This is a genomic window from Streptomyces sp. NBC_00076 (assembly GCF_045041235.1).
In the GTDB taxonomy this organism is placed as follows: Bacteria; Actinomycetota; Actinomycetes; order Streptomycetales; family Streptomycetaceae; genus Streptomyces.
The window spans coordinates 7,987,861-8,045,531 of record NZ_CP108242.1; the positions used below are offsets into that span (position 1 = coordinate 7,987,861).

40 protein-coding genes and 3 pseudogenes (2 of these 43 only partly in view) are annotated in these 57,671 nt (G+C 68.9%); 23 read left to right on the forward strand and 20 right to left on the reverse strand.

Annotation, left to right across the window (positions count from 1 at the left end; translation table 11 throughout):
* From OHA64_RS36010 to OHA64_RS36045, 8 genes are all read right to left on the reverse strand, one after another.
* Positions 1 to 729, reverse strand: partial view of a DUF1775 domain-containing protein gene (locus tag OHA64_RS36010; protein ID WP_405620406.1) — the 5' portion only. 9 nt of this gene lie to the left of the window's left edge; the window shows 729 of its 738 coding nt (coding positions 1–729); the start codon lies at positions 727 to 729; its stop codon lies off the left edge, out of view.
* Positions 666 to 1,472 carry a hypothetical protein gene (locus OHA64_RS36015; protein ID WP_405620408.1) on the reverse strand — a complete coding sequence of 269 codons (807 nt, stop codon included), beginning with the start codon at positions 1,470 to 1,472 and terminating at the stop codon, positions 666 to 668. The genes OHA64_RS36010 and OHA64_RS36015 overlap by 64 nt, the downstream gene beginning before the upstream one ends.
* A gap of 165 nt (positions 1,473 to 1,637) precedes the next feature.
* Positions 1,638 to 2,297, reverse strand: coding sequence for a DsbA family protein (locus OHA64_RS36020; RefSeq protein ID WP_405624256.1), 660 nt, complete (start codon positions 2,295 to 2,297; stop codon positions 1,638 to 1,640).
* A gap of 68 nt (positions 2,298 to 2,365) precedes the next feature.
* Positions 2,366 to 4,405: a cytochrome c oxidase assembly protein gene (locus tag OHA64_RS36025; protein ID WP_405620410.1), complete on the reverse strand. Its 2,040-nt coding sequence runs from the start codon at positions 4,403 to 4,405 to the stop codon at positions 2,366 to 2,368.
* On the reverse strand, positions 4,395 to 4,988 hold the full coding sequence (locus OHA64_RS36030; protein ID WP_405620412.1) for a copper resistance protein CopC: 594 nt from the start codon (positions 4,986 to 4,988) through the stop codon (positions 4,395 to 4,397). Before OHA64_RS36030 ends, OHA64_RS36025 begins: the two co-directional genes overlap by 11 nt.
* 83 nt (positions 4,989 to 5,071) lie before the next feature.
* Positions 5,072 to 5,743, reverse strand: coding sequence for a hypothetical protein (locus OHA64_RS36035; RefSeq protein WP_405620414.1), 672 nt, complete (start codon positions 5,741 to 5,743; stop codon positions 5,072 to 5,074).
* Positions 5,744 to 6,139: 396 nt separating this feature from the next.
* Positions 6,140 to 6,904, reverse strand: a complete 765-nt coding sequence (locus OHA64_RS36040) for an alpha/beta fold hydrolase (protein WP_405620416.1) — start codon at positions 6,902 to 6,904, stop codon at positions 6,140 to 6,142.
* 100 nt (positions 6,905 to 7,004) lie between these two features.
* The gene (locus OHA64_RS36045; RefSeq protein WP_405620418.1) at positions 7,005 to 7,283 is read right to left on the reverse strand and encodes an ATP-binding protein; all 279 of its coding nucleotides are present in this window, start codon (positions 7,281 to 7,283) and stop codon (positions 7,005 to 7,007) included.
* Positions 7,284 to 7,887: 604 nt separating this feature from the next.
* On the opposite strand from OHA64_RS36045, the gene OHA64_RS36050 reads away from it, so the two are divergent.
* Both OHA64_RS36050 and OHA64_RS36055 read left to right on the forward strand, forming a co-directional pair.
* The gene (locus OHA64_RS36050; RefSeq protein ID WP_405620420.1) at positions 7,888 to 8,196 is read left to right on the forward strand and encodes a transposase; all 309 of its coding nucleotides are present in this window, start codon (positions 7,888 to 7,890) and stop codon (positions 8,194 to 8,196) included.
* The gene (locus OHA64_RS36055; RefSeq protein ID WP_405620422.1) at positions 8,193 to 9,065 is read left to right on the forward strand and encodes an IS3 family transposase; all 873 of its coding nucleotides are present in this window, start codon (positions 8,193 to 8,195) and stop codon (positions 9,063 to 9,065) included. The genes OHA64_RS36050 and OHA64_RS36055 overlap by 4 nt, the downstream gene beginning before the upstream one ends.
* A 115-nt stretch (positions 9,066 to 9,180) precedes the next feature.
* Here the strand turns inward: OHA64_RS36055 and OHA64_RS36060 are convergent, their stop codons facing one another.
* On the reverse strand, positions 9,181 to 11,370 hold the full coding sequence (locus OHA64_RS36060; RefSeq protein WP_405620424.1) for a trypsin-like peptidase domain-containing protein: 2,190 nt from the start codon (positions 11,368 to 11,370) through the stop codon (positions 9,181 to 9,183).
* Positions 11,291 to 11,632, reverse strand: coding sequence for a trypco2 family protein (locus OHA64_RS36065; RefSeq protein ID WP_405620426.1), 342 nt, complete (start codon positions 11,630 to 11,632; stop codon positions 11,291 to 11,293). Before OHA64_RS36065 ends, OHA64_RS36060 begins: the two co-directional genes overlap by 80 nt.
* A gap of 326 nt (positions 11,633 to 11,958) precedes the next feature.
* Here OHA64_RS36065 and OHA64_RS36070 point away from each other — a divergent pair, with 326 nt between their 5' ends.
* The 4 genes and pseudogenes from OHA64_RS36070 to OHA64_RS36085 all read left to right on the forward strand — a co-directional run.
* Positions 11,959 to 12,162: a hypothetical protein gene (locus OHA64_RS36070; protein WP_200698015.1), complete on the forward strand. Its 204-nt coding sequence runs from the start codon at positions 11,959 to 11,961 to the stop codon at positions 12,160 to 12,162.
* 174 nt (positions 12,163 to 12,336) lie between these two features.
* Positions 12,337 to 12,456: pseudogene (locus tag OHA64_RS36075) on the forward strand (IS5/IS1182 family transposase); the annotation flags it as partial.
* 564 nt (positions 12,457 to 13,020) lie between these two features.
* Entirely contained in the window at positions 13,021 to 13,839 is an 819-nt protein-coding gene (locus tag OHA64_RS36080) for an IS5 family transposase (RefSeq protein WP_405620429.1), read from the forward strand.
* Positions 13,840 to 14,011: 172 nt separating this feature from the next.
* Positions 14,012 to 14,161: pseudogene (locus OHA64_RS36085) on the forward strand (IS630 family transposase); the annotation flags it as partial.
* 272 nt (positions 14,162 to 14,433) lie between these two features.
* On the opposite strand, the gene OHA64_RS36090 reads toward OHA64_RS36085, so the two are convergent.
* The 3 genes from OHA64_RS36090 to OHA64_RS36100 form a co-directional block, all read right to left on the reverse strand.
* Positions 14,434 to 15,963 carry a helix-turn-helix domain-containing protein gene (locus OHA64_RS36090; RefSeq protein WP_405620431.1) on the reverse strand — a complete coding sequence of 510 codons (1,530 nt, stop codon included), beginning with the start codon at positions 15,961 to 15,963 and terminating at the stop codon, positions 14,434 to 14,436.
* Positions 15,964 to 16,028: 65 nt separating this feature from the next.
* Complete coding sequence (locus OHA64_RS36095) at positions 16,029 to 16,226, reverse strand: DUF4236 domain-containing protein (protein ID WP_405620432.1); 198 nt, start codon at positions 16,224 to 16,226, stop codon at positions 16,029 to 16,031.
* A 61-nt stretch (positions 16,227 to 16,287) separates the two neighbouring features.
* Positions 16,288 to 17,130, reverse strand: coding sequence for a class I SAM-dependent methyltransferase (locus tag OHA64_RS36100; RefSeq protein ID WP_405620434.1), 843 nt, complete (start codon positions 17,128 to 17,130; stop codon positions 16,288 to 16,290).
* Between the two features lie 443 nt (positions 17,131 to 17,573).
* Between OHA64_RS36100 and acnA the strand changes: the two genes are divergently transcribed.
* Positions 17,574 to 20,291 (forward strand): aconitate hydratase AcnA, encoded by a 2,718-nt coding sequence (gene acnA, locus OHA64_RS36105; RefSeq protein ID WP_405620436.1) that lies wholly within the window; start codon positions 17,574 to 17,576, stop codon positions 20,289 to 20,291.
* 95 nt (positions 20,292 to 20,386) lie between these two features.
* On the opposite strand, the gene OHA64_RS36110 is transcribed toward acnA, so the two are convergent.
* The 4 genes from OHA64_RS36110 to OHA64_RS36125 form a co-directional block, all read right to left on the reverse strand.
* On the reverse strand, positions 20,387 to 24,091 hold the full coding sequence (locus tag OHA64_RS36110) for a S8 family serine peptidase (RefSeq protein ID WP_405620438.1): 3,705 nt from the start codon (positions 24,089 to 24,091) through the stop codon (positions 20,387 to 20,389).
* A 299-nt stretch (positions 24,092 to 24,390) separates the two neighbouring features.
* The gene (locus OHA64_RS36115) at positions 24,391 to 25,392 is read right to left on the reverse strand and encodes a helix-turn-helix transcriptional regulator (protein WP_405620440.1); all 1,002 of its coding nucleotides are present in this window, start codon (positions 25,390 to 25,392) and stop codon (positions 24,391 to 24,393) included.
* A 98-nt stretch (positions 25,393 to 25,490) separates the two neighbouring features.
* Positions 25,491 to 29,165, reverse strand: coding sequence for a S8 family serine peptidase (locus tag OHA64_RS36120; RefSeq protein ID WP_405620442.1), 3,675 nt, complete (start codon positions 29,163 to 29,165; stop codon positions 25,491 to 25,493).
* Positions 29,166 to 29,411: 246 nt separating this feature from the next.
* On the reverse strand, positions 29,412 to 29,624 hold the full coding sequence (locus tag OHA64_RS36125; RefSeq protein ID WP_405620444.1) for a hypothetical protein: 213 nt from the start codon (positions 29,622 to 29,624) through the stop codon (positions 29,412 to 29,414).
* Between the two features lie 220 nt (positions 29,625 to 29,844).
* Between OHA64_RS36125 and OHA64_RS36130 the strand changes: the two are divergent.
* Both OHA64_RS36130 and OHA64_RS36135 read left to right on the forward strand, forming a co-directional pair.
* Positions 29,845 to 31,065, forward strand: a pseudogene (locus OHA64_RS36130) (RNA-guided endonuclease InsQ/TnpB family protein).
* A 344-nt stretch (positions 31,066 to 31,409) separates the two neighbouring features.
* Positions 31,410 to 32,519 (forward strand): lytic polysaccharide monooxygenase, encoded by a 1,110-nt coding sequence (locus OHA64_RS36135; protein ID WP_405624257.1) that lies wholly within the window; start codon positions 31,410 to 31,412, stop codon positions 32,517 to 32,519.
* Between the two features lie 230 nt (positions 32,520 to 32,749).
* On the opposite strand, the gene OHA64_RS36140 is transcribed toward OHA64_RS36135, so the two are convergent.
* Positions 32,750 to 33,793 (reverse strand): acetylxylan esterase, encoded by a 1,044-nt coding sequence (locus OHA64_RS36140; RefSeq protein WP_405620446.1) that lies wholly within the window; start codon positions 33,791 to 33,793, stop codon positions 32,750 to 32,752.
* A 267-nt stretch (positions 33,794 to 34,060) separates the two neighbouring features.
* On the opposite strand from OHA64_RS36140, the gene OHA64_RS36145 reads away from it, so the two are divergent.
* The 5 genes from OHA64_RS36145 (at position 34,061) to OHA64_RS36165 (ending at position 40,440) form a co-directional block, all read left to right on the forward strand.
* Positions 34,061 to 35,056, forward strand: a complete 996-nt coding sequence (locus OHA64_RS36145) for an ABC transporter permease (RefSeq protein WP_405620448.1) — start codon at positions 34,061 to 34,063, stop codon at positions 35,054 to 35,056.
* Positions 35,053 to 35,967 carry a carbohydrate ABC transporter permease gene (locus OHA64_RS36150; RefSeq protein WP_405620450.1) on the forward strand — a complete coding sequence of 305 codons (915 nt, stop codon included), beginning with the start codon at positions 35,053 to 35,055 and terminating at the stop codon, positions 35,965 to 35,967. Before OHA64_RS36145 ends, OHA64_RS36150 begins: the two co-directional genes overlap by 4 nt.
* Before the next feature lie 57 nt (positions 35,968 to 36,024).
* Complete coding sequence (locus OHA64_RS36155) at positions 36,025 to 37,680, forward strand: extracellular solute-binding protein (protein WP_405620452.1); 1,656 nt, start codon at positions 36,025 to 36,027, stop codon at positions 37,678 to 37,680.
* A 61-nt stretch (positions 37,681 to 37,741) separates the two neighbouring features.
* A complete protein-coding gene (locus OHA64_RS36160) occupies positions 37,742 to 38,425 on the forward strand; it encodes a hypothetical protein (RefSeq protein ID WP_405620454.1) in 684 nt (227 codons plus the stop codon).
* Positions 38,422 to 40,440 carry a beta-galactosidase gene (locus tag OHA64_RS36165; RefSeq protein ID WP_405620456.1) on the forward strand — a complete coding sequence of 673 codons (2,019 nt, stop codon included), beginning with the start codon at positions 38,422 to 38,424 and terminating at the stop codon, positions 40,438 to 40,440. The genes OHA64_RS36160 and OHA64_RS36165 overlap by 4 nt, the downstream gene beginning before the upstream one ends.
* Here OHA64_RS36165 and OHA64_RS36170 read toward each other — a convergent pair.
* Together OHA64_RS36170 and OHA64_RS36175 are read right to left on the reverse strand one after the other, a co-directional pair.
* The gene (locus tag OHA64_RS36170; RefSeq protein WP_405620458.1) at positions 40,434 to 42,452 is read right to left on the reverse strand and encodes an alpha-glucuronidase; all 2,019 of its coding nucleotides are present in this window, start codon (positions 42,450 to 42,452) and stop codon (positions 40,434 to 40,436) included. The genes OHA64_RS36165 and OHA64_RS36170 overlap by 7 nt on opposite strands.
* 20 nt (positions 42,453 to 42,472) lie before the next feature.
* Positions 42,473 to 46,306: a GH92 family glycosyl hydrolase gene (locus OHA64_RS36175; RefSeq protein ID WP_405620460.1), complete on the reverse strand. Its 3,834-nt coding sequence runs from the start codon at positions 46,304 to 46,306 to the stop codon at positions 42,473 to 42,475.
* A 379-nt stretch (positions 46,307 to 46,685) separates the two neighbouring features.
* Here OHA64_RS36175 and ngcE point away from each other — a divergent pair, with 379 nt between their 5' ends.
* From ngcE to OHA64_RS36220, 9 genes are all read left to right on the forward strand, one after another.
* Positions 46,686 to 48,140: an N-acetylglucosamine/diacetylchitobiose ABC transporter substrate-binding protein gene (ngcE, locus tag OHA64_RS36180; protein ID WP_405620462.1), complete on the forward strand. Its 1,455-nt coding sequence runs from the start codon at positions 46,686 to 46,688 to the stop codon at positions 48,138 to 48,140.
* Between the two features lie 16 nt (positions 48,141 to 48,156).
* Positions 48,157 to 49,083: a carbohydrate ABC transporter permease gene (locus OHA64_RS36185; protein ID WP_405620464.1), complete on the forward strand. Its 927-nt coding sequence runs from the start codon at positions 48,157 to 48,159 to the stop codon at positions 49,081 to 49,083.
* Between the two features lie 3 nt (positions 49,084 to 49,086).
* Positions 49,087 to 50,010, forward strand: a complete 924-nt coding sequence (locus OHA64_RS36190) for a carbohydrate ABC transporter permease (RefSeq protein ID WP_405620466.1) — start codon at positions 49,087 to 49,089, stop codon at positions 50,008 to 50,010.
* A 183-nt stretch (positions 50,011 to 50,193) separates the two neighbouring features.
* Positions 50,194 to 51,393 (forward strand): ROK family protein, encoded by a 1,200-nt coding sequence (locus OHA64_RS36195; RefSeq protein WP_405624258.1) that lies wholly within the window; start codon positions 50,194 to 50,196, stop codon positions 51,391 to 51,393.
* A 133-nt stretch (positions 51,394 to 51,526) separates the two neighbouring features.
* Positions 51,527 to 52,627, forward strand: a complete 1,101-nt coding sequence (locus OHA64_RS36200; RefSeq protein ID WP_405624260.1) for a substrate-binding domain-containing protein — start codon at positions 51,527 to 51,529, stop codon at positions 52,625 to 52,627.
* Positions 52,628 to 52,834: 207 nt separating this feature from the next.
* Positions 52,835 to 53,635, forward strand: a complete 801-nt coding sequence (locus tag OHA64_RS36205; protein ID WP_405620468.1) for an ATP-binding cassette domain-containing protein — start codon at positions 52,835 to 52,837, stop codon at positions 53,633 to 53,635.
* The gene (locus OHA64_RS36210) at positions 53,632 to 54,927 is read left to right on the forward strand and encodes a sugar ABC transporter permease (protein WP_405620470.1); all 1,296 of its coding nucleotides are present in this window, start codon (positions 53,632 to 53,634) and stop codon (positions 54,925 to 54,927) included. Before OHA64_RS36205 ends, OHA64_RS36210 begins: the two co-directional genes overlap by 4 nt.
* 223 nt (positions 54,928 to 55,150) lie before the next feature.
* The gene (dxs, locus tag OHA64_RS36215) at positions 55,151 to 57,112 is read left to right on the forward strand and encodes a 1-deoxy-D-xylulose-5-phosphate synthase (protein WP_405620472.1); all 1,962 of its coding nucleotides are present in this window, start codon (positions 55,151 to 55,153) and stop codon (positions 57,110 to 57,112) included.
* Between the two features lie 129 nt (positions 57,113 to 57,241).
* Positions 57,242 to 57,671 carry the 5' portion of an amino acid permease gene (locus OHA64_RS36220; RefSeq protein ID WP_405620474.1) on the forward strand. 1,094 nt of this gene lie beyond the right edge of the window, so only the first 430 of its 1,524 coding nucleotides appear in the window; the start codon lies at positions 57,242 to 57,244; the stop codon falls past the right edge of the window.

Here is a 57,671-nt window from a genome sequence, read left to right on the forward strand (position 1 = left end):
TGACGCCGCGCCGCGCCGCCGCACCAGCCACCAGGCACCGCCACCGAGAACGGCCAGCACCACGAGGACCCCGCCGATGATCACGCCGGTCGAGGTGCCGTCGTCCGTGTCCGCGGCGTCGGCGTCGGAGCCCGCGGCCGCGACGTCCGACTCGGTGGCCGACGGGGCCGAGCTGGGAGCCGCGCTCTTTGTCGCGCTGGGGCTGGGGCTGGGGCTCACCGGCTTGGCACCCGGGGCCGCCGCCTTCAACTTGAGTACCGGCGCGGGCTGTTCGGGCTCCGCACCGCCGCTGGGCAGCTCGATCCAGCGGGAGACCTCGCCGTCGCTGTAGGTCTCGACCGTCTTGAAGGCGATCTCCTTCGCGTCCGGCAGCTGCCGGACCTTGATCTTGTGCTCGGCGTCGACGCCGGTTTTCAGAGCCGGCCCGGCGAGGCTGTAGCCGTCGCCGGTGGCCTTCAGCTTCCAGCCCTTGGGGGCCTCGTCGAGGGTCACGTCACCGGGAGCGATGCCTTCGGGCAGTACGACGCGCAACTCGGTGAAGCCCGCCGAGTCGGACTCGGCCTCGGACACGAAGCTGAGGGTGACGTTCTCGGCCAGGGCCTGCGAGGTGTCGGCCTCGACCTCCGCGTGCGCGGCGGCCGGTGCGGCCAGGGCGAGGGTGGCCGTCAGCGCGGCGGCACCGACGAGAGCTGTGCGACGGGCGACGCGGGCCGCCGGGCGGATGGACATGGACACAGGGGAACTCCTTGCTGGTACGGGAAGAACCGGTCCCGTAGCCGCCGGGACCGGGTGACGGACTGGAGGTGCGCCCGTCGCGGTGGGCCCCTGCGCACCACCGAGTGCTCCAGTACGTCGTCCCATGCTGGTGCCGCTGTCTCGAACGAGGAGTCCGGCCCTCTGTCGGGCAGCGCGGACACCGGCCTGCCCGGGGCGCGGATCGGCCGCCGCAGCGTCTGGGCCAGGGCCTCCACGGCCGCCCTGGCCAGGGTGCCGAGCACGCCGAGCGCGGCCGTCATCCGGGCGTCCGCCCGCTGCAGCAGCCAGGCCACGACCAGCGCGGCCACCACATGGACGAGCGTCATCGCCGCCCCGGCGTGATGCCAGGCGTGGCCGTCGCCCGCCCCCTTGGTGCCGTGCCCGGCGTGCGGCGCGTGCCCCAGCCCGCCCGCCCCCATGTCGCCGTCCGTGAACGACAGCACGACATGCAGCAGGCCCTGCGTCGCCAGCGTGCAGGCGACGGTGGCGGCCGGCGTGTAGCGACGGCGCGCCAGCGGCCAGACGGCCGCGAACTGGGCGACGACCATCACACCCGCCAGTCGCCAGGGCACCGTGCCCTCGGCGATCGCGTGATGACCGAAGGTCGCGAGCACGGTGCCGAGCACGGCGAACAGGCCGGCCCGCGCGCACGTTCCCGCGCGGCTGGCCCGGCCTGTTGCCGGCATCTGGTGTCCGGTCACGTGGTCACGCGGCACGGTCGTCCATCATTCCCTACCGAGTGCCTTGGCCAGCCCCTCCGACGTCCGGTTGGCGAGGTCGTATACGTCAGGTCGGGCGGGGCTGTTCAAAGGGGCTGTTCAAAGAGGCAGGACTGGTCGTTCAGATACTGCAGCCCCGCTGCCCCGCTGCCTTCCACTTCGTCAGTCGGACAGCCGGTCCTCGATGAGCGCCTTGAACGCCCCGTAGGAGCCGGGGGTTTGGATCCTGGTGCCGTCGACGACGAACGTCGGTGTGCCCCGCACGTCCAGGGCGAGGCCGTCGCGCTGGTCGTCCTGGACGCGTCCGGCCACCTCCGGGTCGGCGAGGTCGGCGTCGAACTTAGCTATGTCCAGGCCGAGTTGCCTGGCGTATCCCCGGAATACGGACTGCTTCCACTCCTGCGACTCGCCCCACTCCTTCTGGGTGCTGAAGAGCTTGGTGTACATCTCCTCGAACCTGCCCTGGCGGGCGGCGGCTTCGGCGGTGCGGGCGGCGAGTTCGCCGTTGCGGTGGCCGGGCATGGGGAAGTAGGGGGCGACGAAGGTGACCCGGTCGCCGTACTCCTCGCGCAGCTTCTCCACGACCGGGTACATCGCCCCGCACGCCTCGCACTCGAAGTCCAGGAACTCGACGACGGTGAGCTCGCTCTTCCTCGGCTCCGTCAGGCGGTGGCTGGACGCCCGCACCGGCAGTGCCTCGGCGGCCGGCCGCACGTCCAGGCCGCCGCTGCCCCGGTCGTCCGGGGCGAGCAGCAGGTAGGAGCCGATGGCGGCGGCGAAACCGGCCACGAGGACGGCAGCGACGATCAGGTGCTTCTTCACCCTGTTCAACTCGCCCAGCTTGTTCGAGTTATTCGAATTATTCAGCTTGTTCCGCTTGTTCGGATTGTTCATGATTCCTCGGTGGTACGGGAGTCGGCGGGGCGCCGGTCGCGGGCGTGCAGGCTCGCCAGGTAGGCGTTGTAGGCGGCGAGCGGGTCTTTGCCATCGGCGCGGTCGATCTGCCGGTCGACGCGGCGGGCCTCGCGCTGGTCCGAGCGGACCCACTGGACGGCCAGGATGATAGTGGTGATCAGGACGGGGATGTCGCCGGTGGCCCAGGCGATGGCCCCGGCGTCGTACTGGTCGTCCATCGCGAACTCGACCCCCGGCCGCTCCAGCAGCGACCACCAGCCCTCGCCGATCAGCGCGGTCGAGCTCATCAGCGAGATGCTGAACCAGGAGTGGAACGGCATCGTCAGGATCAGCACGAACAGCCGGCCCAGGTGCGGCGGGCGGCGCGGGCCGGGATCGATGCCGATGACGACCCAGAAGAACAGCAGTCCGACGGCCAGGAAGTGCACCAGCATGACCATGTGGCCGAGGTGGCTGCGCATCAGCGTCTCGAACAGTGAGGTGTAGTAGACGACGAAGGCGCTGCCGATGAACAGCAGCCCCGCGACCACCGGATGCGAGACGACCTTCACGTACCGGCTGTGCAGCAGCTTCATCAGCATCTCGCGCGGCCCGTCCGGTTCCCCCTTCGGAGCGGCGGGCAGGGCGCGCAGGGCGAGCGTGGCCGGGCCGCCCAGGACGAGCAGGATCGGCACCGTCATGGCGAGGATCATGTGCTGGCCCATGTGCACGCTGAACAGCACCTTGCCGTACACGGCCAGCCCGCTCATCGTCGCGAGCACGGTCACCGCAAGGCCCAGCAGCCAGGAAACCGTCCGCCCGACAGGCCATTTGTCGCCCCGCGCGCGCAACTTCCGTACCCCGGCCAGGTACAGGAGCGCGGCGGCCGCCGTGCCGAACGCGAACAGCGGGTCGAAGTGCCACCGCGTGAACAGCGGCGTCCACGGGAAGTCGCCGAGCGGCGGCGGCATGGCGAAGCCCAGCAGCTCCTCGGTGGGCGAGAGCGGAGCGCCATCGGCGTCCGGGGCGGGGGTCCGAGACAGGCCGACCGCGAGGCCGACAGCCGTGGCCATGAGGAGGAGTTCACCCGCGGCGAGCCGTACGAATCCCCGCCACCGGCCATCCTTCAGGAGGGGCAGGGTCCGGCGCCGATGCCACCAGCCGATGCCGCCCAGAACGGCGAGTGCCACCGCCTTGGCGAGCACCAGCAGCCCGTACCGGCTGTCGAACACGTCACCCGGGGACGGGAACCGGACCGCGGCGTTGACGATGCCGCCGGCCGCGACCGCGAGCAGTGCCCACGCGGCGAGCGGGCTGAAGCGCCGTACGGCGTCCGCCGCCCGCTCCTCTCGCCGCGCGGCCACGATCAGGACGAAGACCAGCCCACCGACCCACACCGCCACTCCGACCAGGTGCAGCGCGAGGCCGGTGACGGCGGCGTCGTGGTTGCCCGCCGCCGAGGAGTGCCCGGTGAAGGCGGGCGGCAGTAGCCCGGCGACCGCGAGGACGAGCGCCGAACGGGCCCAGCGTGCAGTCCCGATGCCCACGCACACAGTGGCGATCACGCCCGCGGCGGCCGCCATCAGCGCGTACGAGCGTCCCTGGGCGTCCGTGGCGACGAAGTCCGCCACTACGGCGGGTGACGCCACCTCTCCGACCGGCTGGGCGAACAGGTCCGACAGCGTGAACACCAGCGCGGCGGCCGACGCCACGGCCCACAACGCGGCAGCCGCGGCAGCCCAGTTGAGATAGCGCAGCTGGGTCCGGCCGAGCTTCTTGCCGCCCGGCAGCAGCACCACGACCAGCAGCAGCGCGCCGACGGTGGCCACAGCGGCCGCGTCCACGACGGTACGGGTCACCGGCAGGCCCCATGCGGTCAACGCACCGGCGTCCGGGATCCCGGGGATCTCGACCGCGGTGCCGCCCCCGGCCCACACCGCGAGGGCCGTGACGACGACGGCGAGGCCGACCGCCCCGGCCAGCAGGAACGGCAGCCGCGGCAGGCGCCCGGCCCCGGAGGTGGTCTCAGTGGCCATGGCCGGCTCGCCTCCGCCGGGCGGCGTACGCGCCCACGGCTGCCACGGCCAGCACCCCGGCACCGACGAGGACGGGGGCGCTGGCACCGGACGATCCCGCATCACCCGTGTCCGGTTCGGACGTCTGGCCGGCGCGGGGAGTCACGGCAGCGGCCGACTCGGAATCACGCGGCGACGGACCGGGACGGCCGGGGTCGGCGAGAGTGAAGGTGTACGAGCCCGAGACGGGATGGCCGTCCGCGGAGACGACCCGATACCCCACCGTGTACCGCCCGGGACGCGAGGTGGCGTCGAGCGCGAGCCCGACCTCCTTGCCGGAGGCCTGCGGCTCGCCCGTGGCGGCCGACTTCCCGTCCGGGCCGGTGACGGCGACCTTGGCGTACTTCTGGGCCATCGCGTCGCTGAAGGTCAGCGTGACGCTTGGGGGCAGCCCGGCGAGCGTGGAGTTCGCGCCCGGGCTGCGGGTGTCGAGCTCGGTGTGGGCCGCGGCCTGCGGGGCGGCGACGGCCAGGGCCGCCAGGGCGGCTGGCAGAACGAGGGTGCGTGCCGTCGTGCGGACGGCACGCCGTTCGGTGACGTGCATGAGGCGGAGCTCTCTGTGACGTCCGGCAGTCGCGCCGCCGGGACGGGAGGGCCGGCCCGCCGCTCGGCCCTCGCACCACCCCGTCAGGGCAGGCGGAGAGCGCCGATCGGCATGGGCCGGAGAAGGGCGAACAGATCGCGCCGAGCGCGCGGTGGTGCCCTGCCCTCGTGGAACCGCACCAACAGCGCCGACCTCAGCGGCACGGCGCTCTTCGGAACCGCGGTCCGCGGTCCGGTACCGGGAATGCCACCCAGCAGCGGCCACAGGAACAGCAGCAGCCGCCGTACGACCACCAGGAGCGAGGTGCTCTGCCACAACAGCCGCTCGGTGACACCCAGCAGACGGGCGGCGAGCAGCAGGGTGACCAGGTGCCCGCCGAGCAGCACCGACGGCGGCGGCCCGGGGACCGCGCCGTGTTCGACCAGCCGGGCGAGCCCGCCCGACGAGCTGCCCTGCCCGGTTACCGCGGCGCAGGCCCCGGGCAGCGAGTAGGCGGCGTGGTAAGCGAGTTGCGCGAAGGCGAGCACGCCCAGCAGTTGAGTGTCCGTCATCCGACGCCGCGTGAGTACGGCCGCGCCAGGCAGCGCGATGGCCGCCATCGCGGCCAGACTGACCCACCGGGGCGCGTGACCCTGCGACAGCATGTGTCCGGCCAGCGGCAGCAGCACGCACAGCGCCGCGAGCACCCCGGCCCGAAGCCCGCGCAGCCCACCGGACGCCGGCGAGCCGGGTCCTCGCAACCAGTGCGTACGCATCAGATCGGGGCCTTCAGACGGACGGTCCATGGCGGAGTGGGCGGGGCAGGCGGAGCGGATGACGGAGGGCGCGACCGCAGCCCCCGCACCCTGGCAGCGTACCGACCGACCCGCTCACGGCTGCACGACAGGGTGGGTTTCGCGGCACAGCCGATCGCTCCCGGCCCGAGGCCCCGGAGAAGTCGAAGGGGTGCCGCCGCACCCTGAAGACCCGGTTTCACGCAGGCTGAACGGAGCGCGGCGGCATCTGCCGATCAGTCGTCCCGGAAGAGACCAGGCGACCCTGTGAACTGCCACGATGGGCGGCCGAGGGGCGTGTAGAGGGCACGGGCCTCGAGGAGGTGGGCGGACGCCCCCTCGCCCAGGAGGCCTGACCGGGACACCCGGCAATCACCCTCAGCCGGCGGGGACCGTCTCGCGCAGGAAGCCGGTCAGCAGGTCCGTCACTGCGGCAGGCCGCTCCAAACTGGGGAGATGGCCGGCCCAGGGCAGTTCGAGGTGCCGGGTGTCGGCGAGCAGACCCGGCAGCTGGGCCGCGATCTGCCGAAAATCCGCCAGATCCTGGCCGCCCGAGATAGCGAGACAGGGCGCCTTGATCGCTGACAGGTCGATCTCCACCTTGATCCGCCCGGCCCCCTCGGGGGCGGCCAGTTGCACCTCGAAGGCATGCCGCTGCATCCCGCGCACCTCCTCCCGGACCGCCTCCTGGGCGTCCGGCCCCAGCCAGGTGTCCACGTTCAGTTCCACGGCCCCCTCGATATCGCCCGCCTCGAGAAGCGCGTCCTCCCGCTCACCGAACGCGCGCAGCACATCGGTGGGTTCATGCCCTGGCAGCCCGGCGCACAACAACGCCATGGCGGATACCCGGTCCGGACGGCGTGCGGCGATCTCCACAGCGACCTGTCCGCCGTACGAGGAGGCGATCAGCGCCGCTTGCTCGATGCCGAGGGCGTCCAGCAGGTCCAGTACATCCTCTGCATCGTTGTGGCGCCGGTCCGGCAAGGGAGTCCGGCCGAAGCCCCGGAAGTCACAACGCACCACCCGGTATCCGGCATCGACCAGGGCCGGCCACTGCGGATCCCACATCCTTCGGTCGCATACCGCGGAGTGCAGCAGTACCAGCGCGGGACCGTCGCCGGCTGCATCGTAGTCGAGAGTCATGCGGCAGACCCTAGGCGGTGAGTGATCGAACCACCCATGAATTTCACCGCCGCCCGCCTCGCTCACAGGGCGGGCCCCTCAACCCGGCGAACCTTCGCGGTCAGAGCACTAGCACCGCCCACACGGTCTTCCCGGGTGCGTTCACGCGCGGCATGGTGCCCCACTCCACGCGCAGTACCCGCCCGGTGCCGGTGAGTCGAACCTCGAAGTCCCGTCCGGGCACATGGCCGTGGCGTACGGCGTTGGCGGTCAGTTCTGCCGTGATGAGGGTCAGCGTCTCGTTGGCGGTGGAGGTGTGGGGATGGCCCCAGGCGTCGAGCCGCTCCACGACCAGGCGGCGGGCGAGGCGGGCGCCACGCGGTGTCGGCCTGAAGCGCATGGTGAACTCGTCCTGAGCAGTGCCCACTTCTGCCGCGCCGCGCATTGAGACCGCTGCCGTGGAGGCGGATGAAAGTTCCGTGCCGCGGCCTTGATGATCTCCTTGTTCGCCGCGATCCAGTCGGCTCGCTCCTGTGCGTTGGACGGTTGGCTCCAGTAACTGTCCGTCGCACCAGGAAGGTTGGCGACCTGGAGGCGGATGTCCCGCAGGGGCGGGGAGACGATGTCGTCGCCGGCGATGGGGAGTAGTCCTGCTTGGGGCCGCTGCCGGGCAGCCGCGTCAGCGGGTTCGTGCTCGCCTCGGCTGCCTCTCGCCGCAACTCCGAGATCGCCGAGACGACGTCGACACGTCGGATGAAACCCATTCCGAAGTCCGGCAGCAGGTCATAGGCCTGCTTGAGTTGGTGCACACAGATCTCCCGCGCCTCGTGCTCCGTGATCTTCGCCAGGTGGAAGTCCCCACCGGCGGCGTCGTGCAGCCGGTTCGCGTCGTCGCGGATGTCGTCGACATCCATCGTCACCTCGGCGAAGAAGTCCATGACTGGGCTTGATCCGCTTTGACGGACATTCGAGATCAGGGGTTCTGCCCCGGGAGGATGTCCATCATGGAGAGCATGGGGAAGAAGGAGCCTCGGCCTCGCCGTTCGTTTACGCCGGAGTTCAAGGGCGAGATCGTCGAGCTGTGCCGTCGTGGTGACCGTTCGGTCGGTCAGGTCGCCAAGGACTTCGACCTGACCGAGACCGCGGTGAGGCTGTGGATCAGCCAGGCCGAGGTCGATGCGGGCGAGCGTGACGGGCTGAGCAGCAGCGAACGCGAGGAATTGGCCGCGCTGCGGCGGGAGAACCGCCGTCTGCGCGAGGACGTGGACATCCTCAAGCGGGCCACGGCTTTCTTCGCGAAGGAGACCCGGTGACGGTGCACCCGTTCATCGAGGCGGAGAAGCGACACGGTCACAACGTCAAGCGCGTGTGTGAACTGCTGAAGGTCTCCCGAGCTGCCTTCTACGCCCGCCGCACTGACACACCCGGTCCGCGGGCGGTCCGCGATGCCGAGCTGACTGAGAAGATCACCGAGGTTCATCAGCGGTCCCGCGGGACCTACGGCGTCCCACGAGTCCACGCCGTCCTGCAACGACAGGGCGAGGAGTGCGGACGGCGCCGCATCGCGCGGCTGATGCGCAAGGCCGGGTTGCAGGGCCGGCACCGCAGACGACGGCAACTGACGACGATCCCCGACCCGCGGGCCGCGTCCCGGCCCGACCTTCTCGTCCGCGACTTCGCTCCCGCACCGGACGCCCTCGACACCCGCTGGTGCGGCGACATCACCTACATCCCGACCGAGGAGGGCTGGCTCTATCTGGCCACCGTCATCGACATCGCCTCCCGCCGTGTGGTCGGCTGGTCCACCGCCGACCACCTGCGGACCGAACTGGTCGCCGACGCTCTCAGGTCCCATTGCCGCGAGCGTCGGCCCGCCCGGCCGGTGATCTTTCACTCGGATCGCGGCTGTCAGTACACCAGTCAGCAATTCGCCTCTCTGGCAATGGAGTTGGACGTCCGCCTGTCCGTCGGTCGCACCGGGCAGTGCTGGGACAACGCGCTCGCCGAGTCGTTCTTCGCCACGATCAAACGGGAGTTGCTCGGCACGAGCTCCTGGCCCAGCCGGGCCGCCGCCCACACCGCGATCTTCGAATTTATCGAGGGCTGGTACAACATGCACCGGCTGCACAGCAGCCTCGGCTACCGCAGTCCCGCCGAATACGAGACCGCACTCGCAGCCTGACCACCACACCGATGGTGTCCGTCAAAGCGGAACAAGCTCATCCGGATCGTGATGCAGATCCCGAGGCACGCCGAGATCGCCGCCACCCGCTTTAAGGCTGACATCACCAGCCGAACTATCGGTAGAACCCAGGGGGTCGTGGCTCACCACGATCACCGGTGGAGCGGGGCTTCGGCGGCGGTGCGTCGCGGTCGCCCCGGACGTGGGGGAGGGAGATGGTACCGGGGGAGTCGGGTGGAGAGGGCTGCCGACCGTCCGACCTTCTCCGCCACCTGTCGCGGGCACCAGAGGCGGGCGAGGCCCGATCCGCTCGGGGCGTGGTACCGGCGCGGGATTCGGGTGGAGAGGGCTGGGGGTCGTCCGGTCCTCCCCGCAGCCTGGCCCGGGCACCATAGGCGGGCGGGACCCGATCCGCGCTTGATCGCAGGGCCTCGTACTGGGGCCTTCTGTGCGCCGGTGCCGCACGCAGGAGTAGGGGTCCGAGGTTCGGCCGGTAGGCGCTGGCATGGTCGTCCTGTGCCTGCCGTACTGCTTCTGGCATACGGCTGCGGTGCGCTCCGTCGGTCGGTGGATACAGCTCCGCCAAGGCTTCGGCGATCGAGTGGAGGAACATCGCGTCGAGGAAGGTGGGGTTCGACAGGTCGAACCCCCGGACGGCGGCCAAGTGGTGTTCCAGCGTGATGCGGACGTCGTCGACTGTCTCGGCCGGCGCGGATGCATCGAAGTAGGCACACGCGGTCAGCAGGGCTTGGCACAAGTCATCGTCGAGCCAGGGCAGGCCAGCGCGCAGCGCTTGCGCGGCGTAGCGGTGCTCGTGTGCCAGGAGCACGCGGTAGGGCTCGCCAGGGTCGGACCAAGCGCTGCTCCGCCGGAGCAGCGCGGACAACGCCCAAGCTTGAGCGATGGCGATCTTCTGCGGTCGGTTCCCTTGGCCGGAGACGGTGGCATCAATGTCCTCCGTGTCGGCGAACCGCACCCCTGCCGGGCCTTCGGTGATCTGGCGGAGCGGCTCCTTGAGAAGGTGCGTCAGCTGGGAGGGGGTCGCCGTCGCGTCGGATGTCTGTACCTGCGTTGTGGTGGTCCCGTCCTCCTGGCGGGGACTGCGTGCGATGCCCAGGAGGCTCACGTGCCCCGACCGGTCGTCGGTGACCCACTTGCGCAGGGCCTTCCATTGCGCTGGCCGCGTTTCCAGTTCGTCGACCACCAGGAGGGTGGACCTGTCCAGACGCGGCAGTACATCGTGCCAGTCGTGGTCCGGGCGGGGAGTGCGTGCCAGAAATCCCGCGTTCCAGCCCTTGCTCCGCATCATGGCGATGAGTTCGTGAGCCATGCGTGTCTTGCCGGAATGGGCGGCGCCGTGCAACAGCGCGACGCGGCCCTCCTGTAGCAGCAGGTGGTCAGCGAGGTCTTTCACCCCGCCCACGGCCGACTCCGACAGCGGGAGGAGCCGACGTGCGGGATCAAGGAGGGCGGCCGGGGTACGGGCCGGAGCCGGGGGTTGGACCAGGAGACCATCGAGCTTGACAGGGGCCACGTGTGGGTCGCCGGCGTCACTGGCAATCCACGCGCTCAGCTTACGATTCTCCAGCAGACGCGGGGCAGGCATGACAGCTAGTCGGCTGTCCTGACGGTCGTGCTGGAAGACCACCCCGATCACCAGGGAGCGGTCCTCGCTGTGCAGAACGGTGCCCGACAGGCCGTCCGCTCGCCAGAGGCCAGTGGTCAGGCGCGCGTCTCCGTCGTCTCGCTCTAGCATGAAGACGCGCTGCCACGGCTCCCGGACGACGTCGATCACGCCCGTGACGGTCCGTGGCGCGGTGGTACGACGGCGCACCTCGAAGCCAGGAAAGCCCACGCCGGTCACCCGGTGACGCCCGGGCAGGGTGTACTCGCCCCAACGCACAGGAGGCAGCGAGGAGAGACCCTCGGCATCAGGTTTCACCAGACGGAGCACCGCGGCGTCGAGACCTCGGTCCTGGCCTGCATCCGCAGGCCGGCGTGAGTTCCAGACGACCTCCGCCTCATAGTCCTGCCCCGGTTGGTCTGCGAGGAAGATCCGAGCCCGACGAGCCGTTTGCCGCCCCACGGTCAGTACATGAGCCACCGTCAGAATCAGGGTGCTGCTGATGCGGAGCCCCGAGGCATGAATTCCCGCCCCCTCTGGCAGGCACGGGCTCACCGCAACCACACGGTGCAGGTGTCCCTCCCTCCGTCCCCCCGGCACGTCAAATCCCCCGGTGGTGGTCCCCTGCCGAGGGATCGGGGCCAAAGGCTCCTGCCGTTCCGCGCGACGAGATCGGGACATCGTTCGCCCTGAGGCACACCGTGATCCGCTGACTGCTGGTTGCCCCCCGTTCACTTCGCCCGTCCGCCGACACGACCCAGGCCTTCACCCCGCCGCCCGCAGAGCCGCTCCGGCGCAGCTCCAGTGCGAACTCGAGCTGCACACTCTCCGCGGTGAAACGGAGCACGTGACCGTCCCCCTGCGCAGCGGCCCACTCGAGACCCCGCCGCACCGCCTCGATGGCCTCACCCAATTCCAATGCGTCCTGACCGTCATCAGTCAACAGAACCCCCGTCAGTTGTCACCCCGGTCACCATCGAGATGCAGGTGTGGTCTGCACACCACCCGTCTGCAGCACCTCCGTGACGACAAGGTGACAGGAAGTCACCAAGACCACAAGTGGGCATGGATTATGGGACTTTAGGGTCTTGCGCCTTCCGAAGAGATCGATGAGATCGGTTGCCTGGTCGTTAAGAGCTCGTTACAGAATGAGCCGTTCGTGGCCGGCCGGGTTTCCGGCTCCGTCCCTCCTTCCCGGGTGCGGCAACCTACCCATCGTCGGCCGTTAGCCGCTTGGATAGGCTCCGCGGGAACCCTTCAGGAGGTGTCATGGCGAAGGTCACCATCAGCCTGGACAGCGATTTGGCCATCGAGGTCATGCTGCTGGCCGGCACCAGGAGCCCGCAGGACGCTGTCGAGTTGATCGTCCGGGACTACCTGGCACGGGGTCACCGCACCGAGGCTCGTGCCGGTAACGCCGCCGACCAGGAGCGCCTCACCGACCGGCGGTCAGCGCCGGAAGAGGGCCGATGAGCAGTTCAGGTGAGATCGGCGTGTCGGCTGGTGGGTGAAGGTCCTTCTGGGCAGGGTCCGGCTGGTGTCTATCGGTCTTGTCTCCGACGACCTGTGGGAGCGAATAGCTCCACTGCGGCCAGAGCGGCCGCCCCGGCGTCACCGTCATCCCGGACGGCTGCCGGTGCCGGACCCTGGCTCCATCAGTTCAAACGATTCCGTGTCCGCTATGAGCAACGAGCCGACCTCCACCAGGGACTACTCGAACTCGCCTGCAGCATCATCTGCCTTCGACGGCTCCGCACGTCATTCTGAAATGATCAGTTAGCACCAGTAGCTCGTTAAATCCAGCGGTGGCGTGGGTTGACGGCAGGGCGGGTTGGTCGTAGGCCGGTGGTAGGAGTCAACCGACGTGGTGCGGGCCGGAGATGACCCTTACCGTCCGTGTCCGCCCGCGCCGGGACCGCTGGAGAACTACGCGGCCCGGCTCGACGACCTTTTCTTCAGCCTGGCCCAGCGGCGGGAGTTTCGCTAGTACCTGACCGGGCTGCTGGCGCCGCGGGCGCGGTACAAGACGATCACCTACCTGGCCGGGGCGGAGCCAGTGGCCGGTGCGGGGATGCCGAGGGTGCAGCGGCCACCTGCTGGCGCGCCCAGGCCGGGAGCGGCCCGGTCGTGAAAGGGACTGTTTGATCGGTGTCAGCATCACCAGGCTGACCGTGAGCTGGACGGCGACCAGGTCGTGTTGCCCGTCAGCCGTTTCGGCGGCCAGGCGAGCAGCTCCCCCTCCGTAAGCGCTTCCCCTTAGGACTCCTTGCAGAATGATCTTCTTGTGGCACGGTGGAGGTGGAAGTGATCTCGTCCTTGTGGGGGTGACCCATGGCACGGCGGAAGCCGTGGGAGATCAGTGATGAGCTGTGGGCGGTGATCGAGCCGCTGTTGCCGAAGCATGAGCGGCGGTTCCGGCACCCGGGGCGCAAGCGGATCGATGACCGCAAGACGCTGCAGGGGGTGCTGTTCGTCCTCTACACCGGCATCCAGTGGGAGTACCTGCCGCAGGAGTTGGGGTTCGGTTCCGGGCTTACATGCTGGCGTCGGCTGGCCGAGTGGCAGGAGGCGGGGGTGTGGGGCGAACTCCAGCGGGTGCTGCTGGACCGGTTGCGGGCAGCCGACCGCCTCGACTTCTCCCGCGCCACCATCGATGCGTCCCACGTGCAGGCCAAGCGGGGGCGAAGCAGCCCAAAAGTCGGTCCGAGCCCGGTTGACCGCGCACGGCCGGGCTCGAAGCACCACGTGCTGACCGACGCGCACGGCACCCCGCTGCGGGTGTCGTTGACGGGCGGTCACCGCAACGACGTCACGCAGCTCCTGCCGCTGGTCGACGGCCTGCCGCCGGCGCGGGGCAAGCGGGGCCGGCCCCGGCGCAAGCCCCGCACCTTGTACGCCGACCGTGGCTACGACCACGACATCTACCGCCGCCGTCTGCGTGAGCGTGCCATCGTCCCGAAGATCGCCCGGCGCGGTCAGCCGCATGGATCGGGCCTGGGCCGTGTGCGATGGGTTGCCGAGTCCGCCATCGCCTGGCTCCACGGCCCTCGCCGCTTACGCACTCGCTGGGAAGCCCGAGACGACATGCACGACGCATTCCTCCAGCTCGCTCACTGCATGACCCTCGCCCGCAAGCACCCCGCATTCTGAAAGGACCCCTTATGGATGGGCGGCGGGTGCTCCGGCGCCCCCGCAGGGTGCAGCGCTGGGCTGGTGCCCCCAGTCATGACGTCATCGAGGCAGCGGGAGAACCAGAAACCGGAATCTTTTTTGTCGTAGATGGGCCATCGGAAGCCCACGCCGAAGGCCGCCACCGCAATCGCCCGAGCGTGCGGTGGTGCTCTGTGTCGACGAGAAGTCCCAGGTGCAGGCCCTGGACCGGTCGCAGCCCGTGCTGCCGGGGATGCCCGAGCGCCGCACCCACGACTACCTGCCGCACGGCGTTTCCAGCCTGTTCGCCGCATTCGACGTGGGTGCCGATGGTCGACCAGACGCGGTCGGCGTGACACGACCGACATCGGACATTGCGAGGCCACTTCGGCGACAACCCTCCGTGAAGGCTGACGGATACTCAGGAAGCTCTGACGTATCGTCAACCCTTCAAGATCATCTTGCATGTGCGCTGCACAAGGTGCTGAAAAACAACGGTGATCAGTGGAGGGCTGTGAAGGTGGATATCCGCAGGTCAGCTGACATATTGACGTGTCGTGCCCCTTGCTTCCAAGGGGCACGACACCGCGCCGATCAGATGTCCCGGAAGATCTCGATCTGCGCCCCGATCGAGTTCAGCCGCTCCGCCAGATCCTCGTACCCCCGGTTGATGACGTACACGTTCCGCAGCACGGACGTGCCCTCCGCCGCCATCATCGCGAGCAGCACGACCACGGCGGGTCGCAGGGCCGGCGGGCACATCATCTCGGCGGCCCGCCAGCGGGTCGGTCCCTCCACCAACACCCGGTGCGGGTCGAGGAGTTGGAGGCGTCCGCCGAGGCGGTTGAGGTCGGTGAGATAGATGGCGCGGTTGTCGTAGACCCAGTCGTGGATCAGCGTCTTGCCCGAGGCCATGGCCGCGATCGCGGCGAAGAAAGGCACGTTGTCGATGTTCAGGCCGGGGAACGGCATCGGGTGGATCTTGTCGATCGGCGCCTCCAGCTTGGAGGGCCGGACGGTGAGGTCCACCAGCCGGGTGCGGCCGTTGTCGGCGGGGTACTCCGGTGTGCGGTCGTGGTCGAGGCCCATCTCCTCCAGGACCGCGAGCTCGATCTCCAGGAACTCGATCGGTACCCGGCGGACCGTCAGCTCCGACGCCGTGACGACGGCGGCGGCCAGCAGGCTCATCGCCTCGACCGGGTCCTCGGAGGGGCAGTAGTCGACGTCCACGTCGATGGTGGGAACGCCGTGCACGGTGAGCGTGGTGGTGCCGATGCCCTCGACCTTGACGCCGAGCGCCTCCAGGAAGAAGCACAGGTCCTGGACCATGTAGTTGGAGGACGCGTTGCGGATGACGGTGACGCCGTCGTGCCGCGCGGCGGCCAGCAGTGCGTTCTCGGTGACCGTGTCCCCGCGCTCGGTCAGCACGATCGGCCGGTCCGGACGCACGGTACGGTCCACGACCGCGTGGTACTGCCCTTCCGTCGCCGCGATGTCCAGCCCGAACCGCCTCAGCGCGATCATGTGCGGCTCGATGGTCCGCGTACCGAGGTCGCAGCCGCCGGCGTACGGCAGCTTGAAGCGGTCCATGCGGTGCAGCAGCGGACCGAGGAACATGATGATGGACCGCGTCCGTACGGCGGCCTCCGCGTCGATCGCCGCGACGTCCAGCTCGGCCGGCGGCACCAGCTCCAGGTCGACGCCGTCGTTGATCCAGCGGGTGCGTACGCCGATGGAGTTGAGCACCTCCAGCAGGCGGTACACCTCCTCGATGCGGGCCACGCGGCGCAGCACCGTGCGCCCCCGGTTGAGCAGGGAGGCGCACAGCAGTGCCACACACGCGTTCTTGCTCGTCTTCACGTCGATGGCGCCGGACAGCCGACGACCGCCGACCACACGCAGATGCATCGGGCCCGCGTAGCCCAGAGAGACGATTTCGCTGTCCAGTGCTTCACCGATTCGAGCGATCATCTCAAGGCTGATGTTTTGATTGCCGCGCTCGATGCGATTGACGGCGCTCTGACTGGTGCCGAGCGCCTCGGCAAGCTGTGCCTGCGTCCAGCCTCTGTGCTGCCGGGCGTCACGGATGAGCTTGCCGATACGTACGAGGTAGTCGTCTGCCATGAGGTTGAGGTTATCTCAGATATGAGATGGCGCCTCTTGGGGTGGTCCGTTCGGGTGATGCGGCATCAACGCCGTTTGGCGTTATGGGTGCGACGCCACCCGAAAGGTCCGGGCAAATCCATTGATGTCGTACGACGTCCGGTGCTGCTGTGTGTGTGCCGCGGACCGTTGCGGCCGCCGGTCGTGATGGACCAGGAGCGCTTGTTGATGTTCAGGCGCACTCCGGGAAGGATCCGGAAACTCTTGCGGAACGTAAGCGGCATTCCCGCCCCCTTTCGTTCCGTACCGGATACCCGGAAGGCGCCGGGACATGACGCCCACCGCTCACGTCGCGTGCGGCTTGCGCCAGGTCATGATCTCGGTCGACAGAGGATGCTCGGCGAAGAGGTCGTCGGGTGACGCCTGCCGAAGTGCCTCCCGCAGGTCCCGCTCGAAGTCCGGGAGCCCGGCGCCGAACAGGTGAGGGGCGGAGTCGGATCGGGAGAACGCCCACGCCACGATGTCGTCGGCGGTGCGCTCCGCCACCTCCCCGGCCGGTACGACATGTCGCTCGAAGTGCACGAACCCGGCCCGTGCCGGCACGAGGTCCTCCCTGTTGGGCGTGCCGTTGACGAGCGTGCCCTGCCCCGCGCGGCGTACCGGGCCGAGGTATCGACGCACCAGGTCACTGATCCGCGCGTACGGGGGAGCGGGCCGCGGCAGCGGCGTCGGTTCGGCGGGTGGGTCCGTCAGGTCGCTCACGTGGACGAACGCGCCGTCAGGCTCCAGCATCTCCAGCGCGGTGGCGGCGACCCGGTCGCGATCCGTCCAGTGGAAGGACTGGGCGAACGCCACCACCCGGAACTCGCCCAGGCCGGCCGGCAGGTCTTCGGCGCGGCCGGCCACCCAACGCGCGTTGGTCACCTGGCGACGGGCGGCCTGTCGTTCGGCCTCGGCCAGCATGTCCTCGTCAGGGTCGAGTCCGATCACCTCGGCGAAGAAGCGCGCCAGCGGCAGCGTCACGATCCCCGGCCCGCAGCCGACATCGAGGAGCCGGCCGCGACCGTCCAGGCCGAGGGCCGTGGCCAGCGTCTCGGCGAAGCCCGGAGCGTACGGCAGCCGGCCGCGCTCGTAGTGGGCCGCACTTCCCTGGAACAGGGTGCTGTCCCACTCCCATCCATCGGGCATGTCGATTCCATCCGTGAGTCGGTGAAGTCGCGGCCGGTCGAGCCCGTCGGCTGTGCCGTGGTCGGCGGTATCGGCAGCCCTTGCCCGTCAGGTCGGCTCGCGTGCGCGGGAGCTGTGTCGCCTCAAGGTGGTGCTCTTCGGCGGCGCGCCGGAGCTCCCGGTGGGCGGGGTCGGGCCGAGGGCTTCGGCGAGCGTGGTCTTCCCGACTCTGTCGATCTCCCCCCCCGGACTGTCGATCGCGATCAGAGACAGAAGCCGGGGCCCGGGCATGACCATTCCGCGCCCATGTACTAGAGTTATCTCGACATCGAGATATCTGCCGAGGCGTACCGCAGTCGCCAGTCCAGTAAGGCATACCTAACTTAGCCTTACCTCAGCGGATGAGCCAAGAGGGCGTGGCGGCAGGATGCGGTGGTAAGCGCACAGAAATGAAGGAGACTGTCGTGTCGGCGAACAGCTTCGACTCCCGCAGCACGCTGCAGGTGGGCGACGAGTCGTACGAGATCTTCCGGCTGGACAAGGTGGAGGGCTCGGCCCGCCTCCCCTACAGCCTCAAGGTCCTGCTCGAGAACCTGCTCCGCACGGAGGACGGCGCGAACATCACCGCCGACCACATCCGCGCCCTCGGCGGCTGGGACTCGCAGGCCCAGCCCTCTCAGGAGATCCAGTTCACGCCGGCCCGCGTGATCATGCAGGATTTCACGGGTGTGCCCTGTGTCGTGGACCTCGCCACCATGCGTGAGGCCGTCAAGGAGCTCGGCGGCGACCCGGCGAAGGTCAACCCGCTCTCCCCGGCCGAGCTGGTCATCGACCACTCCGTCATCGCCGACAAGTTCGGCACCAACGAGGCCTTCGCGCAGAACGTCGAGCTGGAGTACGGCCGCAACCGCGAGCGCTACCAGTTCCTGCGCTGGGGCCAGACCGCGTTCGACGACTTCAAGGTCGTCCCGCCGGGCACCGGCATCGTCCACCAGGTGAACATCGAGCACCTCGCGCGCACGGTCATGGTCCGTAACGGCCAGGCCTACCCCGACACCCTGGTCGGCACCGACTCGCACACCACCATGGTCAACGGCCTCGGCGTCCTCGGCTGGGGCGTCGGCGGCATCGAGGCCGAGGCCGCGATGCTCGGCCAGCCGGTCTCCATGCTCATCCCGCGCGTCGTCGGCTTCAAGCTGACCGGTGAGCTCAAGCCCGGCACCACCGCCACCGACCTCGTGCTGACCATCACCGAGATGCTCCGCAAGCACGGCGTGGTCGGCAAGTTCGTCGAGTTCTACGGTGAGGGCGTCGCCGCCACCTCCCTCGCGAACCGCGCCACCATCGGCAACATGTCGCCGGAGTTCGGTTCCACCGCCGCGATCTTCCCCATCGACGGCGAGACCCTGAAGTACCTCAAGCTCACCGGCCGCTCCGAGCAGCAGGTCGCGCTCGTCGAGGCGTACGCCAAGGAGCAGGGCCTCTGGCTGGACCCGAAGGCCGAGCCGGACTTCTCCGAGAAGCTGGAGCTCGACCTGTCGACGGTCGTCCCGTCGATCGCCGGCCCGAAGCGCCCGCAGGACCGCATCGTCCTCGCGAACGCCGCCGAGCAGTTCAAGGTCGACGTCCGCAACTACGTCGACTCCGTGGACGAGGCCGGCCAGGAGTCCTTCCCGGCCTCCGACGCCCCGGCCGTCGCCCCGAACGGCGCCCCGTCCAACCCGGTCACCGTGACCGCCCCCGACGGCTCGACGTACGAGGTCGACCACGGTGCGGTGACGGTCGCGGCCATCACCTCCTGCACCAACACCTCCAACCCGTACGTCATGGTCGCCGCCGCGCTGGTCGCGAAGAAGGCCGTGGAGAAGGGCCTGACCCGCAAGCCGTGGGTCAAGACCACCCTCGCCCCGGGTTCGAAGGTCGTCACCGACTACTTCGACAAGGCGGGCCTGACGCCGTACCTGGACAAGGTCGGCTTCAACCTCGTCGGCTACGGCTGCACCACCTGCATCGGCAACTCCGGCCCGCTGCCGGAGGAGGTCTCCAAGGCCGTCAACGACCACGACCTCGCGGTCACCTCGGTTCTCTCCGGCAACCGGAACTTCGAGGGCCGGATCAACCCCGACGTCAAGATGAACTACCTGGCGTCCCCGCCGCTGGTCGTCGCGTACGCCCTCGCCGGCTCCATGAAGGTGGACATCACCAAGGACGCCCTCGGCATCGACCAGGACGGCAACCCGGTCTACCTCAAGGACATCTGGCCCTCCGAGGCCGAGGTCAACGACGTCGTGGCGAACGCCATCGGCGAGGACATGTTCAACAAGTCCTACCAGGACGTCTTCGCGGGCGACGCCCAGTGGCAGGCGCTGCCGATCCCGACCGGCAACACCTTCGAGTGGGACGCCGAGTCGACCTACGTCCGCAAGCCCCCGTACTTCGAGGGCATGACGATGGAGACCACCCCGGTCTCCGACATCGCCGGCGCGCGCGTGCTGGCCAAGCTGGGCGACTCGGTCACCACCGACCACATCTCCCCGGCCGGCGCGATCAAGGCCGACACCCCGGCCGGCAAGTACCTCACCGAGCACGGTGTGGAACGTCGTGACTTCAACAGCTACGGCTCGCGCCGCGGCAACCACGAGGTCATGATCCGCGGCACGTTCGCCAACATCCGCCTGCGCAACCAGATCGCGCCGGGGACGGAAGGCGGCTACACCCGCGACTTCACCCAGCCCGACGCGCCCGTGTCGTTCATCTACGACGCCTCGCGCAACTACATCGAGCAGGGCATCCCGCTGGCCATCCTGGCCGGCAAGGAGTACGGCTCCGGCTCGTCCCGCGACTGGGCCGCCAAGGGCACCGCCCTCCTGGGCGTCAAGGCCGTCATCGCCGAGTCCTACGAGCGCATCCACCGCTCGAACCTCATCGGCATGGGCGTCCTGCCGCTCCAGTTCCCGGAGGGCGCCTCGGCCGCCTCCCTCGGCCTGACCGGCGAGGAGACCTTCTCCTTCACCGGCGTCGAGGAGCTCAACAACGGCACCACCCCGCGCACGGTCAAGGTCACCACCGACACCGGCGTCGAGTTCGACGCGGTCGTCCGCATCGACACCCCCGGCGAGGCGGACTACTACCGCAACGGCGGCATCATGCAGTACGTGCTGCGCAGCCTGATCCGCAAGTAAGCGGTACGGCACGGCAGTTGAGGGCCGCATCCCCGGAGACCGGGGGTGCGGCCCTTTCACGTCATCCCGTCAGGGTGTTCACCATGGCGGCGCTCCTACTTCAGGCCATACGCCCGCAGTACGGTCTGATCGATCTGGTTTCCGGCATTGTCGGAGGCCTGGACGCGCAGCGACACGAACGTCGCGCCCTTCGGGTGCTTGATCTCGGCCTTGCCGTGCCGGACCTTCGCCTCCTTCCAGGACGTACCGTCGTCGTACGAGACCCATGCCCTCAGGCTCCTGGCCTTGACGCTTCCCTCCTGATCCCGGACGGAGAGTCCGAGCTCCACCTTCCCCCTGGAATCGGCGCGGTTCAGGAGGTCGAGCCCGTCGACGTCATAGCCGACGGAGAGCACGGGCAGCGCCGTCTGCTGGTCGGTGTGCGCCGAGGCGAAGGACCATTCGGTGTGGGTGCTCGTGGAGTACGGCGCCCAGTCGGCCTTGCGCTGCGCGTCGAGCACGAAGCGGTACGAGGCCTTCGCCGCCGGGACGTCGAAGACGCCGTACCCGCCGACCGTCGAGTCCCCGACCAACTGCCCGTCCGCGTAGAGCCTGCCCTGCGCGGTGTCGTCGGCGTCTCTGACGTACCCGTAGTGACCGGGCGTCGAGTCGCTCAACTCCGGTATGACGAGGGTGAGTTTGTCGCCAGTGCGTTCCGAGAGGCCGTACTCGGTGCTCGTCGCCGGGCGTACCACCTGGCGCAGCCAGTCCTCGCTGGGCTGGTTGCCCGCCTTGCCGTAGGTCCGCAGGGTGTTCCACTGGCCCCCGGATGCCTCCCAGGACGGGTAGACGGTGTGCCAGACGCGGGTGTCGGGGCTCACGTTGAAGTACTCCGTGCGCTTTTGACCGACGCGCATGTAGTCACTGGACTCGATCGCGTACAGCTGCCAGGGGCGGAACGTGTAGACGGAGTCGGCCCCCATCTCGCCCGCCCTGGATGCGTGGTAACGGCTCTTCACCTTCGCCGTGGTGGAGCGGTCCAGGGTGTACGTCTGGTCCGGCGAGATCGCTCCGGACTGCGGGAGGGTCACGTTGTAGACGTACGGGCTGACCGCTGTGCCGCCCAGCTTGAGCGTGACCTTCTTGCCGCGCTTCAGCAGGGTGGTGAGCTTCTCGCCGTCCTCGCCGGTGGCAATCATCACCGGCATCGTCGCCCTGTCCACGGCCGGGAGCCAGTGGCCGGCCTTCTTGCGGTACGCGATCAGATAACTCGCGCCCGCCTCGGCCGCGTTGGCCATCGCCTCGTCCGGCCCCCACGTCTCGGCGTCGACCCCGACGACCGCCGCCTTGCCCTTGACGTCGAGCCCCTCGAAGTCGGCCGCCGTGCCGGCGCCCGCGTACACCGCCTGTACCTTCCGGTCACCGGTGATCTTCACCGGGAAGTCGTTGTACGTGTTCGCGTAGTCGAGGGGCAGCGCGTACTTCTCGGGGCTGGTGACGCTCGCCGTCAACTCCTTCGCGTACAAACGGAACTTGGCGTAGAACTCAAGAGATCCCTCGGTGACCTGCTCGGTCGGCGCCACATAGACGTGGTCGGTCCAGGGGCCCTGGCTGTACGTCAACCCCCAGGAGCTGCCCGGCCCCTCGCGGTGCCAGGAGGTGGTGAAGCCCTGGAACTCGGAGTCCTCCTTGGTCTTCGGCTCGATCTCGACCGCCTTGCGGGCGTCGAGCGTGACCTCGGTGTCCCCGTCGACCTTGATCTCGGGGTTGCCGACGACCGACGTGCCGACGGCCACGCCGCCCGCGTCCTCGTCGTAGATCCAGGTGGCGATGGAGTACGTACCGGCCGGGACCTCCCAGGTCTCGGTGGCTTTCATGGAGCCGTACTCGTTGGCGTAGGCGCCGTTCAGCTCCTGCAATGTGTAGAGCGACCCTTCGGTGGTCGGCTTGCCGTCGCGGCCCACGAGGGAGACCTTCAGGTCATGCGTCTTCGGCGCCTTCTCGAAGCCGATGCCCGTCGTGACCAGGATGCCGTCGGCCGTGGCGGTGATGTGGCCCGCGTACCGGCCCTGGGTCGCCTTGGCCGGGTCGACGCTGACGGGGACCGTGGCGGTGCCCTTCGCGGGCACGGTCACGGTGCCGGCCCCCAGTGTGATGTCGGCGAGCGTCGACGAGAGCTTCAACTCCACTGGCAACTCGGTGGTGTTGGTGTAGGTGATGTTCTTGCCGGCGACCTCCGTGTCGCCGTCCTCGAATTTGCCGAAGCTCAGCGTCGAGGTTGCGAAGAGCTTCTGCGTGACCGCCCGCACGGCGTCGACGCGGCCGTCTCCCTGTGCGAACACGGAGTCGTCGGCGTTCGTCTTCGCGGTACTGGCCAGGGCCTGCTTGATCTGCTCGCCCGTCCAGTCCGGATGGGCCTGCGCGACCAGCGCCGCGGCGCCCGCCACGTGCGGGGTGGCCATCGACGTGCCGTTCGCGGTCGTGTAGTTGTCGTCGAGCGGCGTGCCCATGGTGGTGCCGGCCGCGCGGGCCGCCGTGATGCTCACGCCGGGCGCGGTGATCTCCGGTTTGACCGCGTAGTCGCCGCGGCGCGGGCCACGGCTGGAGAACGAGGCCAGCTTGTCGGACTTGTCGACCGCGCCGACCGTGAGCGCCGAGTCGGCGATGCCCGGCGTGCCGACGGTCTGCTCCCGCGGGCCCGTGTTGCCCGAGGCGATCACGAAGAGGGTGCCCGTCGACGCGGACAGCTCGTCCACCGTCTCGCTGAGCGGGTCCGAGGGGCCGGTGGCCGTACCGCCGAGGGACATGGAGACGATGTCCGCGCCGGAGTCCGCCGCCCACTGCATGCCGGCGATGATCCACGACGACTGGCCGGAGCCCGCGTTGTTCAACACCTTGCCGACCAGCAGCTCCGCGCCCGGCGCCACGCCCTTGCGCTTGCCCTCGGAGGCCGCGCCCGAGCCGACGATCGTGGACGCGACATGGGTGCCATGGCCGTGGCCGTCCCGCACCTCCTGATCCGGCACGAAGCTCTGCGATTGCGTGATCTTGCCCGCGAGGTCAGGGTGTCCGGCGTCCACGCCCGTGTCCAGGACAGCGACCTTGACGCCCTTGCCGTCGTAGCCCGCCCGCCACACCTCGGGTGCGCCGATCTGCGGGACGCTGACGTCGAGGGACGCCTTGACCTTGGCGTCCAACCAGAGCTTGTCGAGGCCGCCGGCGAGTTGCCCGGCCGCCTTGCCCGTGGGCCCGGCGGCCGTGTTCTCGGCGGCCGTGTTCTCGGTGTCGGGGGCGATGGCCGCCCAGAACTTCTCGGCGGTGGACTTCTTCGCGGTGAGCGCGGCACCGTCGATGCCGGGCAGGGACAGGGTCCTGCGGGCGCCCTCGGGGGTCGCGTTCCCCTGGCGATAGGTGGCGATCAGCGGGATGGCGCCGGTCCTCGTGTCCGCGTACCCCTGCTTGACGAGCTGCGTGATGTTGAACAGGGCCGGGTCGAGACGGCCCGCCTGAAGCAGCGGGATCGCGTCGTCCGGTACGACGCTGACCTCGCCGTTCTGCTCGCTCGACAGGAAGGTGGCGGACTCGCGGCCCTTGCCGCGTCGCACGTCGACGGCGGACCTGCCGTCGGCGCCGGTGGTGAGGGTGACCGTGTCGCCGGTGATGAGGGTGACGGTCTGCGTGCTCGTGGTGCCGGGCTTGGTGCCGGGCTTGGTGAGTGGCTTGGTGACCGGGGACGCGGGATCGGCCATGGAGGGCGTGATCGCCCCCGTGAGCAGACCGGCCGCGGCTGCCACGGCCCAGAGGGCGTGGAGTCTTCGCATGTGTGGACTTCCTCCCCTGAACGCTGAACGCTGAACGCTGAACGCTGAACGGTCCCGCCCATGTGAGCGGGAGCCAGTGATCAGAGTGAGCGCCGCGGGGAATGCGACTCAAGGAATTCCTGTGGCCGGGGGGTGCCAATGCCCCCTTCGGTCACGGCAGTTGACGCTCTACGCATGGGCGCCGAGCACGAGCGAGAGCCCGCTCCGGGGAGGAGGCGATCAGGTACCGCCTCCGGTACGGCGGTCGGGTCGCGCTCCTCACCAGGGCCGCGACCCTTCGCCGTCCGAGTCCGGCGCGGCTACACCCAGCCTCGCTGAGCAGCCCGTACCCCCAGCTGGAAGCGGCTCGCCGCCCCCAGCCGCTCCTGCAGCTCACTCACCCGCCGCCGCAGGGTCCGCAGGCTCACGCCCAGATGGCGGGCCACCGCCTCGTCCTTCATCCCCGCCGCCAGCAGCCTGATCAACGTCCGTTCGCTCTCAGGGAGTTCACCGTCGCCGGCCAGCTGGCCGAGCGGTGTCGCCTGCTGCCAGGCCATCTCGAAAAGCTTCTGCAGGGCTTCGGTCACCGCCGAGTGCCACACCACGACGGCGCAGTAGCCCCCCGCCGCGGACGAGGTCAGCGGGAGTATCGCGCGACACCCGTCGACCACCAGCAACTTGACCGGCACGGACGGCAACACCCGGGCCTGCTCTCCGAGTTCGACCATTCTCCAGGTGCGGGAGAGGACGTTCGGGTCTTCGAGGGCGGTCACCGAATAGATCCCGCGAGAGACGATCCCCCGGCTGAGCAGATCGGCCTGGAGATCCACCTGCGGTGCCGGCGGTGCGAGATACGGAGGCGTGTCGAACAGGCACACCTCGTGCTCGGCGCGGGCGTACATCTCCTCCAGGCGGGCGGCGATGGCGCCCTCGCCGGAAGCGACCTCGATCAGCCGGGTCGGCTCCTCACGCAACAGCCCGGCCTCGTACGCGGTTGCCATCTCCTCGGCCGTGGCGGCGAGCAGCTCGGACACCGTCTCGCGCCGTCTGATCAGGCCGCGAACCGCCACTCTCGGGTCGATCGCGCGTAATCCCCCCATGGAATCCGGCGGTTGGAGCAACCCGACCGCGAGCAGCACGTTGCAGGATTCGCGCACCCGAGCCGGGGAGGCACCGGTCAGGAGCGCCCAGCCGGCCGCACCGGCATCGGGCTGGTGCAGGATCGCCCGATAGAGCAACTCGTCGAACGAGGAGAGCCCCACCGCGGCCCAGGGGCTCGCGGCAGGGGTCTGGTCTGCCGTGTCGTATGCCGTGTTCACCATGGCTCGGCACGGTAGGCGATCATTGTTAAGGCTGTTTGTACCGGCCCGGGGCGCCGTTGCCTTCAGGCCGGTACAACACGTCACCTGCTTCGCGCCGGCTACTTCAGGCCGAACGCCCGCAGCACGGTCTGGTCGACCGCGTTGCCGTTCCGGTCGGCGGCCCGCACGCGCAGCGACACGAATCCGGCGCCCTTCGGGTGCTTGAGTCGCGCCTCGCCGCGCTTCACCTTCACCTCCTTCCAGGAGGTGCCGTCGTCGTAGGAGACCCACGCCTTCAGGTCGCCGGCCGTGACGCTGCCCGACTGATTCCGTACGGAGAGTCCGAGCTCCGACTTGTGCTTGCGGTCGACACGGCCCAGGAGGTCGAGCCCGTCCACGTCATGGTCGACCGAGAGCAGCGGCAGCGCCGTCCGCTGGTCCGTGTGCGCCGAGGCGAAGGACCATTCGGTGTGGGTGCTGGTGGAGTACGCGGCCCAGTCGGCCGTGCGCCGAGCGTCGAGTACGAGGCGGTACGAGGCCTTCGCCGCCTGGACGTCGAAGGTGCCGAGCCCGCCGAGCGCGGTGTCGCCGACCAACTGTCCGTCCGCGTACAGCGTGCCCTTCGCGGTGTCCTGGGCGTTGTCCACCGACCCGTAGTGACCAGGCGTGGCGTCGCTCAACTCCGGCACGGAGAAGGTGAGTTTGTCGCCGGTGCGCTGAGAGAGGCCGTACTGCTCACTGGTCGCCGGGCGGACGACCGGGCGCAGCCAGTCCTCGGTGGGCAGCTTGCCCGCCTTGTCGAAGGTCTGCAGGGAACCCCACTGAGGCCTGTTCGCCTTCGTGTCGGGATAGACGGCGTGCCAGATCCGGGTGTCGGAGACGTTGTAGTACTCGGTGCGCTCCGTGCCCAGCCGCACATTGTTGGTGGTCGCGATGTCGGTGTTCTGCCTGGGACGGAACCTGTACACGGCGTCCTTGCCGACCTGCCCGGCCTTGGCCCCGTGGTAGCGAACCTTCTGCTTTACCGTGTTGGAGCTGTTCAGGTGGTACGTCTGCTGGTCCGAGACGGCGCCCGTCTGCGGGAACATCACGCTGTACACATACGGGCTGACCGCGGTGCCGTCCAGCTCCAGCCTGACCTTCTTCCCGCTCTTGAGCTGGGCCCCGAGCTGCGCGCCGTCCTCGCCGGTGGCGATCATCAGCGGGATGGTCGCGCTCCTCACGGAGGCGATCCAGTACCCGGGCGTCTCGCGGTAGGCGAGGACGTAACCGGCCCCTGCCGCGGTCGCGTTGGTCAGTGCCTCGTCCGGCGTTCCCCCGGCGGCCACCCGGACGACCGCCACCTTGCCCTTGACGTCCAGCCCCGCGAAGTCGGCTTCGGTGCCGCTGCCCGCGTCCACCGCGCGCACCGTGCGGTCACCGCTGAACTTCACCGGGAACCCGCTGGACGTCTGCGCGTAGTCGAGGGGCAACGCGTACTTCTCGGGGCTGGTGACGCTCGCCGTCAGCTCCTTGGCGTACAGACGGAACTTCGAGGAGAACTCGAACGTGCCCTCGGTGACCTTCTCGGTGGGCGCCACGTAGACGTGGTCGGTCCACCAGCCCTGGCTGTAGGTCAGGCCCCAGCCGCTGCCCGGCCCTTCCCGCTTCCAGGTGGTGGTGAATCCCGGGAACTCGGAGTCCTCCTTGGTCCTCGGCTTGATCTCGACCGCCTTGCGGGCGTCGAGAACGACCTCGGTGTCCTTGTCGACCTTGATCTGCGGATCGCCGACGACCGAGGTGCCGACCTCCAGTCCGGCCGCGTCCCGCTGCGAGATCCAGGACGCCGTGGAGTACGTACCGGCCGGCACCTTGAAGGTGTAGCCGCTGCCGAGGAACCCGTACGAGTCGTACGCGCCGCTCAGTTCCTGCAACATGAAGAGCGACGCCCCGGTGGACGGCTTGCCGTCCCGGCCCACCAGCGACAGCTTCAGGTCGTAGGTCTTCGCCAGCTTCTCGAAGCCGATGGCGGTGGTGACCTGGACGCCGTCGGCGCTCGCGGTGACGTGGCCCGTGTACCGGCCCGTCGCCTCCTGGGCCGGGTCGACGGTGACGCCGACGGTGGCGGTGCCCTTCGCCGGGACGGCCAGGGTGTCCGCGTTCAGGGCGGCGTCGGGGAGCGACGAGGAGATCTTCAACTCCACCGCTTTGTCAGTGGTGTTGGTGTAGGTGATGTCCTTGCTGTCGGTCTGGGTGTCGCTCTCCTCGAACGCGCCGAAACTCAGCGTCGGCGTCGCGAAGACGCCCTGCTGGACAGCCCGTACGGCGTCGACCCGGCCGTCGCCCTGCTCGAACACGGAGTTGACGGTGTTCGTCTTCGCGGTCGTCGCGAGCGCCTGCTTGATCTGCTGTCCCGTCCAGTCCGGATGGGCCTGCGCGACCAGCGCCGCGGCGCCCGCGACATGCGGGGTGGCCATCGACGTACCGCTCGACGTCGTGTAATGGTCGTCGACCGGCGTGCCCATGGTGGTGCCGGCGGCGCGGGCCGCGGTGATGGCCGCGCCCGGCGCGGTGATCTCCGGCTTGACCGCCCAGTCGCCGATGCGCGGGCCCCGGCTCGAGAACGAGGCCAGCTTGTCGGACTTGTCCACGGCGCCCACCGTCAGCGCCGAGTCGGCGATGCCCGGGGTACCGATGGTCTGCTCGGCCGGGCCGGAGTTGCCCGCCGCGATCACGAAGAGGGTGCCGGTGGACGCGGACAGCTCGTCGACCGTCTCACTCAGCACGTCCGAGGGGCCCGACGCGTCACCGCCCAACGACATCGACACGATCTTCGCGCCGGAGCGCGCCGCCCACTCCATGCCCGCGATGATCCAGGAGTCCTGGCCCTTGCCCGCGTTGTTCAGCACCTTGCCGACCAGCAGCTCCGCGCCCGGCGCCACGCCCTTGCGCTTGCCGTCGGAGGCCGCGCCCGAGCCGACGATCGTGGACGCCACATGGGTGCCGTGGCCGTGGCCGTCGCGCACCGGCTCGTCCGGCACGAAGCTCTGCGTCTGCCCGATCCTCCCCGCGAGGTCCGGGTGTCCGGCGTCCACGCCCGTGTCCAGGACGGCGACCTTGACTCCCTTGCCGTCGTAGCCCGACCGCCACACCTCGGGTGCGCCGATCTGCGGCACGCTCACGTCGAGGGAGGCCTCGACCTTGCCGTCGAGCCAGATCTTGTCGATGCCCTCGCCGAGCTGTCGTGCGGCCTTCGTCGTGGGTCCGGTGCCGAGCGCGGGGGCTATGTCCGCCCAGAAGGCGCTCGACTTCCTCGCGCTGAGCGCGGCGCCGTCGATCGTGGGCAGCGCGAGCGTCCGGCGCGCGCCGTCGGGGGTCGCGCTGCCCTTGGTGTACGTCGCGATCACCGGGGTGGCGCCGGTCTTCGCGTCCGTGTACCCCTGCTTCACCAACTGGGTGACGTTGAACAGGGCCGGGTCGAGGCGGCCCGCCTTCAGCAGCGGGATCGCGTCCGCCGGAAGGACGCTGACCTCGCCGTCCTTCTCGCTCGACACGAACGTCGCGGCCTCCCGGCCCTCGCCGCGCTGGACGTCGACGGCGTTCCTGCCGTCCGGTCCGACGCTCAGCGACACGGTGTCGCCGGTAATGAGGGTGACGGTCTGCGTGGTCGTGGCACCGGTCTCGGCGCCGCTCCGCACGACCGTGGAGTCCGGTGCGGTGACCGGCGACCCGGAACCGGCCGCGGCGGGCGTGATCGTGCCCGTGAGCAGTCCTGCCGCTCCGGCTACGGCCCAGAGGGCGTGGTGTCTTCGCATGGGTGGCGTCCTCCCCTGAACGCTGACGACACTTCCGGCCTGGTGAGCGGAAGCCAGTGATCAGAGTGAGCGCTGCGCCGAAAACGGCTCAAGGGAATCCTGTGGCCGAGGAGTGCCAATGCCCCCTTCGGCCACGGGAATTGGCGGTTTCCGTAGGTCTTGTCGTCAAACGCCCGCGGGCCGGCCCACGACCGGCCCGTCACCGACCACGAACTGACCGCGCCGACAGCCGCGTTGCTCCGTGCGTCAGGCTCGCGGTTCGCTGAGCACGGTGGTCACCAGGTCGAGGAAGCGGTCGAAGTCGAGTGCGGACACCGTCCGGATGACGGGCAGGTCCTCCCGTCCGTGGTGTGCGCGCCGTTCGACGACCGTCATGCCACGCGTCAGTTCGCCGCGGCGTTCGACGTCACCTGTTTCTTGCGAGGAGGCCCCGGCGTTCACGCCGGGGAGGAATCGCATCCGGGTGTCGCAACGCGGGGCGTCGCCGCACACGGTTCAGGGCGTGGAGGGCCGGTACCCCTGTCGGCATCGCCGAGGTGATGCGAACACGTGTGCCTGTGATCGCTGGTCGGGGTGGTGGCCATGGGATCGGGGTGCGTGTGTGCGGCGGTCGTACATACGGTCCTTCGGAGGGTTCGGGACGGCACAGTGTCCTGGCCGGGAACCGTGAGGGGGCGAGATGGCGCAGGTGGGGGTGGCTGTGGAGAGCGGGCATGCCCGGTACAACTTCCGGCTGCGCCTGTCGTCTCCCGCCCGCACGGCATTGGCGGCGGAGTGGGACCGGTGCCGCTGGCTGTGGAACGAGTGTGTCGCCAAGTCCAAGGCTGTACACCTGCACAACAAGGCGACCGGTCAGAAGGCCACGTGTGGTCCGGCGCAGCTCGACAGGATGCTGACCGAAGCCCGCGCCCGTATGCCGTGGCTGCGTGAGGGGTCATCAGTTCCCCAGCAGCAGACCATCCGCGACTTCGGACGCTCCCGCGCCAAGGCGCACAAGGACATCGCAGAGCGTCTGCCCATGGCGCGCCGGGCCGGGATGCCGAAGTGGAAATCCAAGCGCGAGGCACTGCCGACCCTCAACTACACCAAGCGCGGATTCAGGTTGAAGGACGGCCGGCTGCACCTGGCGGGCGGCATCGTCGTGATGGTGGTGTGGTCGCGGGAACTTCCGTCCGAGCCGTCCTCGGTGCGTGTGTACCAGGACAGCCTCGGGCACTGGTACGCCTCGTTCGTCGTCCCCGCCCAACTCTAGCCCCTGCCGGAGACCGGTCGCGTGCTCGGTGTCGACTGGGGTGTGAAGGAGACGGCGACCACCACGTCCGACGCGTACGACCTGCCGCACGCCGGGCACGGCAGGAAGGCCCGGGCGAAGCTGACCCGGTATGACCGGATGATGGCCCGCCGCAGGCCGAAGAAGGGACAGCCGGCGTCGAAGGGCTACCGCGAGGCGAAGAGACTGCGGGCGAAGGCGTACAAGAAGGTTGCCAGGCAGCGTGCGGACACAGGCCGTAAGTGGGCCAAGAAGGTGGTCCGCGACCACGACGCCATCGCGGTCGAGGACTTCCGTCCGAAGTTCCTGGCCAAGTCCACCATGGCCCGCAAGGCCGCTGACGCCGCCATCGGCGCCACCAAGGCCGCCCTGCTCGAGATGGGCCGCAAGCATGGGCGGGACATCCGCCTGGTCCACGCCGCGCACACCACGATGGACTGCGGGCACTGCGATGCGAGAGCCAAGCATCGCCTGCCGCTGGGTGAGCGCACCTACACCTGCGCCGCGTGCGGGACTGTGTCCCCACGGGGCAAGAACTCCGCACGCGTCATGCTCGTCCGGGCTGGTCTCAACCCGGCTGGTGCCGATGGCGGAAGACCTCCTGGAGCGCAGCTCCAAGAGGCGGCCTGAGCCAGGAATCCCCTTCCCTTCAGGGAGGGGAGGACTCAAAGCGGACCTCGACGCACTCGATGAGCGTGGGATCGATGAGGGCGGCCACGGCGACGCTGTCGATGAGGGAGCGGCAGGGTCGGCACCACCGGCGAGGCACCATCACCGCGAACCGCCCGTGTGTGCCAGGCGTTTACAAGTCGGCCGGTCGGCGATAACTTCCCAAGGAGGTGGGTGGGAGCGCTCCCACGTGGTGGACCGGAACCCGCCCCGAGGCCGCTCCCGCCCCCGCCATCCGCACACGCTCATTCGCGCACACGCATCCACGGCCCGTACCTCAAGGAACGGACTGATCTGTCATGATCATGACAAGAATAGGAGTGGAGCCCCCGGACTCCCCACGCCGATTACTGTCCGGCCCCCGCTTCCCGCTCCCCACCCGCGCCCGCGCCCTCTTCCTCGTACTGGTCTCCCTGCTCGCCACGATCCCGGCACTCAGCCTGGTCGTCACGGCCGGCGGCAAGGCGGAGGCGCACGGCACCCCCATGAAGCCCGCCAGCCGCACCTTCCTGTGCTGGCAGGACGGGCTGACCGACACCGGTGAGATCAAACCGATCAACCCGGCCTGCAAGAACGCGCAACAGGTCAGCGGCACCACGCCGTTCTACAACTGGTTCTCGGTGCTGCGCTCGGACGGCGCCGGCCGCACCCGCGGCTTCGTGCCGGACGGCGAACTGTGCAGCGGTGGCAACACCAACTTCACGGGCTTCAACGCGGCCCGCGACGACTGGCCGCTCACCCATCTCACCTCGGGCAAGACGGTCGACTTCTCCTACAACGCCTGGGCCGCGCACCCGGGTTGGTTCTACGTCTACGTCACCAAGGACGGCTTCGACCCCAAGAAGACCCTCACCTGGAACGACATGGAGTCCCAGCCCTTCCTGAGTGCCGACCACCCGCCGCTCAACGGCAGTCCGGGCACGGTCGAGGCCAACTACTCCTGGACCGGCCAGCTCCCGGCGAACAAGTCGGGGCGGCACATCATCTACATGGTGTGGCAGCGTTCGGACAGCGCGGAGACCTTCTACTCCTGCTCCGACGTCGTCTTCGACGGCGGCAACGGCGAGGTCACCGGCATCCATGAGCCGGGCAACCCGACCGATCCGGTGCCGGGCACCTGTACGGCCACCCGTAAGACGACGGGCAGTTGGAACGGCGGATACCAGTCCGAGGTGACCGTCACCAACTCCGGCGATGTCCCGATGCTGGGCTGGATGGTCGACTGGACGCTGGCGGGCGGCCAGAAGGTCGAGAGCCTGTGGAGCGGCAACGCCACCTACACCGGACAGAACGTGATGGTGCACAACGCCAACTGGAACGGCTCACTGGATCCGGGGAAGAGTACGACGTTCGGCTACGTCGTCTCCGGGTCCGGCGGTGACGCGACGGCGACGCTTCCCTGCCGGGTCGGCTGAAGCGCCGTCGGCTGATCCGTCGTTCGTAACCGCCGTTCAGGGCGGAACCACCGCTCAGGGCGGACCCGGTGGGTGATGTGTGCCACCGGGTCCGCGCGCCGGCCGGCGAAGCCGACAACCTTGCCGCAGGTCGAGGTCCGCGCCGCCCCATTCCGGTGGCAGGCCCGGGCGACGGCAAGCGGATCGCGAGCGCGAGGCCGGAGTCGGCGTGAACACGGACCCGCCCGCGTTCACGCCGACTCCGGACCGACGCCAGGTTCTCCCAACAAATCAGCCAGCCAGTCGAGTTGGCGGCGGACCTGCACGGCGTCGCCGCCTTCGTGGCCGTTGTACGGATAGGCGTGGATCTCCTTGCGGACGGGCTCCTTGCGGACGGTCTCATCGCCGCGTTCCACGCCGGTCAGTTCGGCGTAGCGGTTGAACGCGGCGTACGCCCCGCTCGGCGGGCACACCGTGTCGCGCAGGCCCACCCCGAAGTGGGCCGGGGCCTGCGCGCGCCGGGCGAAGGAGATGCCCTCCAGGTAGGAGAGCGTGCGGTACGCGGCTCGCTCGGCGCCCCGGTGGACGGACAGATACGCGGTGACTTCGCCGTAGGGGGCCGCGTCGGTGAGGTCCAGTGCCCGCCGGATCCCGCACAGGAAGGGCGCGGTGACCAGGACCGCCGCGAGATCCGGGACCAGTCCGGCGACGGCCAGGGCGAGCCCGCCGCCCTGGCTGTTGCCGACGGCGACGGTCCGGGACGCGTCCACCGCGGGGAGCGCTCGGACCGCGGCCACCGCGCGGACCGCGTCCGTGATCAGACGGCGGTAGTGGCTGTCCTGCGGGGCGAGCAGACCGCGTACCGCCGGACCCGGACCGCCGGGCACGGTCGCGTGCGGGTCCGGGGTGTCGCCCCCGCAGCCGTACTGGTCGCCCTGGCCCCGGTTGTCCATCAGCAGATGCGCGTACCCGGCGTTCACCCAGGTCAGCCGCTCGTGGGGCAGACCTCGCCCACGGCCGTAGCCGGCGTACTCGACAATGGCCGGCAGCGGTTCGGGCACTTTGGCCGGCCGGCTGAACCAGGCCCGCACCGGATCGCCGGCGAAGCCGCGGAAGGTCACGTCCCAGGTCTCCGTGAGCCGCAGACCGGTCGCCACCGGTCGCGCCGAGACCACCGGGTCCCTCTGCCCGGCCTCCTTGAGCGTGCTCAGCCAGAACTCGTCGAAGTCGGCGGGCTCCTCGGGTTCCGGTCGGTAATGTTCGAGCTCCTTCAGCGGCATGTCGAACGCTGGCACGGCGGCACCTCACAGGCGTCAACGGGGCGGCTCGGTCCGATCGTTGCGGTCGTAAGCCAGAAAGTTCCGACGTAACCACGCCGATACCTCCATCCCTTCCACCCTCGCCCCGTGGTGAATCCAGGGCGGCACAACCGTCTCACCGCCCAACCTTCCCTTACGCGGCCCCCATTGACAGCACTTTCTGCTGCCCCTAAGTTGCCGCGAAGTTACCGGTAAGAGCTCGAAAGTTTCGGTTCCGCGTCCCATGCCACGGGAGGCCCGAGCATGAGCACGTCCACAACATCGGCCCCACCGCCGGGCACCCAGGACCCGCCACCGGCAAGAGCCGCCCCCTGTCGCAGCGCGCGGACACCGGCCCGCACCGGCTGGCGGCGGGCGCTGCGCAGGGACTGGCAGCTGTACTCGCTCGCCGTACTGCCCCTGCTGTTCTTCCTCGTCTTCCGCTATCTGCCGATGATCGGCAACGTGATCGCCTTCCGGCGCTTCGAACCGGGCGGTTCGATCTTCGGCGAACAGTGGGTGGGACTGCGCTATGTCCAGATGTTCCTCAGCGACCCCACCTTCTGGCAGGTCTTCCGCAACACCCTGTGGCTCGGCGGCCTGACGCTCGTCTTCTGCTTCCCGATCCCGATCGTGCTGGCGCTGCTGCTCAACGAGGTACGCAGGCGCTCGCTCAAGCGGTTCGTGCAGTCGGTGTCGTACCTGCCGCACTTCCTGTCGATCGTGATCGTCGCGGGCATCACCCTGCAGATGCTCGCCACGGACGGGCCGGTCAACCACGTCCTGGGCCGGCTCGGCCACGATCCGATCCGGTTCATCCAGGAACCGGAGTGGTTCCGCACGATCTATGTCGGCTCGGAGATCTGGCAGACCGCCGGGTGGGGCACGATCCTCTACCTCGCCGCGCTCACCACCATCGACGACGATCTGTACGAGGCCGCGCGCATCGACGGCGCCAACCGCTGGCAGCAGATCTGGCACGTCACGCTGCCCGGCATCCGCCCCACCATGATCACGCTGCTGATCCTCAACGTCGGCACGTTCCTGGCGGTCGGCTTCGAGAAGGTCCTGCTGCTGTACAACCCGTTGACCTACCCGACCGGCGACGTGATCTCGACGTACGTCTACCGTTCCGGAGTCGAGTCCAACAGCTTCAGCTATGCCGCGGCCATCGGTCTGTTCGAGGCGATCATCGGCCTGGTCCTGATCACGTCCGCGAACCAGCTCTCGCGCCGCACAGTGGGGACGAGCCTGTGGTGAGTCTGCTGTCCGGGCGCCCCGCCCGCCCGCGTACGTCCGTCAACCAGCCGACCCGCGGCTATCGCGTCTTCCAGGGCGTCAACGGGGTGATCCTCACTCTCGTCGTCGTGGTGACCCTGTACCCCTTCGTCAACATCGTCGCGAGGTCCTTCAGCGGGGAGCGCCAGATCCGCGCGGGTGACGTCACCTTGTGGCCCAAGGGGTTCAACCTCACCACGTACAAGATCGTGTTCCAGGACTCGATGTTCTGGCGGAACTACGGCAACACCGTGCTGTACACGGTGGTCGCCACCACCGTCGCCATGGTCCTGACGACCTGTTACGCCTACGTCCTGTCGAAGAAGAACCTCAAGGGCCGCACCGCGCTCGTCGGTATCGCCGTGTTCACCATGTTCTTCACCGGCGGCCTGATCCCCAACTACCTCCTGATCACCAACCTCGGCCTGAAGAACAGCGTCTGGGCGATCGCGCTGCCCAACGCGATCAGCGTCTTCAACCTCCTGGTGATGAAGGCATTCTTCGAGAGCCTGCCGACCGAACTGGAGGAGGCCGCCCAGATCGACGGCCTGAGCACGTACGGCGTCCTGCTCAGAATCGTGCTGCCGCTGTCCAAGGCGGTCGTCGCGACGATGGTGCTGTTCTACTCGGTGTCCTTCTGGAACTCCTGGTTCAGCGCGTTCCTCTACATGGACCAGACGGACCTGATGCCGGTCACCGTCTATCTGCGCAACCTGATCTCCGGCGCCACCACGGGCGGCAACGCCGGCGCCGCCGACGCGCAGCTCAGCCAGGTCGGGGCGAATATCCAGGCCGTCACGATCGTGCTGACCTCACTGCCCATCCTCTGCGTGTACCCGCTCGTGCAGCGCTACTTCGTCTCGGGCGTGATGCTCGGCGCGGTCAAGGGCTGACCGCCTCGGTACGTACCGCACCTCTCCTCAACCGGCGTACGGAACAAAGGAGTTCCCGTGAAGAACGCAGGACAACTGTCGCGACGCCAGATCCTGGCCGCCGCGGGTTTCGTCGGCCTCGCCACCCTCACCGGCTGCGGCAGCGGTGACGACGGTGGTGACTCCAAGGACCTGTCGAAGAAGCAGAACGGCGCGATGAAGGAGTACCGCGTCGGCCAGCAGTTCAAGGCGGCGAAGCCGCTGTCCTTCTCGGTCCTGCACAACGAGAACCCGGTCTACCCGATGAAGGACAGCTGGCTGTTCTGGAAGGAGCTGACCAAGCGCACCGGCGTCACCCTGAAGCCCGTCTCCGTCCCCCTCATGGACTACGAGAAGAAGCGCAGCGTCCTCATCGGCTCCGGTGACGCCCCGTTCCTGATCCCCAAGACGTACCACCCCTCCGAGGTCGCGTTCGTGTCCTCGGGCGCGATCCTCCCGGTGAGCGACTACGTGCACCTGATGCCCAACTTCCGCGACAAGGTGAAGAAGTGGAAGCTGGAGCCGGAGATCGACTCCATTCGCCAGTCCGACGGCAAGTTCTACCTGCTGCCCGGCCTGCACGAGAAGGTCAGGTCCGGCTACTCGCTGTCGCTGCGCATGGACGTCCTCGACCGGCTCGGCCTGACCGCGCCCACCACCTGGGACGAGGTGTACGACGTCTTCACGGCGATCAGACGGGAGTACCCGGACCGCTACCCCTTCTCCGACCGCTGGAGCAAGAACACGCCCTATCCGGCCGCCGCGCTCTTCAGCTATCTCGGCCAGGCGTACGGGGTGCGGGCGGGCTGGACGTACGACAACATCAGTTGGGACGCGGACGCGAACACGTTCGTCTTCACCGGCGCGACCGACGCCTTCCGGCAGATGATCGCGTTCGTGCGGAAGCTGGTCGCCGAGAAACTGGTCGACCCGGAGAGCTTCACCCAGACCGACGACGACGCGACGCAGAAGCTGCTCGCTCAGAAGTCGTTCGCGATCAGCGCCAACCCCCAGGCGCTGGTGCAGGAGTACCGCTTCAACCTGGATAAACAGGTCGAGGGCGCGAGAATCGAGATGGTGCCGGTGCCGCTCGGTCCGGCGGGAGCGGTGGTGCTGGGTGGTGCCCGGCTGGAGAACGGCGTCATGATCTCCAGCAAGGCCCTCAAGAGCGACTCCTTCGTCGCGATGATGCAGTTCGTCGACTGGCTCTGGTACTCGGACGAGGGCCAGCGGTTCGCCCGGTGGGGAGTCGAGGGAGTCACCTACACCCGCTCCGGCGGCCGGTACCGGCCGAAGGACGGCATCAGCCTCATGGGCTCCGACCCGGACGCCCCGAAGGACATGCAGAAGAACTACGGCTTCTACAACGGCGTGTTCGCCTACGGAGGCAGTTGGGATCTCGTCTCCTCCATGTTCAGCCCCGACGAGCAGAAGTTCCAGGACGCCATGGCCCAGCGCAAGCAGCTGCCCGTCGCCCCGGCACACCCGCTGCAGTCCGTCGAGCAGGAGCAGGCGTCGCTGTGGGACACCCCGCTGCGGGACCACGTCACGCAGAACACCCTCAAGTTCGTCCTCGGCAAGCGCCCCCTGTCCGAATGGGGCGCGTACGTCAGCGAGTTGAAGGCCAAGAACATGCAGCGGCTCGTCGACATGCACAACAAGGCGTACGACCGCTTCCAGAAGGAGAACGGGTGAACCGCGTCGAGGCCCCGTCGTGGTGGGACGAGCGCCGGCCGCCCGGAAGGGACCCGGCACGGTGAGCACACCTCAGGCCACCGCCTTCGGCGACGGTCCCCTCTCCCGCGCCGCCGCGCTGATCCACACCCTGGTCACCGTCGAGGTCCTGCTGCTCGGCGCGGCCGCACCGGGCCTGGCCGGGCTGCTGGTCGTGGGCACGGACCCGGCCAACCTGCCGCTGGCCGCCGTATGCCTCCTGCCCCTCGGCCCGGCCCTGTCCGCCGCCCTGTACGCGCTCCACCACCGCGACCGCGACCTCACCGACCTCCACCCGGCCCGCACCTACTGGCGCGGCTGGCGCCTCAACGCGCTGCCGGCCCTGAAGCTGTGGACGCCGCTGCTCGCCTGGCTCACCGTGATCGCCTTCACCCTGACCCACTTCTCCGCCACCGGACTGCCCGGCTGGTGGGCCGTCCTGCTCGTGGTCATCGGCGTCGGCTCGCTCCTGTGGGGCGCGCACGCGCTCGTGCTCACCTCGCTGTTCGCGTTCCGCGCCCGGGACACCGCCCGCCTCGCCGGGTACTTCCTGATCCGCCGAGGCGGTGCCACCCTCGGCGCCGCCTCGCTGCTCGTCCTCACGGGCGCCATGACCGTCCTGCTGACCGAGGCCCTGCCCGCCCTGCTGGCCGCCCCGCTGCTGCTGTCCCTGCTGCACAGCAGCCGGCCGGTGATCGCCGAGACCCAGGAGGACTTCACGGTATGACCCCGCCCCGCACCCCGAAGGTCCCCTACGGCGGCGACTACAACCCCGAGCAGTGGCCACACGAGGTGTGGGACGAGGACCACCGCCTGTTCACCCGGGCCGGCATCGACACCCTCACCGTCGGCGTCTTCTCCTGGTCGCTCACCCAACCGGCCGAGGACACCTACGACTTCACGATCCTCGACCGTGTCCTCGACCGGGCCGCCGCCGAGGGACGGCAGGTCTGCCTGGCCACCGGCACGGCCGCCCTGCCGCCCTGGCTCGCCAAGAAGTACCCCGAGGTCAACCGCACCGACTTCGAGGGCCGCCGGCACCGCTACGGCCAGCGCCACACCTTCTGCCCCAGCTCACCCGCGTACCGCCGCCTGTCCACCGCAGTGGCCGCACGGCTGGCCGAACGGTACGCGGACCACCCGGCGTTGCTCGCCTGGCACATCAACAACGAGTACGGCGGCACCTGTTACTGCGAGCTGTGCGCCGACGCCTTCAGGCGATGGCTCCGCGACAGGTACGCGACCCTCGACGCCCTCAACGATGCCTGGTGCACGGCCTTCTGGTCGCACCGCTACACCGACTGGGACGAGATCGAGCCCCCGAACGCCCTCACCGAACACTGGCGCGGCCCCGACCACACCGCCTTCCAGGGCAACACCCTCGACTACTTCCGCTTCACCACCGACGCGCTCCTCGGCTGCTTTCTCGCCGAGAAGGAGGTGATCCGCGCCCATGACCAGGACACCCCCGTCACCACCAACTTCATGGGCATGTTTCGGCCCCTCGACTACCACCGCTGGGCACCCCACCTCGACTTCGCGTCCTGGGACAGTTACCCGCCCCTCGACGCCCCGCCCACCTGGCCCGCCCTCGCCCACGACCTGATGCGCGGCCTCAAGGACGGCGCCCCCTTCTGGCTGATGGAACAGACCCCGTCCACCACCGCCTGCCGTGACGTCAACCCGCTGCGGAGACCGGGCGAACTCCGTCTGGCCACCTTCCAGGCGGTCGCCCACGGCGCCGACGCCGCCCTCTACTTCCAGATGCGCGCCTCGCGAGGCGCCTGCGAGAAGTACCACGGGGCCGTCATCGGCCACGCGGGCCGCGACGACACCCGTGTCTTTCGCGAAGTGGCGGACCTGGGCCGCGAGTTGGAGCTGCTCGGCGGCGCGACCCTGGGCGCCCGCACCCCCGCCCGCACCGCCCTGGTCTTCGACTGGGACAGCTGGTGGGCCCTGGAGATCTCCGACGGCCCGTCCCGCCTGGTCCGCTACCAGGACACCGTCCACGCCTACTACCGGGCCGCCCGCGAGGCCGGCGCCGACGTGGACGTGATCCCGCAGACCGCCGACCTCACCCCGTACGACGTGGTGCTCGCGCCCGTCCTGCACATGGTCAAGGGCGACCTGGCCGACCGCCTCGAAGCGGTCGCCGCACGCGGCGGCACGGTCCTGTCCACCTTCCTCTCCGGCCGCGTCGACGCACACGACCGGGCCTTCCTCGCCGATGTCCCCGGCCCGCTCGCCCCTCTCCTGGGCATCCGCGTCGACGAATGGGACTCCCGCCCCCAGGACGTCGTACAGCCCGTCGACCTGGGGGAGTCGAGCTGCGCGGCGCGGCTGGTCTTCGAGATCGTGCAGCCGCGCGGTGCCGAGCCGGTCGGCACCTACGGCGCCGACTTCTACGCCGGCACCCCCGCCGTGACCCGGAACCGGTTTGGGGAGGGCGAGGGCTGGTACGTCGCCACCGCCCTCGACCAGCCGGGCGTCGATCAGGTCGTCCGACGGATCCTCGCCCGCCACGACCTGCTCGGCCCGTACGCCGACCACCCGAGCGTCGAGTCCGCGACCCGCGTCGCCCCCGACGGGACCCGTCTCCTCTTCCTCCTCAACCACGCACCCGAACCGGCCCGCCTGACCGCCCACGCCACCGCCACCGACCTGCTCACCGGCAAACGGGTCGACCAGGGCGAGCCGCTCACCCTCGACCCGCTCGGCACCGTGATCCTGCGGACTCAGTAGATGCGGCGCCCATGTGCGTCGGGCACACCCGACTTGCGGAAGAAGTAGCTGTTGATCTGATCGCGCCACTCGCGGGCACCGCGGAGCTGCTCCTCGTACCGCTCCGCGACCCGCGCATGGCGCGCAGGACTGACGAGGTCCACGAGAGAGGCCCAGGTCTGCTGCGCCCTGGCCACCTCCTCCACGCCCTCGAAGTGGGTGTCGTAGATGTGCTGGATCACCGGCGTCCCGTTGTGCAGCAGGTGCCCGTACGCCATGTGGTGGAAGAACAGCAGCAGTTCGTCGGGGCAGGTGTCCGGCGACTCGTACACCTCGGCCCAGGGCTTGGCGTACTGCCCCGCGTAGCCCGTCCCGGTCGCCACACTCCGGTCGACACCGATGCCGTCCCGATCGGCGAAGTGGTAGGTCCCCCAGGGGCTGTACTCGTAGCCGTCGACGCTCGGGCCGTAGTGATGGCCCGGCTGCACCATGAAGCCCACCCCGAGCGGCGCGGTGTACTTCTCGTACGTCCGCCACGAACCGTCGAGCACGGCGTGCAGCCCCGCCTCCAGACGAGCGGCGTCCGAGGTCGCGCCGGGCGTGAAGGTGAGCCGGATCCACTCGTCGAGGACGTCACCGGGATCCGCGTCCGGCCACCAGGCCAGCCGTCCGAAGGTGTACAGGTTCGCCTGGGCGAGGGGATGCCCGGTCCAGAACGGGTCGTCGCCGGCGTTGGACACCGCCACCAGCCCGCCCCGCGCCAGCGCCCCGACCGAGTCCCCGCCGTCCGGCCGGAACCGCAGCACCTCGCTCCACATCGGGCCGAGCCAGCACACGTGCCGCTGCTGCCCGGTGTACTCCTGGGTGGCCTGCACCTCCACCGCCAGCCGGGTCCGCGGCATCGCCCCGATCAGCGGTGACACCGGTTCGCGTACCTGGAAGTCCAGCGGCCCGTGCTTCACCTGGAGGACCGCGTTGTCGGCGAACTCCCCGTCCAGCGGCGTGAAGTGGTCGTACGCGGCCCGCGCCCGGTCCGTCGTCCGGTCCCGCCAGTCCTGCCGGTGGTCGTAGACGAAGGCCCGCCAGTGCACGGTCCCGCGGTACCCCGCGACGGAGCCGCTGCCGGCTGCGGCGAGCGCGGCGGCCAGCATGTTCGCGCCGTCCGCGTGGCTGCGCCCGTACGCGAAGGGACCCGGCTGGCCCTCCGAGTCGGCCTTCACCACGTATCCGCCGAAGTCCGGTATCGCCTCGTACACCCGCGTGGTCGCCTCGGCCCACCATGCGCGCACCGCCTCGTCCAGCGGGTCGGCCGTCGGGAGCCCGCCGAGCACCATGGGCGCGGCGAAGCCGACCGAGAGATGCGTCCTGATCCCGTACGGCCGCAACGCGTCCGCGATGTCGGCGACCTCACCGATCCGGTCCGTGAGCAGGTGTGCCTCGGTCTCGTGCACGTTGACGTTGTTCACCGCCACGGCGTTGATCCCGCAGGCCGCCAGCAGCCGGCCGTAGGCCCGCACCCGGGCCCACTCCTCGCGCGCCCGGCCGTCCGCCCAGAACAGCGACCCACCCGCGTAGCCGCGCTCCACCTGGCCCATGACCGGGTGCACGGCCACGTTGTCCCAGTGGTCCACCATCCGCAGCGCCACCGCCGGATGGTGGGTCCGGCGGGTCGGCTCCCCCGCGAAGGCGTCCTCGCCGAGCCGGACGACGTGGAACAGGCCGTACAGCAACCCGGCCTGCCCTGAAGCGGTCACGGTCGTCCGGCCGCCCTCGCGCACGAACGTGAAGGACTCGGAGTCCTCGGTGCCGGTCAGCTCCAGCACCAGGTCGTACCCGGGAGCGCCCGGCTCGGGGTCGCGTACGACACGACCACCGAACCGGGCGCAGGCCTCGGCCACCTCCCCGTGCACCGTCTCCACCAACGGCCCCGATCCGCGGATCAGGGTGAGCCGGACACCGAGCGGCCGAAAGGCCTCAGGCGGCAGCCAGGCCGGGTCGACACCCTCGGGCAGGACGGGCACGGTAAACGGCATGTGACCCCCAACTCGACTGCTCAGACGAGCAGTTCCACCTCCGACACCACCGCCTCGCCATCGACGACCAGACGGTACTTGTCGTAGGTACCCGGGGCCCTCACCGAGAACGCACGGGTCTGCCTGTCCCATGCGAAGGACTGTCCGGAGCGCTCGTCCAGCGTCTTCCACGTGGTCCCGTCCGCCGAGCCCTGGAGGGTCCAGCCGGTCGGCGCCTTGGCGCGGTCCGCCGACGAGGTCAGCGTGTACTGGAGCGCCCTGACCCGCCCGGAGACCGGCAGATCCAGCGGGGACGCCACACGCGCGTCCGTCGCCGACGTGTTGTCGAACAGGGCGCCCTCGCCCTTCAGCGCGTCCGCACGCGGGGCGGGCACCTTGTCGTCCTGGGTGATCGACACGGGTGCCGCGTTCTTCCCTGTGCCCCACTTCGACGGCTTCGGCCCCATGGCGAAGTCCAGGACCCCGCCCTTCGCCAGCAGCGAGTGCGGGAGTGAAGTCGACGTCCACGCACGGCCGTTGACCTTCAGCCCCTGCACGTACACGTTCTTCGCGCTGTTCTTCGGCGCCCTGACGACCAGGTCCCGGCCGTTCTCCAGATGGACCGTCGCCTTGGTGAACAGCGGGGAGCCGACGGCGTATTCGCCGCTGCCCATCACCAGCGGATAGAAGCCGAGCGCGGAGAACAGGAACCAGGCCGACTGCTCGCCGTTGTCCTCGTCGCCGTGATACCCCTGCCCGATCTCACTGCCGGTGTACAGCCGCGACAGCACCTCACGCACGTTCTTCTGGGTCTTCCAGGGCTGCCCGGCCGCGTCGTACATGTAGTTCACGTGGTGCGCGACCTGGTTGGAGTGCCCGTACATGCCCATCCGGACGTCCCGCGCCTCCGTCATCTCGTGGATGACACCGCCGTAGGAGCCGACGAAGTCCGGCGAGGCGGTCTCCGGGGTGGCGAAGTACTCGTCCAGTTTCTCCCCGAGGCCGCCGCGGCCGCCGTAGAGGTTGGCGAGGCCCCGGCTGTCCTGCGGGGCGGTGAAGGCGTAGCCCCAGCCGTTGGTCTCGGTGTAGTCGTAGCCCCACACGCGCGGGTCGTACGCCGAGGACTCGACGCGCCAGTCGCCCTTCGCGTCCCGGCCCTGGAAGAAGCCGGCCTTCCGGTCGAACAGATTCACGTAGTCCTGGGCCCGGTTGAGGAAGTACTCCGACTCCTCCTTGTAGCGCTTCTCACCGGTCTTCTTGTAGAGGGCCCGGCCCATCCTCGCGATGCCGTAGTCGTTGAGGTAGCCCTCCAGCGCCCACGACAGGCCCTCGTGCGTGTCGGTGTTCGTGTAGCCGAGGAAGGGCGAGGTCGCCATGCCCTTGCGGCCCACGCCGGACGACGGGGGCACGACGGTCGCGTTCTTCAGGGCCGCGTCGTACGCCGACTTCGCGTCGAAGTCGACGCCCTTGACGTACGCGTCCGCGAAGGCCACGTCCGACGAGGTGCCGGTCATCAGGTCCGCGTACCCGGGCGAGGACCAGCGTGATGTCCAGCCGCCGTCCTTGTACTGCTGGACGAACCCGTCGACCATCTCGCCCGCCTGAGAGGGCGTCAGGAGTGAGTACGCCGGCCAGGTGGTCCGATAGGTGTCCCAGAAACCGTTGTTGACGTACACCTTGCCGTCCACGATCTTCGCGCCGGTGTGCGTCGGAGTGTCCGGGCCGGGCATCGGCGAGAACGGCGAGGCGTACTGGTACTTCGAACCGACCTTCTCGAAGCCGGAGTTGGGATACAGGTACAGCCGGTACAGGCTGGAGTACAGCGTGGTCAGCTGGTCCGGCGTCGCGCCCTCCACCTCGACCTTGCCGAGGATCCGGTCCCACTGCTGCTGGGCGCGCGACTTCACCTTCTCGAAGGAGGTGCCGTCCGGGATCTCCTGGCGCAGGTTGTCCTTCGCCTGGTCGAGGCTGATCAGCGAGGTCGCCAGGCGCAGGGTGACGGTCCGGTCGGCACCGGCGTCGAAGCGCAGGTAGCCCTTGACCCCGCCGGCTGCCCCGTCGCTCACGGGCTTGTCGAACACGCCGTACACGAAGAGTCGGGTGGCACCGGTCGACAGCCCGGACTTCACGTCCGAGTACCCGGTGACGACCCCGTTCTCCTTGTCGAGCGTCAGGCCCGCCTGGTCGGTCACGTTGTCGAAGAGCACGCTCGCGTCGTCGCCCGGGTAGGTGAACCGGAGTGCCGCCGCATGATCGGTCGGCGTCATCTCCGCCTTCAGCCCGTTCTCGAACCGCACCCCGTAGTAGTACGGCCGCGCGGTCTCGTTCTCGTGCCGGAAGGCCAGCTCCCGCGCCTCACGCCCGGTGTCCGGGATGCCGGACGCGGCCGACGGCATCACCTGGAAGGTCTGCCGGTCGCCCATCCAGGGGCTCGGCTCGTGGCTCGCGCTGAACGCCTGGACGGTCGGCAGGTTGTCCGCGTTGTTGCCCCGCGCGTAGTCGTACAGCCAGCTCAGCGAGGACGCGTTGGTCACCGGCGTCCAGAAGTTGAAGCCATGCGGCACCGCCGTCGCCGGGAAGTTGTTGCCCCGCGAGAAACCGCCGCTGGAGTTGGTGCCCCGGGAGGTCAGCGCGTAGTCCGACAGATGGGCCTTCGGCTTCTCGGGCGCGGCCCGCTCGATCCTCACGTCGTCCAGCCAGCCCCGGAACTTCGCCGGACCCTTCGGGGAGTCGTACGCCACCAGGATCCGGTCGACGGTCTTCCCGGCCGCGACCGACCCGATCCGTGCGACGACGTTGTTCCACTGGTTGACGTAGAGCACCTTGGCGGCGCCCTGTCCCTGCGGTGAGAGGGCGAAGCCGTGCTGGTCGGTGGCTTTGAGGCGGCTCAGCTGGGTGCCGTCGGTGAAGGCCAGGTCCACGGACACGTTCGTGGCGTCGTAGTCCCGGTCGCCGTCCGCCATCGACGGGAAGATCCGGTAGGAGAGCCGGGTGTCCCGGCCGACCGCCACGTTCACGTCGAAGACCTTGTTGTACGAGTAGGCCCGCCCGTCCGTCGTGTGTCGTCCGGCGTAACGCAGGGCCCTCTTTCCGGTGAAGCCGGCGCCCGCCTTCGCGGTGGGCGATCCGCTCGGGCCGCGGTCGACCAGCGAGAGCATGTCCCGCGGCACCGGGCCGTCGTCGCCGCCGGTGGAGAACTGCACGTCAGCGAGTTGCAGGATGCCGTCGGCGCCGTTGTTGCGGGTGATGTCCAGCCGGAAGTGCCGGTACTCCGCGGCGGCCGACACCGGGATGTCGTACGTCTTCGTCTGTAACCGCTCGGAGAAGGATTCGTCCGAGCGGGTGTCGAGTGTCTTCCAGTCCTTGCCGTCGCTGGAGCCCTTGAGCGTCCAGTCCTTCGGGTCGCGCTCCTCGACGTCGTTCGCCGAGGTCAGCGCGTATCTGACCACCTTCACCGGCTTGTCCAGGTCGAACTCGGCCCAGCCGGTGGACTCGAAGGCCAGCCACTTGGTGCCCGGTTCGCCGTCGACGAGGTTGTCCTTCACCTCGCCGCCGCCGGTGTTCTCGGCGCTGGCCCGGACATCGGTGACGTGGTCGGTCACATTGCCCGGGATGCCGGTGCCGAAGCCGCCGTCGACCCCGGCGGCGCGCTTGGTGCCGTCCGGTGCCGTGTCGACGGTGTTGAGCCAGTCGGGTGCCGGATCGTCCGCCTCGAAGGAGGACGCGAACCCCCGGTCGGCGGTCGCGGGCGCCTGTGGAAGGGCGACCGCCGCCCCCTGGGACCCCACCGCCAACGCGAAGGCGGCCGTCAACACGACCGCCGAACCCCGCGCACCGGTGGAACCTCGTCTGTGCCGAACCCTGTGCTGCTGCATACGCGAGCACCCCTCCTGCGCTGCGGACAACGTTGTCAACTACTCTGCGCAAGGACCAGTAGGTGCTCAAGTGGACAGTGGTGTCAAGGGTGTTGGCTGCGGCATTCGGGGCCTATGTCTGGGATTTTTCCGGCAAGCGGCGCACAGGGCGCTCATATTTCCGCGAGGTCTCAACTCGGAAAAGACCGATGGCCAACCTTGCGTTCGATCTTGCTCCCTCGGCAAGAAGTGGACTATACCTGTCGGCAATTCACACGATCCGCACGGCATGATCGAATTTCACGATCCGCACGTCCTGCACAACCCTGCGTGACCCGACCGCGGTGCCCGGGAGGATCCGGTTCACCGCCTGAGTCCTGGAGAAGGCGAGGACTTGAGCATGGGATCCACTTCCGCCGAGAACAACGGCACCGGTGGTGTCGGCCGCCGCGATCTGATCAAGCGGTCCGCCGCGCTGGGCCTGATCTCCGTCCCCACGATGAGCTTCCTGTCGGCGTGCGCGAGCAGTGGCGGCGGCGACAGCGGCGACAAGGCCAAGGCCGGCAAGAAGACCGCGAAGAACCCGCTGGCCGTGAACGAGACCGCGGGAATGGAATTCGTCCTGTTCGACGGCGGCTTCGGCAAGGAGTACGCCGAGGATGCCGTGAAGATCTACGAGAAGAACTTCCCCAAGGCCAAGGTGAAGTTCTCCGCCACCCAGAAGATCCAGTCCACCCTCCAGCCCCGCTTCAACCAGGGCACCCCGCCGGACCTGATCGACAACTCCGGCGCCGAGCAGATGGACATGGGCGTCCTGGCGGGAAAGAGCCAGCTCACCGACCTCACGCCGCTGCTGGACGCCCCCTCCTACGACGACCCGAACAAGAAGGTCCGTGACACGCTGCGCCCCGGCATCGTGGAGATGGGCCAGCTCGACGGCGACCCGGTCTGGATCATGTACTACGCCTACACGGTGTACGGCGTCTGGTACTCGCAGAAGGCCCTGGACTCCCTCGACGCCACCTATCCCGAGACCTGGGACCAGATGCTCGCGGTGTGCGAGAAGGCCAAGAAGAAGGGCATGGCGGGCTGGACGTACGCGGGCAAGTACCCGTACTACCTCCCCTTCTCGCTCTACCCGATGATCGGCAAGGTGGGCGGCGTCGAGGTGCTCGACGCCATCGACAACCTGGAGCCGAACGCCTGGAAGAACCCCGCGGTCAAGGCGTGTTTCGAGGCCTACTACGAGCTCTACAAGAAGGGCTACATCCTCAAGGGCACCCCCGGCCTGGACCACATCCAGTCGCAGACCGCGTGGGCCAAGGGCAAGGCGCTGTTCATCCCGAACGGCTCCTGGGTGGAGAACGAGTCCGCGAACGTCATCCCGAAGGACTTCGACCTGGCCGTCTCCGCGCCCACCGGTATCGACTCCTCCGACAAGATGCCCTTCGGCACCATCTGGGCCTCCGGCGGCGAGCCCTTCATCGTCCCGGCCAAGGCGAAGAACGGCGAGGGCGGCATGGAGCAGCTGCGCATCATGCTCAGCGAGGCGTCCTCGAAGAACTTCACCAGCAAGGTCAAGTCGCTGACCGCGTACAACGGCGGCACCGACGGCATCACCCTCACCCCGGGCCTCAAGTCCGGCGTCGCGGCGCTGGAGAAGGCCGGCACCAACGTGGTGAATCCGCGGATGCAGGACTGGTACGTGCAGTTGCAGAAGGAGAAGATCGGCGTGTCCGGCCTGGGCGAGATGATGGCCGGCCGCCTCACTCCGGCCGAGGCCATCAAGAAGATCCAGGCCTACGCCGACGAGACCGCCAAGGACAGCTCGATCAAGCACTACAAGCACCAGTAGACGGACCGGAGAATCGATGCAGCACGGCAAGTACCGGTTCATCGTGGGGTTTCTGGCGCTGCCCCTCGGACTGTACGCGCTCTTCGTGGTCTGGCCGTTCATCCAGTCCATCTACTACTCGTTCACGGACTGGACCGGCCTGAGTCCTGAATTCAAGATGGTCGGCCTGGACAATTACCGGAGGATGCTGGACGACGAGATCTTCTGGAAGTCCTTGCAGCACAGCTTGATGTTCGCGGTCGTGCTGCCGCTCGTGACAATCAGCCTGGCGCTGTTCTTCGCCTTCATGATCAATGTCGGTGGGCGCAGGCGGAGGGGCGGCCCGGTCATTTCCGGTGTCCGGGGCTCCTCCTTCTACAAGATCGTCTACTTCTTCCCGCAGGTGCTCTCGATCGCGATCGTCGCCCTGCTGTTCGCTTTCGCGTACAACCCGGACAGCGGCGCCATCAACTCGCTGCTGCGCGGGATCGGCCTCGACAGCGTCCAGCCGCTCTGGCTGGGCGACCCGAGCCTGGCCCTGTGGTGCGTGATGGCGGTGCTCGTGTGGTCCACGGTCGGCTTCTTCGTGGTCCTCTTCTCCGCCGGCATGGCCTCCATCCCGGCGGACCTCTACGAGGCCGCGCTGCTGGACGGGGCCGGTCGCGCCGCCACGTTCTTCCGGATCACCCTGCCGCTGCTGTGGGACACCGTGCAGTCCGGCTGGGTCTACATGGGCATCCTCGCCCTGGGGGCGGAGTCGTTCGCGGTCGTGCAGATCATGACGACCGGGCCGGGCGGTCCCGACTACTCGACCACCGTCATGGTCCTGTACGTGTACCAGAAGGCGTTCCGTGACGGGCAGGCCGCCTATGCCACCACCATCGGCGTCGCCCTGCTCGTCGTCACGCTGGCCTTCGCCGCCCTCGTGATGCGGCTCGGACGCCGCGAGCGGCTGGAGTACTGACAGATGAAGACGACCGAGCCCCCCGCCCACCTGCCGGCCGAGTCCGGTGTGCCCGTCGCCAAGGTCGACGTCCCGACCGGCCCCGCCCCGAAGGGGAAGAAGGAGGGCGGCGTCCTCAACGCCTTCTCGCACGGGATCCTGGTCCTCTGGGCGATCATGGTCGTGCTGCCGCTGGTCTGGGCGGTCATGACGTCCTTCAAGAGCGACAGCGCCATTTTCGGCTCGCCCTGGTCGCTGCCGGACACGCTGCACTTCGACAACTGGTCGCGGGCCTGGACCGAGGCCAACATGAGCGACTACTTCCTCAACACCATCCTGGTGGTGGGAGGATCACTCATCGGCACCCTGGTGCTCGGCTCGATGGCGGCCTACGTGCTGGCCCGCTTCGACTTCCCGGGCAACCGGTTCATCTACTACCTGTTCATCGGCGGCATGAGCTTCCCGATCATGCTGGCGCTGGTCCCGCTGTTCTACGTCGTGAACAACATGGGCCTGCTGAACACGATCCACGGGCTGATCCTGGTCTACATCGCCTACTCGCTGCCGTTCACGGTGTTCTTCCTGACCGCGTTCTTCCGCACCCTGCCGACCTCGGTCGCGGAGGCGGCGTTCGTGGACGGGGCCTCGCACTCCCGGACGTTCTTCCAGATCATGCTGCCGATGGCCAAGCCCGGCCTGATCAGCGTGGGGATCTTCAACTTCCTGGGTCAGTGGAACCAGTACATGCTGCCGACCGTGCTGAACACCGACCCGGACAAGCGTGTCCTCACCCAGGGCCTGGTGCAGCTCGCGGTCAGCCAGGGATACAAGGGCGACTGGTCCGGCCTGTTCGCGGGCCTGGTCATGGCGATGCTGCCGGTGCTCGCGGCGTACATCGTCTTCCAGCGTCAGGTGGTGCAGGGGCTGACCGCCGGTGCCCTGAAGTAGCCGCTCGACCACGGTGTGCGGCGCCGCTCCCGGCTCCTCGGGGGCGGCGTTCGCGTGTGTGTTCAGGAACCCGGATGCGGTTCAACCTCTTGACGGGAGGCGACCCGAACAGCTCAGCTTAGAGTTCACTAGTTGGACATAGACGGGGTCTCGTTGAAGCGGCCCCGCGCGCAGGAGGTCGTCGTGGAGACTCCGGGGTCGCAGTCGTCGCTGCACCGAGCCAACCTGGAACGGGTGGTACGAGCCGTGCGGCTGGCCGGGTCGCTCACGCAGGCGGAGATCGCGCGGACGACGGGCCTGTCCGCAGCGACCGTCTCCAACATCGTGCGCGAGCTCAAGGACGGCGGAACCGTCGAGGTCACGCCCACGTCGGCGGGTGGCCGAAGGGCCCGCAGCGTCTCCCTGAGCGGGGACGCCGGCATCGTCATAGGGGTCGACTTCGGGCACACCCATCTGCGGGTGGCGGTCGGAAACCTGGCCCATCAGGTGTTGGCCGAGGAGTCCGAGCCGCTTGATGTGGACGCGTCCTCGGCGCAGGGCTTCGACCGGGCGGAACAGCTGGTCACCCGTTTGATCGAGGCCACCGGAGTGGATCGCTCCAAGGTCGCCGGCGTGGGCCTCGGCGTCCCCGGCCCGATCGACGTGGAGTCCGGCACCCTCGGCTCGACCGCCATCCTGCCCGGCTGGAGCGGCACCCGGCCCGCGGAGGAGATGCGCGGCCGGCTCGGCGTGCCTGTTCACGTGGACAACGACGCCAACCTCGGCGCCCTGGGCGAGCTGGTCTGGGGGAGTGGCCGGGGGGTGCGTGACCTGGCCTACATCAAGGTCGCGAGCGGTGTGGGCGCGGGGCTGGTGATCAGCGGGAAGATCTATCGCGGCCCGGGTGGCACTGCGGGAGAAATCGGACATATTACACTTGACGAGTCCGGCCCGGTCTGCCGTTGTGGGAACCGGGGCTGCCTGGAGACCTTCGCGGCCGCGCGGTATGTGCTTCCGCTGCTCCAGTCCAGCCACGGCACCGATCTGACGATGGAAGGCGTGGTGCGCTTGGCGCGGGACGGAGACCCTGGTTGTCGTCGGGTGATCGCCGACGTCGGCCGCCATATCGGCAGTGGAGTCGCCAATCTCTGCAATCTGCTGAACCCGAGCCGGGTGGTTCTGGGCGGTGATCTCGCCGAGGCCGGTGAGCTGGTGCTTGGGCCGATCAGGGAGTCAGTGGGCCGCTATGCGATCCCCAGTGCGGCACGCCAGCTCTCCGTTCTCCCGGGGGCCCTCGGTGGCCGTGCGGAGGTGCTCGGAGCACTCGCTCTCGCGCTCAGCGAGATGGGTGATTCAACCCTTTTGGACGGCACGCTGCATGCGGCGACACCTGCCTTCACTTAGAGAACGGATGGCACCGTTGCCAACCCGTTAAGGATTTACTTCTTGACGTCGCACGTGTGGCCGAGTTGACTTCCAGCCACCTCGGCCGCAATGACGCGGCCTCGTCAGGGAGGTTTCTGAAGTGAACACGCGTATGCGTCGTGCCGCTGTTGCCGTCGCCGCCGGTGCCATGGCGGTTTCGCTGGCCGCCTGTGGCAGCGCCAAGGAGTCCGGAGACAAGGCCGAGTCCTCCGGCTCCGCCTCGAAGGGCAACGACATCAAGGTCGGTCTGCTCCTTCCGGAGAACAAGACCGCACGGTACGAGAAGTTCGACAAGCCCCTGATCGAGAAGAAGATCAAGGAGCTCACGGACAACAAGGCCGAAATCCTGTACAACAACGCGCGGCAGGACGCGAGCCTTCAGTCCCAGCAGGTCGACACGATGATCACCAACAAGGTGGACGTGCTCATCGTGGACGCGGTGGACGCGAAGGCCATCAAGAACTCCGTTCAGAAGGCCGTGGACCAGGGCATCAAGGTCGTCGCCTACGACCGTCTCGCCGAAGGCCCGATCAGCGCCTACACCTCGTTCGACAACGAGGAGGTCGGCAGGACCCAGGGCAACGCCCTGCTGAAGGCCCTGGGCGCCAAGGCCACCAAGTCCTCCAAGATCGTCATGATCAACGGTTCGGTCACCGACCCGAACGCCGCCCAGTTCAAGGCGGGTGCGCACTCCGCTCTGGACGGCAAGGTCACCGTCGCCAAGGAGTACGACACCAAGGAGTGGTCGCCGGACAACGCCAACTCCGAGATGGAGGCGGCGATCTCCGCGGTCGGCGGCAAGAACATCGTGGGCGTCTACTCCGCGAACGACGGCATGGCCGGCGGTATCATCACCGCCCTCAAGGCCGCCGGTCTCAAGGTTCCCGTCACCGGCCAGGACGCCGAACTCTCCGCCGTCCAGCGGGTCATCGTCGGCGACCAGTACATGAGCGTGTTCAAGTCCTACCCGTCGGAGGCGAGCGTCGCCGGCGAGATGGCCGTCGCGCTGGCCAAGGGCGAGAGCCTGAGCTCCATCGCCAAGGACAAGGTCTCCAGCGGCAGCGCGAACGACGTCCCGTCGGTCCTGGTCCCGGTCGTCTCGCTGACCAAGGACAACATCAACGACACGGTGATCAAGGAAGGCTATTACACGCCCGCCGAGATCTGCACCGGCAAGTACAAGGCCGCCTGCGACGAGCTCGGCATCAAGTAGGCAGCCTCAAGTCCCCTTCTGGGTACGGGAGTTCGACTGTGAAGCCGAATCCCCGTACCCGGAATCTCCGTGGGGACATGGCTGCTCCCCATGCTCCGCCGGCGCCCCGCACATCAGACAGCCCCGCAAGCTCGTCGCGGGGCGCCGGACGGAACATCCCCAGAGTCCTTTCTGCACAACCTCCCGCCGGGTCAGGCGGCGAAGGAGATGGTTCACGTGTCCGCTACGCCCGTGCTGGCGTTGCGCGGGGTCTCCAAGCGGTTCGGTGCCGTTCAGGCGCTCACCGACGTAGAGCTTGAGGTCCACGCCGGTGAGGTGGTCGCCCTCGTGGGCGACAACGGCGCCGGAAAGTCCACGCTGGTCAAGACGATCGCCGGCGTGCACCCCATCGATGAGGGCGTCATCGAGTGGGACGGCAGGTCCGTCCAGATCAACCGGCCGCACGACGCCCAGGCCCTGGGCATCGCGACGGTCTACCAGGACCTCGCGCTGTGCGACAACATCGACGTCGTCGGCAACCTCTTCCTCGGCCGCGAGGTGAGGAAGTGGGGCGTGCTCGACGAGGTCGAGATGGAGCGACGCTCCCAGGAACTGCTGCGGACGCTGTCCATCCGCATCCCCAGCGTCCGGATCCCGATCGCCTCGCTCTCCGGCGGTCAGCGTCAGACGGTGGCCATCGCCCGTTCCATGCTCGGCGAGCCCAAGCTGGTCATCCTGGACGAGCCCACCGCCGCCCTCGGCGTCGAGCAGACCGCGCAGGTCCTCGACCTCGTCGAGCGGCTGCGCGAGCGCGGCCACGCGGTGATCCTCATCAGCCACAACATGGCCGACGTCAAGGCGGTGGCCGACAAGGTCGCCGTGCTGCGCCTGGGCCGCAACAACGGTGTCTTCGAGGTCAAGACGACCTCGCAGGAGGAGATCATCTCCGCCATCACCGGTGCCACCGAAAATGCCGTGACCCGTCGTGCGGCGCGCACGACCAGCACGAGCGGGGAGGTTTCCAAGTGAGTATCGACAAGACCTCCGCGACAACGCAGGGCGACGTCGCCGTCGACAACCCCGATGCCGCCGCTGCCGCGGTGACCGCGGTCGACCCCCGGCTGCTCGTCCGCGAGCAGGGCCTGACGGGCTACATCGGTGAGTTCAAGCGCAAGATGAAGACCGGCGAGCTCGGCTCGATCCCGGTCGTCATCGGCCTGATCGTCATCTGCGTCGTCTTCCAGAGCCTGAACTCCAACTTCCTGTCCGCGCAGAACCTGAGCGACATCACCGTCACCATGGTCGGCACGGGCATGATCTCCGTCGGCATCGTCTTCGTGCTGCTGCTCGGCGAGATCGACCTGTCGGTCGGCTCGGTCAGCGGCGCGGCCAGTGCCATCGCGGCCGTCCTGGCGGTCAACCAGGGTTGGCCCGAGTGGTTGGCGGTGCTCGTCGCCGTCGCCGCGGGCGCGGCCATCGGCGCGGCGCACGGTTTCTTCTTCGCGGTGCTCGGCGCTCCCGCCTTCGCCGTGACCCTGGCCGGCCTGCTGTTCTGGCTGGGCTTCATGCTCAAGATCCTGGGCGAGAACGGCACGATCAACCTCGACAGTGAGGGGCTGATCGGCAAGCTGACCACGTACTTCTTCGCGGACGTGGCCGCCGCGTACGTGCTGGCCGCCGTGGTCGTCGCGGTGTTCTTCCTCACCTCGTTCCTGGGCAACCGGCGCCGGGAGGCCGTGGGTATCCCGTCCCGGCCGCTCAGCGACACGCTCGCGCGGACGGTCCTGCTGGCCGTGGTCGCCTTCGCGGCGGCGTACATGTACAACCAGTACAAGGGCCTGCCGCTGGCCACAGTGGTCTTCCTGGTGTTCCTGATCGCGACCGACTTCCTGCTGCGTCGCACCGCCTACGGTCGCAAGATCTTCGCGCTCGGCGGCAGCGTCGAGGCGTCCCGGCGTGCGGGCATCAACGTCACCGCGGTCCGGGTCTCGGTCTTCGCGATCTCCGGCGGCTTCGCGGCGATCGGCGGTCTGTTCCTGGCGTCGAAGATCGCGTCGGCCAACCAGAGCGCCGGCACCGGTGACCTGCTGATGAACGCGATCGCCGCGGCCGTCATCGGCGGCACCTCGCTGTTCGGTGGCCGTGGCCGGACCTGGAACGCGCTCCTCGGTGTGCTGGTGATCGTCTCGATCCAGTACGGCCTCCAGCTGGAGTCCATCGCCGAGCCGGTCAAGTACATGATCACCGCGGCGGTCCTGCTGACCACGGTCGTCATCGACTCGGTCACCCGCAAGACACAGAAGACCGCGGGTCGCGCGTAACCGGCGGACGACCGCGGGTCGTGCGTCACCGCACGAACTCCTGTGCCCGGCACCCATGGTGGTGCCGGGCACAGTCATGTCGTAGGAACGGCACATCTTGGGTACAGCTACAGCCGATCGCGTGACCTATCACGCACCGCCCGGGCGTCGGCCGCACAGCCGGAACATTAGACTCGACGAGCCCGGCAACAGCTCGATCAGCTCTACTTGCAAGGAGGTACGGGTGCCGCTGCTGACCCGCATCAGGGGACCGCGCGATCTGGACCGGCTCAGCCTGGAGCAGCTGAACCAGCTGGCCGGGGAGATCCGGAACTTCCTCGTCGACGCCGTGTCCAAGACCGGCGGCCACCTCGGCCCCAACCTCGGTGTGGTCGAGCTCACCATCGCCCTGCACCGGGTGTTCGAATCGCCCAAGGACAAGGTGCTCTGGGACACCGGCCACCAGTCCTACGTGCACAAGCTGCTCACCGGCCGTCAGGACTTCTCCAGGCTGAAGATGAAGGGCGGTCTGTCGGGCTACCCCTCGCAGGCCGAGTCCGAGCACGACGTCATCGAGAACAGCCACGCCTCCACGGTTCTCGGCTGGGCCGACGGCATCGCCAAGGCCAACCAGATCCTCGACCGCGAGGACCACGTGGTCGCCGTGATCGGCGACGGCGCCCTCACCGGAGGGATGGCCTGGGAGGCGCTCAACAACATCGCCGACGCCAAGGACCGCCCACTGGTCATCGTCGTCAACGACAACGAGCGGTCGTACGCGCCGACCATCGGCGGCCTCGCCAACCACCTCGCGACCCTGCGGACCACCGACGGGTACGAGCGCTTCCTGGCCCGCGGCAAGGACCTCCTGGAGCGCACCCCGGTCGTCGGCAGGCCCCTCTACGAGACCCTCCACGGCGCCAAGAAGGGCCTCAAGGACTTCATCGCGCCCCAGGGCATGTTCGAGGACCTCGGCCTGAAGTACGTCGGCCCGATCGACGGCCACGACATCGAGGCCCTGGAGTCGGCGCTGGCCCGTGCCAAGCGCTTCGGCGGACCAGTCATCGTGCACTGCCTCACCGAGAAGGGCCGCGGCTATCAGCCCGCCCTCCAGGACGAGGCCGACCGCTTCCACGGCATCGGCCCCATCCACCCGGACACGGGCCTGCCGGTCAAGGCCTCGGGCGCCGACTGGACCTCCGTCTTCGGAGACGAGATGGTCCGGCTCGGCAAGGAGCGCGAGGACATCGTCGCGATCACCGCGGCGATGCTGCAGCCCGTCGGCCTGAAGAAGTTCGCGGACGCCTTCCCGGACCGCATCTACGACGTCGGCATCGCGGAACAGCACGCCGCCGTCTCCGCCGCGGGCCTGGCCAAGGGCGGGGTGCATCCGGTCTTCGCGGTGTACGCCACATTCCTCAATCGTGCCTTCGACCAGGTCCTGATGGACGTCGCCCTCCACAAGTGCGGTGTGACGTTCGTACTGGACCGGGCCGGCGTCACCGGCACCGACGGCGCCTCCCACAACGGCATGTGGGACATGTCGATCCTCCAGGTGGTGCCGGGCCTCAGGCTGTCCGCCCCGCGCGACGCCGACCAGGTCCGCGCCCAGCTCCGCGAGGCCGTGGCCGTCGACGACGCGCCGACCGTGGTCCGCTTCTCCAAGGGCGCCGTCGGCCCCGCCGTACCGGCCGTGGGACGCGTCGGCGGCATGGACGTGCTGCGCGAGCCGGGCACCGACACCCCCGACGTCCTCCTCGTCTCGGTGGGCGCCCTCGCGCCGATGTGCCTGGAGATCGCGAACCTGCTCGACAAGCAGGGGATCTCCACCACCGTCGTCGACCCGCGCTGGGTCAAACCCGTCGACGAGGCCATGGCCCCGCTCGCCGAGCGGCACCGCGTGGTCGTCACCGTCGAGGACAACTCCCGCGTCGGCGGCGTCGGCTCGACGATCGCGCAGGCCCTGCGGGACGCGGGCGTCGACGTGCCGCTGCGCGACTTCGGCATCCCGCCCCGCTTCCTCGACCACGCCTCCCGGGCCGAGGTGATGACGGAGATCGGGCTGACCGCACCCGACATCGCCCGCCAGGTCACCGGCCTGGTCTCGAAGCTGGACGGCATCCCCCACTCCCGGCTTCGCCCGAACGAGGGGACCCCCGTCGGGAGCACGACCGAGGTCGAATCGGTGGAGCCCGCCCGCGACTGACCCGCCCGAACGGGCCTGTCATCTCACTCCTGCCAGTGGGATGACCGGCCCGTTCGCGTGAATGCGCCCGCGCTGGGCATACGCACTACGCCCCCTCTCATCGAGGACGACCCAGCGTGGGAGGTACCCGTGAGCAGCACCCTCTTCCGGACGAAGAAGGTCGAGCAGTCCATCCTCGATACCGAGGAACCCGAGCACGCGCTGAAGAAATCCCTCTCCGCGCTGGATCTGACCGTCTTCGGCGTCGGTGTCGTCATCGGCACCGGCATCTTCGTCCTGACCGGCACGGTGGCCAAGGACAACGCCGGTCCCGCCACCGCACTGGCCTTCGTCGTGGCCGGTGTCGTCTGCGCGCTCGCCGCGCTCTGCTACGCCGAGTTCGCCTCCGCCGTCCCGGTGGCCGGCTCCGCGTACACCTTCTCGTACGCCTCGCTCGGTGAACTGCCCGCCTGGATCATCGGCTGGGACCTGGTCCTGGAGTTCGCGCTCGGCACCGCGGTGGTCGCCGTCGGCTGGTCCGGCTACATCGCCTCGCTGCTGGACAACGCGGGCTGGCACC

Bases quoted from the DNA above. Each gene is read 5' to 3' on its own strand.
- OHA64_RS36205 (WP_405620468.1), top strand. From the start codon at position 52,835: ATGGTTCACGTGTCCGCTACGCCCGTGCTGGCGTTGCGCGGGGTCTCC.
- OHA64_RS36115 (WP_405620440.1), bottom strand. From the start codon at position 25,392: ATGGTGAACACGGCATACGACACGGCAGACCAGACCCCTGCCGCGAGC.
- OHA64_RS36050 (WP_405620420.1), top strand. From the start codon at position 7,888: ATGGAGAGCATGGGGAAGAAGGAGCCTCGGCCTCGCCGTTCGTTTACG.
- OHA64_RS36025 (WP_405620410.1), bottom strand. From the start codon at position 4,405: ATGGCCACTGAGACCACCTCCGGGGCCGGGCGCCTGCCGCGGCTGCCG.
- OHA64_RS36070 (WP_200698015.1), top strand. From the start codon at position 11,959: ATGGCGAAGGTCACCATCAGCCTGGACAGCGATTTGGCCATCGAGGTC.
- OHA64_RS36045 (WP_405620418.1), bottom strand. From the start codon at position 7,283: ATGCGCTTCAGGCCGACACCGCGTGGCGCCCGCCTCGCCCGCCGCCTG.
- OHA64_RS36170 (WP_405620458.1), bottom strand. From the start codon at position 42,452: ATGCCGTTTACCGTGCCCGTCCTGCCCGAGGGTGTCGACCCGGCCTGG.
- OHA64_RS36200 (WP_405624260.1), top strand. From the start codon at position 51,527: ATGCGTCGTGCCGCTGTTGCCGTCGCCGCCGGTGCCATGGCGGTTTCG.
- OHA64_RS36145 (WP_405620448.1), top strand. From the start codon at position 34,061: ATGAGCACGTCCACAACATCGGCCCCACCGCCGGGCACCCAGGACCCG.
- OHA64_RS36190 (WP_405620466.1), top strand. From the start codon at position 49,087: ATGAAGACGACCGAGCCCCCCGCCCACCTGCCGGCCGAGTCCGGTGTG.
- OHA64_RS36095 (WP_405620432.1), bottom strand. From the start codon at position 16,226: ATGCCGCTTACGTTCCGCAAGAGTTTCCGGATCCTTCCCGGAGTGCGC.
- OHA64_RS36120 (WP_405620442.1), bottom strand. From the start codon at position 29,165: ATGCGAAGACACCACGCCCTCTGGGCCGTAGCCGGAGCGGCAGGACTG.
- OHA64_RS36110 (WP_405620438.1), bottom strand. From the start codon at position 24,091: ATGCGAAGACTCCACGCCCTCTGGGCCGTGGCAGCCGCGGCCGGTCTG.
- OHA64_RS36135 (WP_405624257.1), top strand. From the start codon at position 31,410: ATGACAAGAATAGGAGTGGAGCCCCCGGACTCCCCACGCCGATTACTG.
- ngcE (WP_405620462.1), top strand. From the start codon at position 46,686: ATGGGATCCACTTCCGCCGAGAACAACGGCACCGGTGGTGTCGGCCGC.
- OHA64_RS36175 (WP_405620460.1), bottom strand. From the start codon at position 46,306: ATGCAGCAGCACAGGGTTCGGCACAGACGAGGTTCCACCGGTGCGCGG.
- OHA64_RS36040 (WP_405620416.1), bottom strand. From the start codon at position 6,904: ATGACTCTCGACTACGATGCAGCCGGCGACGGTCCCGCGCTGGTACTG.
- OHA64_RS36100 (WP_405620434.1), bottom strand. From the start codon at position 17,130: ATGCCCGATGGATGGGAGTGGGACAGCACCCTGTTCCAGGGAAGTGCG.
- OHA64_RS36125 (WP_405620444.1), bottom strand. From the start codon at position 29,624: ATGCGATTCCTCCCCGGCGTGAACGCCGGGGCCTCCTCGCAAGAAACA.
- OHA64_RS36090 (WP_405620431.1), bottom strand. From the start codon at position 15,963: ATGGCAGACGACTACCTCGTACGTATCGGCAAGCTCATCCGTGACGCC.
- OHA64_RS36165 (WP_405620456.1), top strand. From the start codon at position 38,422: ATGACCCCGCCCCGCACCCCGAAGGTCCCCTACGGCGGCGACTACAAC.
- OHA64_RS36185 (WP_405620464.1), top strand. From the start codon at position 48,157: ATGCAGCACGGCAAGTACCGGTTCATCGTGGGGTTTCTGGCGCTGCCC.
- OHA64_RS36060 (WP_405620424.1), bottom strand. From the start codon at position 11,370: ATGTCCCGATCTCGTCGCGCGGAACGGCAGGAGCCTTTGGCCCCGATC.
- OHA64_RS36035 (WP_405620414.1), bottom strand. From the start codon at position 5,743: ATGCGTACGCACTGGTTGCGAGGACCCGGCTCGCCGGCGTCCGGTGGG.
- OHA64_RS36030 (WP_405620412.1), bottom strand. From the start codon at position 4,988: ATGCACGTCACCGAACGGCGTGCCGTCCGCACGACGGCACGCACCCTC.
- OHA64_RS36080 (WP_405620429.1), top strand. From the start codon at position 13,021: ATGGCACGGCGGAAGCCGTGGGAGATCAGTGATGAGCTGTGGGCGGTG.